Origin of the sequence: Arthrobacter sp. UYCo732 (assembly GCF_040547265.1) — a bacterium.
Lineage (GTDB): Bacteria > Actinomycetota > Actinomycetes > Actinomycetales > Micrococcaceae > Arthrobacter.
Genome location: NZ_JBEPPJ010000004.1, coordinates 55765 through 112582, shown reverse-complemented (window position 1 = coordinate 112582; position 56818 = coordinate 55765). Strand labels below are relative to the sequence as shown.

Sequence of the window (56818 nt, the reverse complement as noted above, 5' to 3'; positions counted from 1 at the left end):
CGTCTCAGCGGACGGCGGCGGTGGACGGCGTTGCGGATGGCCAGCCCGGATTTGAGGGCGGTCCGGGAAGCCCAGGTGGAACGGGAGAGGCCGAGCGCTTGGGTGAGGCGATCGTCGTCGAGCATGGTGCTGATGAGCTGTTTCGCGAGTGGGCGGAGCGGTGCCGGCAGGCGGCTCTGGAAAACCTGGACGGGGGCGTCCATCAGATGTTGGCCCTGTGGGGAGGGCGCGACGTGCGCTGCCTCGTAGCGGTCGAAGAAATTCTCGGCTTCGGCGTACGTTGCGGTCACGTGTGATATTCATCCGGGAGCCAAGCTCCGTGGAGAATCGCGAGGCGGCCGCGGTTTCTTTGGCTGTGGGTTGGCGCCATGCGTGTTGTTGAATCCATCGGATTTGGGACGACGAGCAGCGTGCGGAGGACGTAGAGGAAGTCGTCTTTGCTGCCGGGGACGTTGCGGTGCACGCGGTTGAGCAGTGCGACCATTTCCTTGCTTGTAGTGAGGTGGCTCGTGGCACAGGTTCGTGGACGGTGCACCAGCCTAGGTTCCCGGCGGGAACGTTAGTGTTCTTGCCTTCCTCCTGATCACCGGTGACGGATGGTCCGCGAGCATGGCCACAATTGGCGCCAGACGGTTCGGAGACGGATCCAACCGTGCCAAGCCCGCCAGAATGTGTTCGGCAGTCCTTGGTTCGCCATCGCTGAGCATTGCCATAAGTGCGCTCACGTAGTCAGGCGTGATCCCGTCGTCGTGACGGACTCGCTGCGCTAAGGCACGTTTCGCGCTACTTGCAACGTTGGTGTTGCCGTCCTGGCACATGGCCATCAGTGTGCCTTCGCCGCCCGGGCGCCGTGACAGGTAGTCGGCGCCATCACACCGAAATGTTTCATCGCCTAGCCGAATGGGGTGCACTCGCGACCACCACGGCCCCGCGAAGCAAGGAGTTTCGCAGGATCGAAGAACAACTCGCCGATGAGAAAGCCAAAACCCGGCGGCTGCGCGACAAAGTCCGGAAGCTCGAAGGACAGCTCAGTTCTGCAGTGAGCGTCATGCTGGAGCTCCAGGCCGTGATCGAGGAACAGAACACTTCCTCGACCGTCAGCGGCATCAGCAGAAGACAGAGCTTAAGGTCGTGACAAACGCCAACGCTTACCGTCGGTGTTCCCTCGGATCGTGGGTTAGTACCGGTCTGGCTCGGGGCCCAGGTCGAAGTGTCGGCCATAGATCCTGGTGGGAGTAATTTCCACATAGGTGTACTTGCGGGTGCGGATCCAAGGCTGGAGCGGCAACTTGTTGGCTTCGTCGATTTCCGTTTGCGATTCCAGGACCCTTGCGGTTCCCTTGACGACGACGCTCCAGGCCTGATCGCTGGTGATCCCGTCCGCTTCGAAGGCGACCTTGTCGTTGATGGTCAGTTCGGCGAGCTTTGTGCCTGGGTTGGTGCGCATCAGCAGCACTCCGTCATGGGCGATGAAGTTGATTGGAAAAATGTCGGGTTCGTTTGCCACGCTGACGGCGAGCCGCCCGTGCTGGCAGTTTTCCAGCAATTTCCACGACTCGGGATCGGATAAGGCTGTACCGGGGCTTTCGTCGGATTCCATGCCACTAGTGTGCCCCATGTATGCCGGTAGCCATCAAGGGGGTAAAGGGAAAATGCGGCACATTATTGGGCCGCCCGAGTTCTCGGCGCCTCGGTGGGTGAAGACGATGAGTGCTTGGTTGTGATTTACCCTCGGCGCGTCCGGGCCTGTGCGGGATGAAAAGTGTCTGACGGAGGGCCCTATCTTGTCCCGGACGGGGACCCTAGGATGAAGGGCATGGCTGCCGGACCGCATGCGGGGTTGGATGGACCCGCATCAGATGCAATGTTGAAGCTGGGCCGTTTTTTTACAAAATGGGACCAGACCGAGGACGGCAGGGCGGTGTTCCGGGAGGGCGGCCGCAAGGGCGATATTTTCTACCGCGACCGCTGGAGCCACGACAAAGTGGTCCGCTCGACGCACGGGGTGAACTGCACCGGTTCGTGTTCCTGGAAGGTGTACGTCAAGGACGGCATCATCACCTGGGAATCCCAGCAGACCGACTACCCTTCGGTGGGGCCGGACAGTCCGGAATACGAGCCCAGGGGCTGCCCGCGCGGGGCGGCATTTTCCTGGTACACCTACTCACCGACCCGGGTCCGTTTCCCGTACGCCCGCGGCGTGCTGGTGGAGATGTACCGCGAGGCCAAGGCCCGGCTGGGCGACCCGGTGCTGGCCTTCGCCGAGATCGCCGGTGACCCGGGAAAGCGGCGCCGCTACCAGCAGGCCCGTGGCAAGGGCGGCCTGGTCCGTGTCTCCTGGAAGGAAGCCGTCGAGATCGCGGCCGCTGCCCACGTGAACACGATCAAGACCTACGGCCCGGACCGTTGCGCAGGCTTCTCGCCGATCCCCGCGATGTCGATGGTCTCGCACGCGGTCGGGACCCGCTTCATCCAGCTGATCGGCGGGGTGATGACGTCCTTCTACGACTGGTACGCGGACCTTCCCGTGGCCAGCCCGCAGGTCTTCGGAGACCAGACCGACGTCCCGGAATCGGGCGACTGGTGGGACGCGGGCTACCTCATGATGTGGGGCTCCAACGTTCCCGTGACCCGGACCCCGGACGCGCACTGGATGGCCGAGGTGCGCTACCGCGGCACCAAGGTGGTGACGGTCAGCCCGGACTACGCGGACAACACGAAGTTCGCCGACGAATGGCTCCCCGCCCAGGCCGGAACGGACGCCGCGCTGGCGATGGCCATGGGGCACGTCATGCTCAAGGAATTCTTCATCGACCGTGACGTGCCTTTCTTTTCCGACTACGTCCGCCAGTACACCGACCTGCCCTTCCTGGTCCGGCTGGAAAGGCGCGACGACGGTTCCCTCACGCCGTCGAAGTTCCTCACCGCCAGGGACCTGACGCTGGAGTCCGGGGCCGAGGACGCGGCGTTCCGCACCGTGCTGTTCGACAAGAAGACCGGCCTCCCCGCCGTGCCCAACGGCTCGATGGGCTTCCGCTACTCGGGCAGCGGCGAGGGCAAATGGAACCTGGACCTCGAGGGGATCGAGCCCGCACTGTCGCTGCGCGAGGTCTCCGGGGAAAGCGCGGAGATCCTGCTGCCGTGCTTCGAGGACGCCGGCGGCGCCGGCAGCGTCCTGAGGCGCGGAGTGCCGGTCCTCGAGGTCGAGGGCCAGCTGGTCACCACCGTGTTCGACCTCATGCTTGCCCAGTACGGCGTCGGCCGCGAAGGGCTCCCGGGGGACTGGGCCTCAGGTTATGAGGACGCCTCGACGCCTTACACTCCGGCATGGCAGGAGGAGATCACGTCCGTCCCGGCGCAGGCCTGCATCCGGGTGGCCCGCGAGTTTGCCCGCAACGCCGAGCAGTCCAAGGGCCGCTCCATGATCATTATGGGCGCCGGGATCTGCCAGTGGTTCCACGGCGACACGACCTACCGGGCGGTGCTTGCCCTCGTGATGCTGACCGGCTGCATGGGCCGCAACGGCGGCGGCTGGGCGCACTACGTGGGCCAGGAAAAAACCCGGCCGGCCACAGGCTGGGTGTCGCTGGCGAACGCGCTGGACTGGTCCCGGCCGCCGCGGACCATGATCGGTACCGGCTACTGGTACATGCACACGGACCAGTGGCGCCAGGACGGCTACTCCGCGGACGCCCTGAAGTCACCGCTCTCCACCGGAGCCCTGGACGGGATGCACACTGCGGACGCGCTGGCCCAGTCCGCGAGGCTCGGCTGGATGCCGTTCTACCCGCAGTTCGACCGCAATCCGCTGGACCTCGCGGACGAGGCGGAGGCCGCCGTCGCCGCCGGCACCTCGAAGGACACTCCCAGCTACATCGCGGACGCGCTGAAAAACCGCACACTGAATCCGGCGATCGAGGACGTGGATGCCCCGGAGAACTGGCCGCGGACCCTCGTGCTGTGGCGCTCAAACCTGTTCGGCTCCTCCGCCAAGGGCAATGAGTACTTCCTCCGCAACCTGCTGGGAACCCACAACAACGTCCTGAAAGACCACGCCGAAGGGCTTAAGCCCAAGGACGTGAAATGGCATGAGCAGGCGCCGGAAGGAAAGCTGGACCTGTTGGTCTCCGCGGACTTCCGGATGACCTCCACCACACTGCTGTCCGACGTCGTGTTCCCGGCTGCCACCTGGTACGAGAAGCACGACCTGTCCTCCACGGACATGCACCCTTTCGTGCACGCCTTCAGCCCCGCGATCGATCCGCCTTGGGAAACCAAGACGGATTTCGACACTTTCCACCTGCTGGCCCAGGAGTTCTCCCGCCTGGCGAAAACCCACCTGGGCGTCCGCCGGGACCTGGTCAGCGTGCCGCTGCAGCACGACACCCCCGGCCAGCTCGCCCAGCCCGGCGGGATCGTCCGGGACTGGCGGGACACGTCCATCCCCGCGGTTCCCGGGCAGAACATGCCCATCTTTTCCGTAGTCGAGCGGGACTACACCGCCATCGCGGACAAGCTCGCCGCCGTCGGGCCGCTCGCCGACAAGCTGGGCTTCACGGTCAAGAACGTCACCTACAAACTCGCGGGCCCGTTGGAGAGGCTCAGCCGCTCCAACGGTGTGATGCTCGGCGGCGCCGCGGACGGCCGGCCCGCGATCGACACCGATGCGAAAATGGCCGAGGCCATCCTGGCCTTCTCCGGCACCACCAACGGGGCGCTGTCCGTGCAGGGCTTCAAGGACCTGGAGATCCGCACGGGCCGGAAACTGGCGGACCTGTCCGAAGGCTCCGAAGAAAAGTTCATTACCTTTGCCCAGACCCAGGCCGGCCCGGTCCCCGTGATCACCTCGCCGGAATGGTCCGGCTCCGAGACGGGCGGCCGCCGCTACGCCCCGTTCACCATCAACGTCGAGCGGCTCAAGCCCTGGCACACCCTGACCGGGCGGATGCACTTCTTCCTAGACCACGACTGGATGATCGATATCGGCGAGGCCTTGCCGATCTACCGGCCACCGCTGGACATGCACCGCCTCTTCGGTGAGCCGAAGCTCGGCCAGGACGGGGCCATGGAAGTGGTTGTCCGGTACCTGACACCGCACTCCAAGTGGTCCATCCATTCCGAATACCAGGACAACCTGCTGATGCTCTCGCTGTCCCGCGGCGGGCCCACGGTCTGGATGAGCCCCGCCGACGCGGCCGCCATCCAGGTCAAGGACAACGACTGGGTGGAGTGCCTGAATATCAACGGCGTCCTCGTGGCCCGGGCGATCGTCAGCCACCGGATGCCGGCCGGTGTGGTCTACGTCCATCACGCGCAGGAACGCACCATCGACGTGCCGAAGTCCGAGGCGACGGGCCGGCGCGGCGGCATCCACAACTCCGTAACCCGGCTGCTGGTCAAACCCTCGCACCTGATCGGCGGCTACGCCCAGCTGGCCTACGCGTTCAACTACCTTGGCCCCACCGGAAACCAGCGCGACATGGTTGCCACCGTCCGCCGTCGTTCACAGGAGGTGCAGTACTGATGCGTGTTATGGCTCAAATGGGCATGGTCATGAACCTGGACAAATGCATCGGCTGCCACACCTGTTCCGTGACCTGCAAACAGGCCTGGACCAACCGCGCGGGCACTGAATACGTCTGGTTCAACAACGTCGAGACGCGCCCCGGGCAGGGGTACCCGCGCCGCTACGAGGACCAGGACAAATGGCAGGGCGGCTGGGAGCTGAACAAGCGCGGCAAGCTGGTGCTCAAGGCCGGCGGCCGGGTGAAGAAGCTCCTGGGAATCTTCGCCAGCCCGATCCAGCCCGAGCTCAAGGACTACTACGAGCCCTGGACCTACGACTACAAGACCCTTGTGGACGCACCGCTGGGCGACGACTTCCCGGTGGCCCGGCCCAAGTCCCTGATCACCGGCGAGGACACCAAAATCACCTGGTCCGCGAACTGGGACGATGACCTGGGCGGCTCCACCGAATACGGCCACCTGGACCCGATCGTGGAAAAGGTCCGCCGCGAGTCCGAGGACAAGATCAAGTTCGCGTACGAGCAGACCTTCATGTTCTATCTCCCGCGGATCTGCGAGCATTGCCTGAACCCGTCCTGCATGGCCTCCTGCCCCTCCGGCGCCATCTACAAACGGGTGGAGGACGGAATTGTCCTGGTGGACCAGGACAAGTGCCGCGGCTGGCGCCAGTGCGTTACCGGGTGCCCCTACAAGAAAATCTACTTCAACCACAAGACGGGCAAAGCCGAAAAGTGCACCTTCTGCTACCCACGGGTGGAGGTGGGGCTGCCGACGGTCTGCTCGGAGACCTGCGTGGGGAGGCTGCGGTACCTGGGGTTGTTCCTGTACGACGCCGATGCCGTCACCGCTGCGGCGTCCGTCACGGACCCCCGGGAGCTCTACGACGCCCAGATGGACGTGCTGCTGGATCCGAACGATCCCGCCGTCCAGGCCGAGGCCCGGGCCCAGGGCATCCCGGAGGACTGGATCGATGCCGCCCGGCGCTCGCCGGTCTACGCCCTGGCCAAGGTCTACAAAGTGGCACTTCCGCTGCACCCCGAATACCGGACCATGCCCATGGTCTGGTACGTGCCGCCGCTTTCGCCGGTGGTGGACCTGCTGCGGGACCAGGGGCACGACGGCGAGGATCACGGCAATTTGTTCGGCGCCATCGACGCGCTGCGGATCCCGGTGGAGTACCTCGCGGAACTTTTCACCGCCGGGGACGCGGACCGGGTCACAGCGGTGCTGAAGAAGCTCGCGGCCATGCGCTCCTTCATGCGCGGCATCAGCATGGGCAACGATCCGGACGACTCCATCCCGGAGGCTGTGGGCATGGACAGCCAGAGCATGTACGAGATGTACCGGCTTATGGCGATCGCCAAGTATGAGGAGCGCTACGTCATCCCGAAAGCCCACGTGGAACAGGCCCATGACCTGGAGGAAATGGGCTGCTCACTGGATTTCGACGGCGGCCCGGGCATGCAGGACTCCTCACCGTTCGGCGAAGCCAGCGGCAGGCCCGTTCCGGTGGCAGTGGAAACGTTCAACGCACTGCGGGACCGGCAGACCTCCGGGTCCGCACCCGGCGAAACAACACTGCGGGGCAGGGTGAACCTGCTCAACTGGGACGGCACCGGGGCCCCGCCAGGGCTGTTCCCGGAGAAGCCGGCACCCGGTTCAGAGGCCCCGCCGGCGGGGGAGCAGCCGTGAGCCGGCGCCAGCAGGTGGTCTACCTCGCGGCGGCCTGGTGCCTGTCCTACCCTGACGAGGAACTGGTGGGCCGGGTTCCGCTGATGCGCGCCGCCGTGGCCGAGTTCCGTGGGGCCGTGCAGGACTTCGCGGAGGTCTTGGACCAGCTGGAGTCCATGCCGCAGATGGATCTCCAGGCCTACTATGTGCGCGAGTTCGATCTCAGCAAGCGCCATGCCCTGCACCTGAGCTACTGGACGGACGGCGACACCCGGCGCCGCGGCGAGGTGCTGGGAAACTTCAAGAACACCTACCGGCAAAGCGACATCCTGGTGGACACCCGCGGCGAACTGCCGGACTACCTGCCGATGGTCCTCGAATACGCCGCAACTGTGGACCTGGCTGCCGGGCGGGAACTGCTGATCCGCTACCGGCCGAGCCTGGAGATGCTCCGCCTCGGGCTCCTGCGGGACGGGCTGCCGCACACCCGGGTCCTGCAGGCCGTCTGCGCCACCCTGCCCGGGAAGTCGCCGGCAGACGAGCAGGCGGTGATGCGGATGGCGGGCTACGGTCCGCCAACCGAAGCGGTGGGGCTGGACCCCTACGATCCGAGACTTCTGCCCGTGAAGGGGGCCTGAGCATGCTGGTATCCGAAGCGGAACCCGCGTCCGCCGTCGATATCTCCGCCTTGGACATTGTGCTCTGGGGCGTCCTGCCGTACGTCATGGCGGTGGTGCTGGTGGGCGGGCTGGTCTGGCGCTACAAGTATGACCAGTTCGGCTGGACCACCAGGTCTTCCCAGCTGTACGAATCGAAGTTGCTCCGGATCGCGTCCCCGCTGTTCCATTTCGGCCTGCTGGCCGTGATTGCCGGGCACTTTTTCGGCCTGGTCATCCCCATGGCCTGGACCCAGGCGGTGGGGATGAGTCAGGATTTCTACCACTTCAACGCCCTGTTCGTCGGCGGAATTGCCGGGGTGGGGACCCTCGGCGGGATCATCCTGCTGATCTACCGCCGCCGCACCACCGGGCCGGTGTTTATGGCCACCACCAGGAACGACAAGGCCATGTACGTGGTGCTCACGGCCGCCATAGTGTTCGGCCTCTGGACCACTCTGGCCAGTGTTTTCGAGGGCGAGCACGGGCACAACTACCGCGAGACCGTGGCCCCGTGGTTCCGCTCGCTCTATGTCTTCCAGCCGGACATCACGGCCATGGCCGCGGCACCGTTTTCCTTCCATCTGCACACCCTGGTAGGCATGGCCTTGTTCGTCATCTGGCCGTTCACCCGGCTGGTCCACGCCTTTACCGCCCCATTGCATTACCTCTTCCGCCCGTACATCGTTTACCGCTCGCGGGACCGGGCCGTGGGCGGGGCACCGGACCGGTCGGCGGGCTCCACCACCTCCGGCGTTCCGGCCCGCCGCGGCTGGTCCGCCGTCGGAACCCGTGACCGGGACACCAAGAACCGCTGAACTGTAGCGCTGAACTGACGTGAGAGAGGCAGCCACCGTGGCCGGATCCGAAACCCTTGCCCCCGCAGGCAGCACCCGGAACCTGGTGCTGGCCACCGCGGCGTCCGTGGCGGGCTTCTGGGCCTGGAACTCCGTGGCCACCCTCGGTTCCTTCTACACGCAGAATCTGCAGCTCAACCCGGCTGCCACCGGCGTCCTGGTGGCCATGCCGGTGTTCGTCGGCTCGCTGGGCCGGATCGTCGTGGGCGCCCTGACTGACAAGTACGGCGGCCGGGCGATGTTCACCTTCGTGCTGCTCGCCTCCATCCTGCCGATCCTCCTCGTGTCAGTGGGCGGCCTCCTCAATTCCTTCGCGCTGGTGCTGGGCGCCGGCCTGCTGCTCGGCGTCGCCGGAACCGTGTTCGCCGTCGGAATCCCCTTTGTCAGCGGCTGGTATGAGCCGTCGCGGCGGGGCTTCGCCACCGGCGTCTTTGGTGCCGGTATGGGCGGGACGGCGCTGGCCGCGTTCCTGAACCCCCGGCTCGTTGCCGCAATAGGGTACTTCCCCACACACCTGCTGATCGCCGGGGTGCTTGCCGTCATGGCTGTCCTGGTCTGGTTCCTGATGAAGGAATCCCCGGGCTGGACCCACAGTAACGCGCCCGTGCTGCCCAAGCTCCTAGACGCCACCAGGACGGCCGTTACGTGGAAGATGTGCTTCCTCTACGCCGTCGTCTTCGGCGGCTTCGTCTCCTTCGCCACCTACCTGCCCACTTACCTGCGGGATGTGTACAGCTTCGACCCCAGCGGCGCCGGTGCCCGCACCGCGGGGTTCGCCCTGGCGGCGGTGCTGGCCCGGCCGGTGGGCGGCGTCTTGGCGGACAAGCTTGGCCCCAAACCGGTAGTGATCACTTCGCTCGCCGCCGTTGCTGTCCTGGCGTGGGTGGTGAATTTACAGCCCGACGGTGAGGTCCCTGCCGGTCTGACATTCGTTGCCATGGCGGCCGCCCTTGGCCTGGGCACGGGCGGTGTGTTCGCCTGGGTGGGAGTGCTGGCGCCGCCGGGCAAGGTGGGCACCATCAGCGGGGTGGTCAGTGCCGCCGGTGGTCTCGGCGGCTACTTCCCCCCGCTCGTCATGGGCGCAACGTACGACGCCGCGACGCACAGCTACTCGATCGGGCTGCTGCTGCTTGTAGCGACAGCGCTAGCAGCCCTGGCCTTCACGCTGTTCGCCGTACAGGGCCGGGCCGGGGCGCCGGCCGTTCCGCCCAGACTCGCGGGTCCAAGCCGCTAGCCAGCAACCGCGTGCCGCCGCTTGCTCATGCTGACGAACGTGGCCGATGATGTCCGCCTACCGCCGAAAGGGCGTTGAAACCGGCCACAACGAGCAGGGTTCGCCTTGCAACTCTTGTCCGAACATCTGCTCGCATGCCAGGCCCGCTTCCTCGTCGCGCTCTCCTCGAGGCCGTCTTTATCCAAACACTACGGGCCCAAACACTACGGTCACAGTATTCGTCGTCGTAATCCGGTGGGGAGACATGCCGACACAGCGCGAGATGCCGAGCTCCCGGCAGAGGTAACCGACTTTTGTCCCGGATAGTCCCATGGATACGTTTGCCGCCAACCCTCGGACCGCAACGGTCTCCGGGGGCGTCGCTGCCGACTCCTTGGCGGCGGGCGCAGCAGCACGCTGGACAGCAGCCGGCAGTCTAGGGCGACCATTTCCGTGCCATCGTGCACGCAGACGTCCCGGCTACGTGCCTCCAGTTGCCCTGTCTCGCGGCAGCCACCAATGTTCAGGCCTTGCGATCACAAACCTGCGCCCGCTAAGTTCCGTTGGCACGATCCGGATCACATGCTCCTTCGCACCTTCTTCCCAGGGGGAGGGAATCTGCTGTGGCAGGTCATCGACGTCCTGGACCTCTTCGGGAAACCCTTTGAGCACAACGCTCCACGCAATGGTGCCTGAAGTGTTCAGGCCGTCTGCTTCCAGTGCCAGGGGCCCGCCCGCCACGATGGCGTCCAGTTTGGTTCCAGGGCCGGTGCGGAAGACCGCCGATCCCTCATCGGGCAGATAATTCACCGGAAAAATCTCAGGAGACCCGCCGATGACAACAGCCAGCCTGCCAACTGATGAGGTCTGTAAATACTTCCAGCAGTCATGGGCGCTGAGCTCATTCCTCGGCGGACTGCTTGCCGCGGATGATTCTGCCTCAGGACTGGTCACGATGCAGAGCCTAAGCCCTAAGGGACTTGGGAAGTAGGGGTGACAAGTCAGGACATTCCGGCTACTCGAAGGAGGCTCTCCGCTGGTCGTTCCACCGGGTGTTCCAAACATCGGGTGCGGCTACCTTGAAGCGCCGGCCGGTCAGAACGTTCGGCTCGAGGCGCACGTAATGGGACTTGGCCCCGGGTTGCCAGGGTTCCAGACCCAGGGCGTCCGCTGCGGACTGCTCCTCCTGGCTGTCGATCAGAGCCGTTGTTCCTCTGGCGACGACGCTCCAGGCCTCCCCGGTACGATCGTCGTATCCGTCGATTTCGAAGGCTGCCGCGACCTCTTTCATGGACTCCCATAGTTTTGTCCCGGCAGCCGAGCGGAAGACGACGCTCCGTCGCTCGACGACGAAATTGACCGGGAAGATTTCTGCATGCCCGTCAACGACGAGGGCCAGCCTGCCGATCACTGCCGAGGCCAGTAACTCCCAGCAGTCGTCGAAGGTGAGTTTCCCGTCCAGCGGTGCGGTGTCCATGGAAACAAATAGTAGACCCGCCCGGTGCGGGGCGAAATCTGTTGCCGGGAATCTCCTTGGATTGGGAGGGGTTCAGTTGGCCGTGGCCTCGCTGTTGTGCATGCTTTTCCGGATTACGTGCCTGGCCGGGACCGAGGTCACAGCGGCGACAGTCACGGCCATGAGCAGGCCGGCCGCCATATAAACTCCGGTGATGACCTCGATTGGTGTGCGCTCATCTACAAGGGGTGAGGGCGCAAGGGTCCACAGGATGCCGGCCGCCCACGCAACCATGTTCCAGGGAATCCAGCGCCAGGCGTTACGGACTGTCCGGCGCAGAACCAGCCACTGCAGAGTCGGGATGGATGCCAGAAGAACCAGCCCGCCAACGAACAGAAGCCCGACCGCAAGGGGCGATAGTTCGAACAAGCCAAGAGTGCTCGGAAGCATACCGATCGCCCAAGCCAACCCCGCCCCAAGAGCCGTGGCGAGGATCCAAGTCCTCGTCCGAAACGGCCGAATGGCACCGAAGCCAATCCCTTGACCTGCCCCCAATAGTGCACCTTCCGCCGTGCCAGCGGCGATCATCGCCGGATAGACGAACTGGGCAGGAAAGGCACCTGCCGTGAGAAGACCACCTGCAATGGCCGGCACCGAGAACCCAACGGTTTCCGCAAGGGTCACCGCGACCAGCCAGCGGACAAAGAAACGCCTGCGTCCCCTACGCTCATCCCGCAAAGCGCTCTCTCCAATTTCTTGGGCACTTCGGGTGTATCCGGCCGCCATCACTGGTCCCCTTACTTCGTTCGTGGCTTCGAGCTGAAGAATGCGGGTCCTGTGCACAAAACCGTCGCGTCACAGACTCTCGAACCATGCCTGGTGCCCTCGGCATGCGCCGGGCCGGGTTGACCTGGCGGGCCTACTCTGGTGCGGACCTCACAGCGCCGCTTAGTTGAGTCCACCAGGTCAGTGGCGGCGCGACTTTGAAGCGCCGCCCGGTGACTGAATCCGGCGTGATTCGGATGAAGTGATCCTTCTTCCCCGCTTGCCAAGGGAAAAGATACAGCGAAGCGGTGTCAAGGACGCCTTCTATCCCGGTGATTCCCGCGGCCTTGCCTTTGACCACGACGCTCCAGGCCATCCCGGTCGTGGCATCCACGCCGTCGGCCTCCAGTGCCACCGGGGTTTCGTTCAAGGCGCCGCCAAGTTTGGTTCCCTCCCCGGTCCGGAAAACCACGGTGCCGTGGTCCACGGTGTAGTTGAGCGGAAAAATGTCCGGATGGTCCTCAATCCAGACGGCCAGCCTGCCGACCGAGACCTGCCGCAGCAGTTCCCAGCACTGGCTGGAGTCGAGATTTTCCACCGGTTCCTGACGCCCTGCAGATGACGGCTCGTGTGTCATGTTCCAGAGCCTACGCTTGCCCACATACGCGGACCAGAGCCCGACGCTGAAAGGTTATTCCAACGTGCACTCCCCGGTCGCCGTCTTCGAAGGTGGGACAGGGCTAACGATTTGCGGCCACCTACCGACGAGCCTGGAGGGCCTTCTATAACCAGTCGGCCGAAAAATCTAGCGGGGGCCACCAGCGCGTTCTCGACCGGACCGCGAACCGGCGTCCGCTGATCTCAGTGGGTCTGATGCAAATCAGATGCTCCTTGATTCCGGGCTCCCAAGGCTCGCGGTTGGCATCTTCGATGAGAGGGCTGACCTGGTTTTCGTCGAAGGGCTCAGGTATTCCCTTCGCCACGGCGCTGGTCAGCAGGGCGCGTGGCTTCGTGCCAGGAGCCGTGCGGAAGAGCAACGTTTTTCCCATGACGACGTAATTCACGGGGAAGATCTCCGGGCCGGCACCGTTTATTACCGCCAACCGTCCGATGTAGGAAGACCGAAGATACGACCAGCACTCGTGAGCTTTCAGAATTTCCACTTGAGACCTGCCGGGGAGCTGCTCATGCTACAGATCCTAAGCCCTGGGCGACGGTCAGGCATCAAGAACGGAAAGTCCTCCCGACCTTCCCGGCCCCGGCACCACTGGGCAGGGTCCCGGGGACGCCAAGACTTATTCTGGGAGATCAGAGAGACGTGGCACAGGCAGCACAAGGCGGGCCTGAGCAGAGGCGAGCGGGCGGCAGACAGGCTCCGGCAACGGCATGGGCAGTTGGGCGTTCGTGGGGGTGTTCATCGCGCTTATGGGCCTGTGGGCGCTGGTGAATTCCTATCTTCTTCTGACGCATGCGTGGGACCCTTACCCTGGTTTCCCAGACGTTTCGGAGGCTGGTGACTGCTGCCGGAATCGGGGCCGACGCGCCCTCCGCCCCCAGAATTCACGATCTAAGACATCGTTTCGCCATTCAAACCTTGCTCGGTTGGTACCACAGCAGTGAGGACGTGCAGGCTAAGATCCCAGCACTGTCAACGTATCTTGGCCACCGCGAACCCGCATCGACCTACTGGTATCTTTCGGCTGCGCCGGAACTGCTTGCCCTGGCCGCCGCACGTCAAGACGCTCAATGGATGAAGGCGCGCTCATGACGCTCATCGCCCCGACCCTGCAACTGTTCTTCACCGACCGCCTCGCTCAGCTGTTGCTTCGTCGGCGCCGGTTCGGCGGCAGGTGGAGCAGCCGACGGCGGGCTGCCGGGCCGGGCGGCGATCACCATGGCGAACCCGATGGCGAGAACCGCCGGGACCAAAGCCTCTGGCGAGGCGGCGCCATGCGGGCGGACACTGAATTCATGGCCGGTGCAACTGCTGCCCCGGCATGTACTGGAGGACCTCGAATGATGTATTGGGACGGCAACATGGGCGGCTGGGGCTACGCCCTAATGGTCATCAGTTTCGTGCTGTTCTGGGGCGCTGTCATCGCCGCCATCGTCCTTTTGGCCAGGGCCGTCGGACCCGGCAACCGAAGCCATGACCCGGCCTCAGGCGCTGGGTATGCTGAGAATCTGCTGGCCGAAAGGTTCGCACGCGGAGAAATCGACGAGAACGAATACACCGCCCGGCTGAACATACTCCGACGCGGTCCCCGCAGATGAGGCCGCGGCCTGCGGGTACTCCCCGTCGGCCTAAATCCGGGGACTTCCAGGGACCGCCATGACCGAGTCACCAACCGCCTCCGCGGCCATGTCGCCTTTCGACGCCGTGATATTTGACCTGGACGGCGTCGTGACAGACACGGCATCAGTGCATGAGGCGGCCTGGAGGCAAGTCTTCGACGGGGTGCTGGCGGATCCTCGATTTCCCGCGGAGGCGCGGAGGGATCCTTTCACCGCCAGTGACTACCTGACATACATAGATGGCAGGCCCCGGGAAGACGGTGTCCAAGCCTTCCTCGGGTCCCGCGGAGTCACCCTCTCTGCAGGCAGCCGCGCCGACGCCGCCGGGGAATGGTCGGTACACGGACTGGCCAAGCTCAAGGACCGGGTGTTCAAGGAGCGGTTGGGACGTGACGGCGTCAGGACCTATCCGGGGACGGTAGCACTGCTTGAAAGGCTGCGGTCGGCGCGGGTCCCTGTGGTCCTTGCAACGTCAAGCCGCAACGCATCCGCCGTCCTGGCAGCGGCCGGCCTCTCGGGAGCATTCGACCTCGTCATGGGCGGTGTCATGGCCAGTGAACTGGGGCTCCCGGGCAAGCCCGACCCCGCAACGTTTCTTGAAGTTGTCCACCGGCTCGGGATTCCTCCTGCCCGCGCCGTGGTGATCGAAGATGCCGTGGCCGGTGTGGAGGCAGCACGACGCGGCGGCTTCGGCCTGGTGGTCGGCATCGACAGGGCCGACAGGAGGGCCGAGCTGGAGGCAGCCGGCGCCGACGTTGTACTGACCGACGTAGGCCAGCTCGATCTGGGGCTTGTCCTCACCGACCCGTGGCGCCTCACCTATGAGGGCTACGATCCTGCCCACGAAGGGCACCGGGAGGCTCTGACCACCCTCGGGAACGGGTATCTGGCTGTCCGCGGTGCTGCTCCCGAGGGCAGGATGAGCGAAGTCCACTATCCGGGGACCTACCTGGCCGGGATCTACAACAGGCTGGTGAGCAGGGTTCAGGGCCAGGATACCGAAGACGAGCACATGGTGAACCTGCCCAACTGTCTGCTGCTGGACCTCCGCCTGGACGGAACGGACTGGTGGTCCCGGGGCGGCCTGAAAATTCGCCGTGAGCGGCGGGTGCTCGATATGCAGCGGGCCTTCCTCAGCCGGGAAATCAATCTGGAGGCAACCGACGGGCGCCGGCTGAGTGTGGTCCAGCGCCGGTTTGTGTCGATGGCGCAGCCGCACCTGATGGCTCTTGAGACGACAATCACCGCCCTGGGCTGGAGCGGGGCTGCCACGATCCGCAGCGGCGTGGACACCGGGGTTACCAACGAGAATGTGCCGGAGGACGCGCTGCTGTCCCACCACCACCTGATCCGGCTGGGAGTGTCTGATCCGGCAGGTCCGATCCCGGTGGTTGAAGTGGAGACGAGTCAAAGCCACATCAGAATTGCCACAGCGTTGCGCACTGACGTCGCCGGCAAGACCGGCAGTGGCGAGCCGGGCCGGGAGGAGGGGCTCTTTTGCTGGTCCTGGGAAGCTGGATTGACCGACGGCGCACCGCTGGTAATCACCACGACTGCCGCGATGGTGACTTCGCGCGACCGGGCAGTGTCCTCCCCGGCGCTGGCCGCGCTGTCCGTGCTCAGGACCGCCGGCGAAGGCTTTGACCGCATGCTCGCGGCACACGAGGACGCCTGGCTGAGGCTGCTGCGGCTGTTTGCCATAGACCTCGACGGCAGCCCCCAAGTGCAGCTGATCCTGAATCTTCATGTCTTCCACGTGCTCCAGGCCCTGAGCCCGCACACGGCTGAACTCGACGCCGGCGTGCCCGCCCGGGGGCTGCACGGCGAGGGCTACCGTGGCCATATCTTCTGGGATGAGCTCTTCGTCCTGCCCCTTCTCACCTTGAGGATGCCCTCGGTTGCCCGCTCCCTGATCAACTACCGCTGGCGCAGACTTCCGGCGGCCCGGGAAGCCGCTGCGGCATCAGGGTTCCGCGGTGCGCTCTTCCCCTGGCAGAGCGGCAGCGACGGCAGGGAAGAGACACCCCGGTTACTTTTCAACCGGCGTTCCGGCCGGTGGGTACCAGACTATTCCCACCTCCAGCGGCATGCGGGCCTTGCCGTGGCTTTCAACGCGTGGCAGTACTTCCTGGCAACGCAGGACAGGGAGTGGCTCCTGCACCGTGGCGCCGAGCTGATAGTGGACGTGGCCCGGTTCGTAGCCTCCATGTCCGAGTATGACCAGGACGAGGACCGGTTTCATCTGCGGGGAATCATGGGGCCGGACGAGTACCACACCGGCTACCCGGATCAGCCCGGCGCCGGACTCGACGACAACGCATATACGAACGTCATGGCTGCCTGGGCCTGTGCCCAGGCCTGCGAGATCATGACACTGCTTCACGGCCACGACCTTCAGGTTCTACAGGCACGGCTATCCGTAGACCACGCCGAAATTGAGGCTTGGCGGCACGTCAGCCAACGGATGGCCGTCCCGTTCCATGACGGCATCATCAGCCAGTTCGACGGCTACGAAAACCTGAAGGAGCTCGACTGGGAGCATTACCGGAACATCTACAGCAACATCGAGCGCCTTGACCTGATCCTGGAAGCCGAAGGCGACAGCACCAACCGGTACCGGCTGGCCAAACAGGCTGATGTGCTGATGCTGCTTTATGTCCTGGGCGAGAACGAGTTGATAACCTTTCTGGCCCGGCTCGGTTACGAAGTGTCCGCGGCGCAGCTGGCAGGCACCGTTGACTACTACCTGGCGCGCACTGCGCATGGCTCCTCCCTGAGCAGGGTGGCCCACGCCTCGGTGCTGGCCGCAAGGGACCCGGAACGGGCCTGGAACACCTTCCGTGAAGCCCTCAGCGCCGACCTCGACGACACTCAGGGCGGCACCACGCACACAGGCATCCACCTTGGTGCGATGGCAGGAACCATCGACGTCGTGCAGCGAAGCTTTGCCGGTCTCAGGATCACACGTGACGCACTCCTCTTCTCACCGAAGATGCCCAAGGGGATAAGAACCGTCTCGTTCCACGTCCGCTACCGCGACCATCTACTCGCCGTCAACCTCGAACACGGGCAACTGACAGTCTCGGCAGCCCCCGGGGATGCCTCCGCCATATGCCTGCGGGTCGGTGCCGAAGAGGTCATCCTCGGCGCTGGCGAGACGCGGCAGTTCCGGCTTGCCAGCCCAGACGTGCCGTCCGCGGAGCAGCTGTGACGCCACCAGGGGGTCCGCCTACACAGGAGCCGGTTGCAACCGGTCTGAGTTCGGAGCACGCCGCAGCATTGTTGATGGAGGCGGGGCCAAACGTTCTTCCCACCGCAAAGTCAGTGCCGCAGTGGAGGAAACTCCTGGGAGAGTTGACGCATTTCTTCGCCCTGATGCTGTGGTGCGCCGCCGCACTGGCTTTCGTCGGAGGGATGCCACAGCTTGGCGTCGCCATCATCGTAGTGGTCGGCGTCAACGGGATCTTCGCCCACATCCAGCAGGAACGTGCCCAGCACGCGGCCGCAAAACTGCGCGCGCTGCTACCTGCTGACGTTTCCGTCCGTCGGGACGGACACATCCTCAGGGTTCACACCAGTGAACTGGTCCCGGGTGACGCAGTCGTCCTGACAGCGGGTGACAGGGTGCCCGCCGACGTCGTCCTGGCCGTTGCCTCCGGCTGCGCCTTGGATGAGTCCATGCTGACAGGCGAAAGTGAAGCTGTAACAAAGGCCAGCGGCGACAGCGCCTGGGGCGGGACGTTCCTCGTCAACGGACAAGCAGACGCCGTGGTGTCCCACACGGGTGGAAACACGCGGCTTGCCGGAATCGCCGCACTGACCAGCGGAACCGTATCTCCGCCGACACCGCTGGCCCGTGAGCTGCGCCGGATCGTCCGTCTCATTGCGACTGTCGCACTGGCAGTCGCAGGGTTCTTCTTCCTCGTGTCCTTGCTGGTAGGCATCCCTTGGCACAACGCTTTCCTCTTCGCCATCGGCGTCGCCGTTGCCCTGGTACCCGAGGGGCTCCTGCCTACCGTCACTCTTTCACTGGCAATGGGGGCCCAACGGATGGCGGCGAGGAACGCCTTGGTCCGCAATCTGGAGGCCGTGGAAACTTTGGGGTCCACCACATTCATCTGTACCGACAAGACCGGAACCCTGACGCAGAACAGGATGAACGCCGTCGAAGTCTTTACACCCGACGGCCGCGTGAGCGTAACGGGGGAAGGTTACCGGCCGGAAGCAACCATCGAGGGAACCGCGGTTCCGACGGCCACCAGGGCCGCGCTCGCGGCACGGGCAGCTTCCCAGGGCAGGGTTGTGCTCCACGGGGCGGAGTGGAGGGCGGAAGGGGACCCGATGGAGGCTGCCATCGATGTCCTGGCGCGCCGGCTTTCCGGATCCGCTCCGGTGGATACAAAGCCTGCCCGGCGGTTCGCGTTTGATCCCCGCCGGCGCCGTGAATCGGTCATCCTGGGCACGACGCTCTTTGTTAAGGGCGCGCCCGAATCGGTTCTGCCGCTCTGCGGAGAGTCCGCAGGCGCCGCGGCGGCGGAAGTCGAGGTGATGGCTTCGCGGGGGCTGCGGGTCCTGGCAGTCGCTGCCCGCGAGCTTCCCGGGCCGGTGCAGGACTGGCTGGAGCGCCCGCCGGCCGAGGCTGAAGCCGAGCTTGCGCTGCTGGGACTGATCGCCCTGCACGATCCGCCCAGGCCGGACGTGGGAGAGGTGATCCAGGCCGCCCGCGAAGCCGGCATCAGGGTGGGGATGATCACGGGCGACCACCCGGCAACCGCTGCTGCCATTGCCCGGGAAATCGGACTGATGGGATCCCCGGAACTGGTCCTGGAAGGATCGCAGTTTCCTGAGGACGAACAGGTCCTCGGCGCCCTGCTCGACCGGGACGGCATCGTGGTGAGCCGGGTTTCCCCGGAACAGAAGCTGCGGGTGGCCAAGGCCCTGCAGGGCCGCGGCCATATCGTGGCCATGACCGGCGACGGCGTCAACGACGGTCCCGCGCTGCAGGAGGCCGACATCGGTGTGGCCATGGGACTCAGCGGAACCGACGTTGCGCGCGAAGCTTCCGACCTGGTGCTCCTGGACGACCACTTCGCCACGATCGTCGCAGCGATTGAACAGGGCCGCGCCACGTACTCAAACATCCACCGCTTCCTGACATACCACCTGACGGACAACGTCGCCGAACTGACGCCATTCGTCATCTGGGCATTGTCCGGCGGCCAGTTTCCGCTTGCCCTTGGTGTTCTCCAGATTCTCGCCCTCGACATCGGCACCGACCTTCTTCCCGCCCTCGCCCTGGGCGGTGAACCGCCAGGAAAGGGAGTGCTGAAGCGGCCACCGGAAAAACGGCACCTCATGGACCGCCGGCTCATGTTCCGGGTCTTCTGCGTGCTGGGACCTGTGGAGGCCGTCATGGAAATGACGGCGTTTTCCGTGGTGCTGTTCGGCGGCGGGTGGACGCGCGGAGACCCGCGGGATGGCGCCCTGTTGATGGCGGCGTCCGGAGCCGCCTTCACCGCCGTTGTGCTTGGCCAGCTTGCAAATGCCTTCGCCTGCCGCAGCGCCACCCTGCCGCCCTGGAAGCAGGGCTGGCTCACCAACCGCATCCTCCTTTGGGCAGTGCTGGCAGAAATCGGAGCGTTGGCCGCGTGCCTCTACGTCGTTCCAGTTGCCTCCGCGCTGGGTCACCTCCCGCCGCCGCTGGTGGGTTTCACCGTCGCGGCTTTCGCTGTTCCTGCAGTGCTGGCAGCCGACTGGGCTTACAAGAAGCTACGTCGGCACGGGAACAAAGGCGCTTAGCCGGCTACCCCTGCCGGGAGTGCGCAGGACCAAAGCCTCTGCTGTTGCCGCGGCGGAACGGGCAGGATCGAGCCATGAATTCCCGGACGACGATGACTGACGTTCACGTGGTGTGGCTGGAAGACGTGGGCATGGCTGATGTGCCTTCCGTAGGCGGCAAGAACGCATCGCTGGGTGAGCTGAGCCGCTCCCTGCTAAGTTCCGGCGTTCAGGTGCCGGAAGGCTTTGCCACCACCGCCTCCGCCTACCGGGCGTTTGTGGCCGCCAACGGCCTCGAGCCTGGGATCCGTGCGTCGATCGGTGAATACCGGGCGGGCCGGACAACGCTGCGGGATGCGGGCGAAGCGATTCGGGAACTGATCCTTGAAGGGCAGTTTCCACCCGAGATCGCCGCCGATATCAGGGAGCATTACAGGGAATTGTCCACACGGACGGGACAGGCCAGGGCCTCCGTCGCGGTGCGCAGCAGCGCAACGGCCGAGGACCTTCCCGACGCGAGTTTTGCCGGCCAGCAGGAGACCTTCCTCAACATCGCCGGCGAGCGCGAGCTGATGGAGGCGTGCAGGAGGTGTTATGCCTCCCTGTTTACGGACCGGGCCATCAGCTACCGGGAGATCAAGGGGTTCGACCACCTGGATGTGGCCCTCTCCATCGGCGTGCAGAGGATGGTGCGTTCAGACCTTGGCGCATCCGGGGTGATGTTTTCCATCGACACGGAGTCCGGTTTCCCGCGCAGCGTCCTGATCAGCGCCGCGTGGGGACTGGGGGAAACGGTGGTCCAGGGCACCATCAACCCCGATAAGTACCAGGTGTTCAAACCGCTGCTGTCTGACCCCCGGTTTGCGCCCATCATCGAGAGGACACTCGGTGCCAAAGAACGGAAGATGGTCTACCGCCGGGGCGGCCACGCGCGCACACGGACCATTGACACGACAGAGCAGGAGCGGCGCTCCTTTGTGCTCAGCGACTCCGAAATTTTGACCCTGGCGCGCTGGGCCGTGGCGGTGGAGGAGCACTACGGGCGGCCGATGGACATGGAATGGGCCAAAGACGGTTCCAGCGGCGAACTCTTCATGGTCCAGGCGCGCCCGGAAACCGTCCAGGCGCGCCGCAGCGGGTCAGTCTTTAAGATCTATCACCTCCGCGAAACGGGACGGCGGCTGGCGTCCGGCGCGGCCATCGGTGAATCGATCGCGCACGGCGCCGCCTGCGTGGTCCGGGACGCCCGGGACATCGACAACTTCCGGGACGGCGCCATCCTGGTGACCCGGATGACCGATCCCGACTGGGTTCCCATCATGCAACGGGCCGCCGGCATTGTCACCGACCACGGCGGTCCGACAAGTCATGCCGCGATCGTGAGCAGGGAGCTGGGCGTCCCTGCCGTGGTGGGCACAGGCAACGGCACCTCGGTCCTTGAAGAGGGAACACCCATCACGCTCTCCTGCGCGGGCGGTGAGGACGGGGAGGTCTACGAGGGCACCCTGGCTTTCGATGTCGAAGAAGTGGATCTCGGGGCGCTGCCTGAGACCCGCACCGCCGTCATGGTCAACATCGCGAGCCCTTCGGCGGCCTTCCAATGGTGGCGCCTGCCTGCGGCAGGGGTGGGCCTGGCAAGGATGGAATTCATCATCAGCAACCTCATCCGGATCCATCCCATGGCGCTGGTCCATCCGGAACGCGTCACGGATCCCGGCGAAGCCGAACGCATCAGGGAGCTCACGCACGGCTACCCCGACCTGCAGGAATACTTCGTCGACGTCCTCGCCACGGGCATCGCGAAGATTGCGGCGCCCTACCACCCGCACCCTGTGGTCGTCAGGCTCAGCGACTTCAAGAGCAACGAGTATGCGCACCTGATCGGAGGCGGCTTCTTTGAAGTCGCCGAGGAGAACCCCATGCTTGGCTTCCGGGGGGCTTCACGCTACTACGACGAGCGTTACCGGGAAGGCTTCGCCCTGGAATGCCGGGCGCTGAAGCGGGTGCGCGAGCGGCTTGGATTCGCCAACGTCATTGTGATGGTTCCGTTCTGCCGGACCCTCCATGAGGCAGACCTGGTAATCAGCGTGATGGCAGAACACGGCCTGGACAGGGGAGAGCAAGGACTCCAGATCTACATGATGTGCGAGATCCCTTCGAACGTCATCCTCGCCTCGGAGTTCGCCCGGCGCTTCGACGGATTCTCCATCGGTTCCAATGACCTGACACAGCTGGTCCTGGGGGTGGACCGCGATTCCGAACAGCTGGCAGGGCTTTTCGACGAGAGGGACGAGGCAGTCACCTCGATGATCGCGCAGGTGATCGACAGGGCGCATGCAGCCGGGATCAAAATCGGCATCTGCGGGCAAGGCCCGAGCAATCATCCGGACTTCGCTGCGTTCCTGGTCAGGCAGGGCATTGACTCGATTTCGCTGAATCCTGATACCTACCTCAGGACGGTTCCGATCATCGCCTCCGCTGAAAAGTCTGAAGCATGAGCCGGCTGGGCATCTTGACCAGCGGCGGGGACTGCCCTGGGCTGAATGCGGTGATCCGTGGCGCAGTGCTGAGCGGCGTCATCTCCTACGGGTACGACTTCATCGGATTCCGCGACGGCTGGCGGGGGGTGCTTGAGCGGGACACGGTCCCCTTGCCGCGGCATGACGTGCGGGGGCTCGCCCGTCTTGGCGGGACCGTCCTTGGTACATCGCGGACGAATCCGCTTCGGGACGGCGGGGCCGAGGCTGTGCGCGACAGCCTTCAGCAATTGGGCGTCGACGGCCTCATAGCCATCGGAGGAGAGGGCACCCTGGCCGCCGCGCAGGAACTCTCGGGCCAGGGAATCAAGGTGGTAGGCGTTCCCAAGACCATCGACAACGACCTTGACGCCACCGATTTCACCTTCGGTTTCGACACCGCGGTCCAGACGGCGACGGAGGCCATCGACCGGCTCCGCACGACGGGGGAGTCGCACCACCGCTGCATGATCGCCGAGGTCATGGGGCGGAACGCCGGCTGGATAGCGCTCCATTCAGGCATGGCCTCCGGCGCCCACGCCATCCTTATCCCGGAACAAAGGATTCCGTTAGGTCAGGTTGCCGAGTGGGTGCAGTCCGCGCGCGACCGCGGACGGGCACCGTTGGTGGTGGTAGCAGAGGCGTTCGTCCCGGAAGGCCAGGATGCTCCGTACTCACCCCGTGGCCTTGACACCTTCGGCAGGCCACGGCTGGGCGGCATTGGCTGGTTCCTTGAGCGTGAGCTGCAGGAGATGACGGGGATCGAGACGAGGGCTACCGTCCTCGGCCACATCCAGCGGGGCGGCGCCCCCACCGCCTTTGACAGGGTACTGGCGACGCGGCTGGGGATGGCAGCCGTGGATTCCACCGCAAACGGACACTGGGGGACCATGGTCTCCCTACGCGGAACCAACATCGTGAACGTCGGCTTCGAGGCTGCGCTGGGCCGGCTCAAGACCGTGCCTGAGGACCGCTACAGGGAGGCAGCGGTCCTCTTCGGCTGATCCGGGCCGGTCGCCCTTAGGGCACCCTTTAGCCGCGCGTTATCTCGATCTTCCTGGCAGCCGGCTGCTGGGCTTTTTCGGGCACCGGGCTCCGGACCTCCAGCACGCCGTCCTTGTAGGAAGCGGTGATGTCATCCTGCCGGACGCCGTCGGGCAGCGCCAGCCTCCGGACAAAGGAACCGTATCGGAACTCCGACCGGTAGCTGTCCTTCTCCTTCTGCTCGGACTATTCCCTGAACTCGGCTTTGATCTCAAGGGTGCCGTCCACGATGGAGACGCTGACATCCTTTTCCGGATCGATTCCCGGCAGTTCGGCACGGACCACCACTGTGTCGCCTTCAACCGATTCTTCGACCCGGATCCCCGAGGCCGGTATCACCTTCGAAAAGTCTTTCAATCATCTCGACGGGGGAGCACCGGGTGTCAAACCATTTCATCAAATCAGCCATGTCTGCCTCCTTGCTCAGATGACCACCGGGCATCGAAAGCGCCCGACTCCTTAAGGGTCGGCCCACGGGCCGGACGGACCCAGAAGCTTTGGTCCCGGCACACTGATGGAAGCAGCGCCGGACTCACCGCCGGACGCACCGCCGACGCGCGTCAGCGGCGCGGGGCCAGGGGGCTAGGATCAGAAGCATGAGCAGCTCCCCCTCTGAGTCTCAAACGGAAGTCCTCGCCCCGGAAGAGTGCTGGAAGTATCTGCAGGCCTCCTACATCGGGAGGCTCGCGGTGATCAGCGGCGCGTCCCCCGAAATCTTTCCCGTGAACTTCATGACGGTCGGAAGGACCCTGGTCTTCCGCACCGCGCCGGGTACAAAACTCCGTGCTCTGCTCACCGGCGCCGCCGTCGCGTTTGAGGCAGACGGGATGAACGCCTATTCCACCGAAGTGTGGAGCGTTGTGGTCAAGGGAAAGCCGGGATCGTTTGACGGAGATCCGGCGGCCCTCCACGAAGCCGGTCCCGACCGCGAACCCTGGCAGCCCGGACTCAAGGAGCATGTGGTGCAGATCGATCCCACGGAAGTCTCCGGGCGCAGGTTTGCCGTCTCGCCCCGCTCGCGCTGGTGGCCGCCGCAGGATCTTTCGGCGGACTGGACGTAGCGCCCCGCCAGGAGAGCCCCGCCGGCCCGCCAGTCACCGGGGCCGGTCGAGTGGGTACCGCCGCCCATGTACCAGGCTCAGTGCAAGGACACCCATAATGGCGACGGCGGCGGCGCCAAAGGACACGGCCGAAAGCCCGGGTGGGGGCCATTCCAGCATAAAGAAGTCTTGCAGGATGGGGACAGTCATCAGCAGGACAAGGCCCGCGCCCATGGCGGCGATGATGGCCAACCGGAGGGGGCTGACCGGGCGGCTGGCAGCCGCCAGGACGCTCAGGGCGACCAGTGACAGCGTAATCACCGATGCTGTGCGGCTGGCTCCGGCGGTGAAGCCTCCCGCCGCGAAGGAATACACCTGGACGGCAAGGACCGCCGTCGTAATAATGATCCCGGCGGGGACCGCCATGGTCAGTGACCGCTTCAGGAATCCCGCTTCATAGCGGCGGCTGTTGCTCATCAGGGCCAAAAAGAACGCGGGGATGCCGATAGTCAGGCCGTCAGTGGCCGAGAGTTGACGGGGCAGGAACGGAAAGCTCCACATCAGGGCCCCGTACGCCAACGACAGGGCGACGGCGTACGTAGTTTTACTGAGGAACAAAACGGAGACCCGCTCAATGTTGGCGATGACCTGGCGTCCTTCCGCCAGGACAGCCGGAAGCCGGTCGAATCGCCCGTCCAACAGCACCAGCCGCGCCACAGCCTTGGTGGCCGGTGCCGCCGTGTCCATGGCGATGCCCATATCGGCCTCCTTCAGTGCCAGCGCGTCATTGACCCCGTCGCCCGTCATGGCGACGGTGTGCCCCATTCTCTGCAGCGCCAGTACCATGTCTTTCTTCTGTTCGGGCGTGACACGGCCGAACACAGAGAAGCGGTCCAGCGTGTCCTCCAACTGGTCCGACGCCCGGGGTAGGTGCCGCGCGTCGTAGCCGTCGCCGACGTCGATCCCCACCTCGCGTGCCACTACTGTGACCGTCCGGTGGTCGTCGCCGGAGAGGATTTTGACGGAGACGCCCTGCTGACGGAAGTAGGATAGGGTCTGCGCTGCATCCGGTCGGACCTTCTCCCGGAACGTCAGCAATGTGGCCACAGTAAGTCCTGTGGGGAGTTGCGCATCATCATCCGGGTCGCCTTCGGCCATGATGTCCTGCGAGTATGCCAGGACCAGGGTGCGCAGGCCCTGCGACGCCAGCCGCCGGGTCTGGATCAGGACTTCGCCGGAAGATGTGCCGTCCTCTGTGAATACCATCTCCGGGGCACCAAGGACCCACGTTCCAGCGGCAGCGTGGGGCGGATGGAAGCTCGCAGCACTCCACTTCCTGGCGGAAGAGAAAGGAACGACGGCGGCTGGGGCCCGGTTCCCGTTGAAAGCGAAGGTGCCACTAAGGCAGCGGGCGGTCGCGTTGGCGTGCGGGTCGGCGCCGAACCATCCCAGCGCCTCCTTCCACCCTCGGGCAGGGGACCTTCCGGCCGTATGCACGCCGTCGAACACCACCCTGCCCTCCGTCAGCGTGCCGGTCTTGTCGATGCACAGGACGTCTACACGGGCCAGGCCCTCCACCGCCGCGAGCTCCTGTACCAGCACGTTCTGGCGGGCCAGCCGCACACCCCCGACGGCGAAGGCAACGCTGGTCATAAGCACCAGGCCCAAGGGGATCATCGCGATGGCCCCGGCCACCGCGCCAACAACGGCTTCTACCCACGCCCCGGTGCGGAAAGCGACGCCCCAGCCTCCCTTCGCCTGCATCTGGCCATTGGTGACGATCGCCATGACGGGCAAGAGGGCCCATCCGATCCAGTAGAGCACGCGGTCGATCCCGTTGCGTATTTCTGAGTTGACCAGGGAAAAACGTTTGGCCTCCGCAGTGAGCTGGCTGGCGTACGAACCGGCACCCACGGCGACTACCCGCGCCCTGCCCTGGCCGGCCGTGATGGTGGAGCCAGACAGCACTGTGGAGCCCCGGTTCTTGTCCACGGCCTCTGATTCACCGGTGAGGAGGGACTCGTTAACCTCCAGGCCATTTTCGTCGATGATGATGGCGTCCGCCACGACCTGGTCACCGGCCTGCAGCACGGCGACGTCGTCGAGGACTACGTCCGCAACCGCAATTTCCTGTACGAGGCCGTCACGGAGCACCCGGGCCCGAGGGGCATCAAGGACGGCCAGCCGGTCCAGCAGCCTCTTGGCTCTGTACTCCTGGACCACGCCTATGACGGCGTTGCTGACCGCGGCGAATCCGAAGAGCGCGTCTTGCCACTGCCCCAGCAACAGCAGCAGCAGGAAGCAGCCGCCGACAATTCCGTTGAAAAGTGTCAGCACGTTCGCCCGGAAAATCTGCCACAGGCTCCTGCTCGACGTGTCAGGTGCTCCGTTGGCCAGGCCCGCCAGCGTCCGTTCCCTCACATCCTCGGCGGAGAGACCGGATCCAGCGGCAGCGTCAGCTCCGGGCGGATAAGGCGCAGCTGCCGTGCCCACGTGGTCCCTCAAGGTATAGGAGAGAGGGCTGTGCCGAGCGTCTTTCCCCATTCGCGTGCCCGGTCGAGTTCACCCGGCAAGAGCTGGTTGGTGTCATCGACGAGGAAGCTTGCAGGATCGGCTATGAGCTCAAAGCCATGCTGCTTGAGCCGTTTCGCGATGCCTTTGGAAGCGTGACCGGTGAGTAGCTCATTGCCCTCCAGCCGGGTATCGAAGGCAGCCGCTTTCCCGGTGGTCCTGTCCAAGGATTTGAACCATGTGCGCAAGCCCGGTCCTCCGGCCGCGGCGTCCGGGACCAATCCCTTCTCCGGGTGTTCGAGGGCGTCTTTGACTGCCAGTTCCCACATCGGCTTCCTGCTCAGGCCGTGGATATGGGTCGGGCCTCCCACAACCACGAGATCGGTGGCGGCGGGCTGGGTGGTGCCAGCCTCTTCGACGGACATCACCTGGAGTTCGGCCAGACCTTCTAGCCCTTGGGCTATCGCACTGGCGATTGCGTGCGTATTGCCGTAGAGGGATTCGTAAACAATGGCTGCTTTCATGGTGTTCCCTTCTGCTCGAGTGCTGTGGCCAGGCTGTCCGCCCAGCGCGCCGCTTTTTCCAGCTCTCCGTTGCGCAGCGGCCCTTGGGTACCCCGGACGTAGAACGGAGCACGGTTGGAAATGATGTGGGCGCCACCTTCCTTGAGCAATTTGGTCATCTTCTTTGCGGCGTCGCCATGGATGAAGAACCGGACGCGGGTGTCGAACGCTGCTGCCTTGACACCGGTGAGCCGGCCGTTCCCAGGCGGGTCAGCAGCTCCGTGATTTTGAGTGTGGGGCGCCAGCCGTTGATGGGGGAGCCGACGATGAGGAGGTCGTCCGCGGCGAGGTCCTGGGGGTCGAAGTCCGCCACGGAAACCGCCGCAGCGTGAAGAGGCTTGGGGCCTGCTGTGATGGCCTCGGCAATAGCCTTTGTGTTCCCGTAGGCGGAGTCGCAGACAATGTGCGCTTTCATGCCGTGATGACCACTTTCAGGGCGTTCGTCTCTGCTGCACGGGCAAAGGTGTCGTAGGCATCCATGAACTGGTCAAAGCGGAAATGGTGCGTGGCAAACTTTTCCGCCGGCAGCTTTCGCTGGGCGACCAGTTTGAGCAGCATCGGAGTGGTGTTGGCGTTCACGAGTCCCATGCTGATGTTGATGTTCCGGATCCAGAGGTCCTCCACATGCAGTTCCACGGACTTCCCGTGGACGCCAACGTTGGCCACGTTCCCGCCCGGCCGGACGATCTCCGTGCACATGCTGAAGGTCGCGGGAATGCCCACTGCTTCGATGGCCACGTCCACGCCCTGGCCGTCGGTGAGGCCCAGTACCTGTTCCTTCCAGTCGGCGTCCCCGGACAGGACGACGTCGGTTGCGCCAAAACCGCGGGACTTCTCCAGACGGTTCGCGTCAAGGTCCACGGCGATGATGGTGGCCGCTCCGTAGAGCCCCGCAGTGGCGATTGCGGCCAGCCCCACCGGACCGGCCCCGACCACCGCCACCGTATCGCCGGGCTTTACCCGGCCGTACTGCACGCCGATTTCGAAGCCCGTGGGGAGGATGTCCGACAGCATGACGGCCTGTTCGTCGCTTACCCCTGCCGGCAGCAGGTGCAGTGAGTTCTCGGCGTAGGGGACCCGGACGTATTCGGCCTGCGTCCCGTCGATCAGATGGCCGAAGACCCAGCCGATCCCGGGGGCACCCTCGTCACCCATGCAGTGCGAATAAAGCCCGCCCTTGCAGTTGGCGCAGTGGCCGCAGGACTTGATACAGGAAATGATCACGCGGTCGCCCGTCTTCAGGCTGGTCACGGACGACCCCACCTCAGTGATGGTCCCCACCCCTTCGTGGCCCAGGATCCTGCCTTCCGTCACGGCAGGCACATCGCCCTTGAGGATGTGCAGGTCGGTCCCGCAGATGGTGGTGGTGTCCACTCTCACGATGGCGTCGCTGGGGTTCCGGATCACCGGATCAGGAACGTCAGTCCACGACTTCTTTCCGGGCCCGCCGTAAACAATGGCTTTCATAACCGTTCCTCGCTGTTGTTGATGATGGTTTCCACGGTGCGCCCGGAATAGGGCTCCCCTTCAACAATGAAGTCCGGTTGCCACGGCGGTAAGGGACGAAAGTCCCTTCGCTAGGGCTCGGGAGGGCGCCGGGAGACAACGACAGGGCAGGAGGCATGGTGCAGGACGGCGTGCGCTTTTGATCCCAGGGCTCCTCTCACAAGTCCCTGTCCCTTGCTTCCGACGACGATCAGGGCGGCGCCGCGGGCGGCATTGAGCAGGGCACGCGGGACGGACGTGTCATCAGCAAGCACCACTCTGATGTCCCTGCCGGTGGCAAGGCCGCGGGCGCTGTCGGCCGCACTTTCCAGAAGTTGCTGGCCGGCGCGCCGGCCAGCACTTGACGTTGGCGCGTCGGCCGCCCCGCCGAAGTGGGTCCGAAGGACGTGGAGGATGATCAATTTCAGACCCAGGGCGTTGGCCAGGCTGCAAGCATCATGCAGGGCCAATGCGGATCCGGAGGCGTCGATTCCGACCACCACCGGTCCCTCCGGGTTCCTGTCGCGCCGTACCACAGTAACCGGGCACCTGGCGGTTGCCGCCAGCTCCAGACTGACCGAACCCACGAGGAGTCCCATAAAGCCCCCGATGCCGCGACTGCCGAGGACAAGGAGCCGCGCGCCCGCGGAGAGCCGCAGGAGATGGGCTGCTGGCAGCCCGTACAGGAGGCTGGTCCGGATCCTGAGGCCGGAGGCCGCAGCCACGGCTTCGGATTTCCCTTCCTCAAGGATGGCCTGCGCCTGATGCTGCAGGCCGCTGCCGGCTACGCCTTCGACAGGTCCGAGGTTGTGGGTCAGCAGCGGCCACAATGAGCAATGAACCACGTGAAGTTCACAGTCCAGAAGCAATGCGTTACGGGCGGCCCAACGCACGGCGAGGGCTGCCTCAGCCGAACCGTCGTAGCCAACGACCACACGGTCAGGGGAGGGCATGGCTGGCCCCGGCCTCGCCGCCCTCCTCTGCGGAAGCTGGACCGGGAGCATCCGAAAGCCCTGCCGGCAGGTCTGTGCCATGCGCGATGAGGACAGGGCATTTTGCATGTTCAGCCACTGTTGCGCTCACCGCGCCCAGCAGGAGCCCTTCAAATCCGCCGTAGCCGCGGCTGCCCACTACGACCATCTGTGCAGTCGTGCTTTCTTCGACCAGTACCTTGGCCGCCGGACCCTGGGACACCACCATTTCGAGTCCCGCGGGAGGAGCGCCGTCGAAAGCCTTGTCCACTGCCTCGGCACAGATTTTCCGGGCGTCCTCATCGGGGTTCCAGACAACCGGGGTGAACGTGCCGAATGAGATCTGGAACTGCCAGCAGGTCACGGCCCGGATCCGGGCTTTGAGCAGCGGCGCCAACGCGCCGGCCCAGTGCAGTGCAAGGATGGACGGAGCGCTTCCGTCCACGCCCACCGCTATTGCGGGCAGTTCAGCGTTCTGTTGCATGGCGTTCCTCGGCATCCTGGCTTACCACCAGCACGGGGCAATGCGCGTGGGCCGCGCATGCCGCGCTCACGGAGCCCATCAGCTGGCCAAGCAGGCCGCCGTGGCCGCGCCGTCCGACAACGAGCATTTGCGCGTTCCGGCTTTCGTCGACGAGGACCTTTGCAGGCGATCCCACCTTGACGGCGGTGGAGAGGTGTTGCGGGCGTTCCTGGCCGTAGGCCCTGTCGATGGCCTGTTCCATCAGGCGTTTGGCGATTGCCTCAAGCTCGGCCGTGGTGTCGACGTCGCCGGGCGGTAGGTGCGCCGGAAGGTAGAAGTCAGAGAAGCCCAGACAGGTGATGACGTGCAACGGTGCGTCCAGTGCGGTCGCCAGCCGCCCGGCGAGGCGCAGCGCCGCGGGGGAGTACTCGGAACCGTCGATTCCGACTAGGATGCGTTCGTTATCACTCATGGCAGTACCTTCCTCCAGAAGCCTGCGGTGCGCCTAGGGCCGAAGGTCACCAAAGGGCACACGGTTTCCGTGGGTGCGTCAGGCTGACCGAAGCAACACCACGGCCCCTGTGAACCGGTCTCGGGAAAGGTCCAGCAATGCCTGGTCTGCCATTGTCCACGGGTACGGGACTGTTGTGGGGCGGAGTGGTATCTTTTCGGCCAGCGCCAGGAATTCTCGGCCGTCGGCCCTGGTGTTGGCCGTAACACTGCGCAGGTGGCGCTCCTGGAAAAGGGCCTTCTGATAGTCCAGGACCGGGATTTCGCTCAGGTGGATTCCGGCGACGGCGAGTGTACCTCCGCGGTCCAGGGCCCGGAGCGCGATCGGCACGAGTCCGCCCGCGGGGGCGAAGAGGATGGCTGCGTCCAACAGCTCAGGCGGAGCGTCGTCAGCTGCCCCGGCGAACTGTGCCCCCAGCTCCAGGGCCAGTTTCCGGGCCGCCGCCGACCGTGTCATGACGAAGACGCCCGCACCTTCAAAGATTGCCATTTGGGCCGTCAGGTGGGCCGATCCACCAAAGCCGTAGATGCCCAGCCTGCCGCCCGGCGGGAGACCTGAGGAACGAAGCGCCCGGTAGCCGATGATCCCCGCGCACAGCAGGGGCGCCGCCTGCTCATCGGTAAAGGCCTCGGGTATCCGGTACGCGTAATCCTCGTGGACGGTCATCAGCTCCGCGTAGCCGCCGTCGGTGTCCCAGCCGGTAAAGGTCGGGGCGAGGCAGAGGTTCTCGGACCCTCGCTGGCAGAACCGGCAGGAGCCGCAGGTGCGCGCCAGCCACGCGGCGCCAACACGGTCGCCAAGGCGGAAACTGGAGCTGCCAGCTCCCAGCCCCACCACCTCGCCAACCACTTCATGTCCGGGGATCCGCCGGGACCCGTGGGGCCGCAGGTCTCCTTCAGCAAGATGGAGATCTGTACGGCACACGCCACAAGCAAGCACCGAGAGGAGGACTTCGCACGGCCCCGGCGACGGGTCAGGGCGGTCGCCCATGTGTAAGGGGCCCGACGCAATGGGGCCGGGACCCTCAACCCACCATGCCCGCATGAACGGATTACTCCAGTCCGGCGCGGGTGGCCTCATCCAGGGGACCGCCCCAGGTCAGCGGCGCCGCAATCCTGAATCGCCTTCCACTGACGCTCTCCGGGACAATCCGGAGGAAATGGTCCTTGCGGCCAGTCTCCCAAGGAAACAGCACCTGCCCTACGGAGTCCAGGACTTCAGGCGTCCGGGTCAGAGCTGTGGCCGACCCCTTCACCACAACACTCCACGCCACGCCTCCGTCCGTGTCAGCGCCGTCGGCTTCAAGCGCCACCTGCTTGCCTAGTGCGGACGCAAGTTTGGTGCCGGCACCCGTCCGGAAGACCAGTGATTTATGGTCGACCTTGTAGTTGATGGGAAAGATCTCGGGGTGGTCGTTCACCCACACGGCAAGGCGGCCCACCGAATCGCCTCGCAGCAACTGCCAGCACTCCTCAGTTGGCAGCACGGCAGTCTCCGGTATTGATGCATCTGTGGTCATGGCCAAGATCATACGGAGCGGTTCCGCCCCGACGTAGGGCACAAAGACCCCTAATCAGGGCTGTGAGCGTGGATGAAACGCGCCGCGAAGCGTAGTCTGTGTGCAACTGCAACTGCAACTGCAACTGCAACTGCAACTGCAACTGCAACTGCAGCAGCCGGCAGTCCTGCAAGTGCGGGCGAATTCCCCGGAAGGCGTTGTCCGTGAGCGAAGCCACCAGGCATACCGGGGCCGACCGGCAACTTGTCGCCGGCTCCCGGGAGGACGAACTTCTTACCGACTTCGTTGACCGTGCCGAGGAACTGGTCGACACCCAACAGCGGATGCAGGGGCTCCTGAACGCCGTCGTTGCCCTGGCCGAGGACTTGAGCCTGGAGGTGGTACTGCACAGGGTGGTGAGTTCGGCCTGCGATCTCCTCCAGGCCGAGTACGGGGCGTTGGGAGTCATTGGAAGCGACCGCGCCCTGAGCCATTTCATTACTGTGGGGATCGACGACGAACTTGCCCATAAGATTGGCCCCCTGCCCACGGGCCAAGGCGTTCTCGGCCTGCTGATCAGCGATCCAAATCCGCTGCGGCTGCATGATCTTAGCCAGCACCCCGATGCGTACGGGTTTCCCAAGAATCATCCGCCCATGAAATCGTTCCTCGGCTTGCCGATCCGGGTGAGGGACGTAGTGTTCGGAAACCTCTACCTGACCCAAAAAAAGGGTGGCGGGGACTTCACCGACGAAGACGAGGACCTGGCCGAGGCACTTGCGGCAGCCGCCGGCGTCGCGATCGAAAACGCGAGGCTCTATGAAGACTCCCGGCACAGGACCGCATGGCTTCAGGCCTGCATGGATGTGACCGGCAAGATGATGGGGGACGAGGAAGCGCCGGAGGGCCAGGAGGGTGGATTGGACATGATCGCCGCCAGGGCGCTCAGGGAGTCCAGTTCCGCCCTGGCCCTTATCCTCGTCCAGGAGGACCCATCCAACTTGTTCCGCATCGCGGGCGCTGCAGGAAACACCGCCTCAGAATGGGTTGGGAGCCTGGTGTCCTTCGACTCAGCGGAGATCAACACCGTTGTCGCCACTGGAAGGGCCGCCTTGATCGAAGACGCTTCGTCCGCCCTCGGCAGCGGCGAGGGACTGGCCGGGGGCCGGCTGCTGGTCATCGACCTCAGCGCCCTCGGCACCCACCATGGGCTGCTGGTCCTGATGCGGGAACGGGTCGCCGGGACATTCAGCAAGACTGACATGGAAATGGGCACGGTGTTCGGCTCGCACGTGGCGCTTGCCCTCGAACTGGCGCGTGCGCACCGGATGCGGGAGCAACTTGCTGTCTTCACTGACCGGGACCGGATCGCCCGCGACCTGCATGACATCGTCATCCAGCGCCTGTTCGCTGCGGGGCTTAGCATCCAAAGCCTCCGGCATGTCATCACCGGTGACTCGGCCGCCAGGACGCTCCAGACTGTGACCGCCGAACTTGACGAGACCATCCGGGAGCTTCGCAACACCATCTATTCACTGAGTGACTCCGGCATGAACAGGGTGCTACTCAGCAGCCGTGTCCTTCAGGCAGTCCGCACCGGCGGGCGGTCCCTGCCGTTCGTCCCCCTCCTGACTCTGACAGGGCCAATCGACGCGATCCGGGATGAAGAAACCGCCCTCAACATCCTGGCTGTAATCACCGAGGGGCTGAGTAACGCCGTCCGCCACTCAGGGGCGGACTCCATCGGCGTGTCAGTTTCCCTGGAGGACGGATGTGTCTGCGTCCTGATCCAGGATGATGGCGCGGGATTCACAGTGCCACCGCCCGGCAATGGACTGTCGAACATGGAACACAGGGCACGGACGCTCGGCGGCACTTTCGAGGTATCCAGCTCCCCGAAGACGGGAACGGCGCTGAGCTGGAGGGCTCCAGTATTCTGACGGCTACTGGTCAAGGGAAGAATGCTGCGCCATGTGGACGGCCGCCTGGGTCCGCCGCTCGAAACCCAACTTCGCAAGGAGGGACGAGACATAGTTTTTCACAGTCTTTTCCGCAAGAAGCATCCGTTCGCCGATCTGACGGTTCGTCAGGCCTTCCCCGACAAGTTCCAAAACCCTGCGCTCCTGCCGGGTCAGCGACGCGACCCTGGGGTCCACGCGCCTAGGTTCTGCCAGTCCTTGAACGATCCGGGCTTTCAGGTTGGCGTCAAACAGGGATTCCCCCCTGGCAGCACGGCGGAGGGCGCCGATCAGGTCCGAACCGCCTATTTCTTTGAGAACGTACCCTGAGGCCCCGGCCAGGACCGCACCGCGGAGCGCTTGTTCGTCGTCGTAGCTCGTGAGGATCAGGCAATTGATCGTTTCGTCAACCGAATGCACGTCGCGGCAGACTTCAATACCTGTCCCGTCCGGCAACCGCGCGTCAAGGATTGCCACGTCCGGATGCAGCGCTGGAATCCGGCGTGCCGCTTCCGCGGCGGAACCGGACATGCCGACGACGACGAACCCTTCGCTCTCCAGCAGGTCCTGGAGGCCTCGCCGGACCAGTTCATGATCGTCAAGGATGAACACCCGGATGCCGGCGTTGGGTGAGGCAACCCCTTGCCCGGATGCTGTTGTGGTGTTCATCTTTGTCCCTTTCTGCGCCGCCGTTGCTGGCGGACGACGACGTGCTGTGCCCGCGCCTGACTCATTCTTTAGGACCAGCCGGGATGCCACAAGGGTCCATTGACCCGAGTGGAGGCCGCGAGGGTATGACCTATGGCCCTACGCCCGTGCCCGGAACCCGGGGGAACACCGAATGTGGCTCCGCCGTCGGTGGAGACGACAAGCCCGGCGGTCGTGGCGGCCCAGATCGAGGGGCCTGCCTCCGGGCCCTTCACTGCCGCCACAGCCTGAACAGTGCGTTGGATTTGGCCCTTTCGGGTCCAGGTCGCGCCGGCGTCGGCGGAGTAGTGGACTGTCCCGTCGGGTTCGACTCAGATGGCCTCGGCGGGGCTGGCGAAGGCGGCGAACTGGACCACTGGTCCGGAGTTCACCGTGTCCCAGGTTTTCCCGTCAGGGCTGGTGCGCAGTGTGCCCTCGAAGCCGACGAGTCCAGATTTGGTGGCGGTGAGCGAGTCGAAGTCGGATTCGCCCTGTCGGGGAGAGCTGTTCCCAGGTCTTGCCGGCGTCGGTGGATCTGATCAGCCCGAGCGGGTTGGGAAGCTCGGAGCCTTTCCCCGGGGTGTCCGGAAGCGTAGAGGACGCCGTGGTCGGTGCCGCCGGTGAAACCCATCAGGTCGTTGGTGGTGCCGATTTTGGCGGCGGGCTGTTTCGTGATGTCGAACAGGCCGTCGTGGGTGGCCAGGAGCACCTGGCCGGTCTTGCTGCTGACGCTCAGCCCGTGAACGTGGGCGTCGGGCAGGGGGCTGCCGGCGCTGCTTGCCGGGGCGGGTCCTGCAGTGACGGAGGTCGGGCTGCAGGCTGACAGGGCAAGAAGGAGGCCGGCGCCGGCTGCCAGGACAGCTGTGGCGCGGACCCGGGGACGGGAGGGATTGGGCACGGAGGGCTCCAGGGATTCAGGTGGGGCAGGGCAGGGATGGCGCCGGCCCGTCAGGGGCCGCCGCCGGCGGACACCGGTCAGAGGGTGGCCAGAAGGTCCTGCATTTCCTTGATTTCAGCTTCCTGCGCGGTCACGATGTTTTTGCTGAGTTTGATCGCGTCGACGTTCCTGCCCTGGGAAGTTTCGGTCTTGGCCATCATCACGGCGCCTTCGTGGTGGGTAATCATCTGCTTCAGGAAGAGCTTGGCCGCTTCGGTGCCCTGCGCCGCTTCGAGCCCCTTCAGGTCGTCATCGCCCATCATGCCGTCCATGGTGTGGCCGGCACCCATGGTCGCGGATTCGTTCCAGCTCTTGAGCCAGCCGGTCATCGTTTCGATCTCCGGTGCCTGCGCCGCCTTGATCCTGGTAGCCAGGTCAGTGACCGACGCGGGGATGTCCTTCTTCTGAAGCATCATCTCGCTCATTTCGACGGCCTGTTCGTGGTGCGGAATCATTCCCTGGGCGAACATGGTGTCGGCCGCGTTGTGTTCGGCCGCGGCAGCCGGTGCGCTGCTGGGCATCATCCCCGAGCCCGTGCCCGGCATGGAGCTGCCGGTGGAAGCAGAGCTGGACGTGGCGGAGGATCCGGAGGGGCCGGTGGAGCATCCGGCGAGGGCGAGTGCCGCGGCGAGGGCGGTGGCGGAAAGGGTCAGAAATTTCTTGTTCATCATTGGTTTTCGAGTCCTTCAAGACATCGGGGGCGCGTGGGCGCCACGGGAGTGTGTGCATCAGTGATGCGCCAGACGGGTCCGCAGAGGGGCGTCGGGCAGGGACGGGCGCCGGTCAGGTCACAGCGCGGGGCCCTGTTTACGTTCTGCTGATGCAGAGCTCGCCCGGTGAAGGACTGCCGGGAAAATAGGACCACCGCGCGCTGATCGTAGCGAGGGATCCGGTGTTAGTGCTCCGGGCGATGATTCCGGTCCCTGGCAGCGGTGCTGTCAGGGAGCCGGCCTTCGCCGACGGGGTGCAGGACGCAGTCATGGCCTGCATGCTGGTGCAGGTGCCCGAGTCCGTGCACTGCACGGTCCGGGTACCTGCCTCACCCTGCGCCCCGGTCATGTCCGGGGCAGAGGACGGTCCGGGAGCATGGTCTCCGGTGTGGCCGGAAGCGGATGATTCGTGATGGGCGCTGACAGCGGCCCCCGCCGTGGCCGGAGAGCGCACGGCATTGGTGGTGGTCATGACATGCATACCGAAAATCCCGGCAACAAGGGCCAGGACAGCCGCGTACAGGCCCGCACGGCGAAGGAACACGATCGCGGGGACGTGTACCGGTGCGGTCATGGCAATCCTCCTTCCCGTTTGGGGCTTTCCGTTCACGGCTGGTTTCGTTCGTTCAAGGCTACCGGCACTGTGGCCGCGCACTTACCCCTACAACGATCCTGCACCGGATTCTGCTTCAGCCCCCGGCCGGTGTGGGTGATCGGGCCGGATCTTCGGCCCTTGCGCTGAAATTCAGGTGGGGACCACACTAAGGGCACCACGTGAAGAACCTGACGGAGGGCGGCATTCATGGGCGGCGATGGTGTTTTCAGGATCCTGGCCGGGGTGGACGGCTCGGCCCCGTCGCGCCTCGCACTGGAATGGGCAGTCACGGAGGCGCGGCTGCGTCATGGCCAGGTCCGCGTCGTGACCGCGTGGGAGTTCCCGCCCGTCACGGTCGGTATGGAAGGCCTTGTCCGGGATCCGGACGTCTTCCCGCAGACCGCGCGCCGTCTCCAGAACGAGGCTCTGCAGCGCGTGGACAGCGAGGGCGTGACAGTGACCGGTGATGTTGTTCAGGGCAATGCGGCCGACGTGCTCCTGCGGGCGGCCGAGAATGCCGACCTGCTGATCGTAGGTTCCCGCGGTCTTGGCGGATTCACCGGATTGCTACTCGGCTCCGTGTCCACACAGGTCCTTCATCACTCGCCCTGCCCGGTGCTCGTGGTCCGGACCCGGTCCCGGACCGGCGGCGAGGAATGAGGCATCCGATGACCCCCAGGGGCAACCGCTACGACGAAAGCAGTGACCGTGACTGGTGACCAAACCTCCCACGTGCATCCGCCGGCCGACCCCCACGGAGGGACGGTTCCAGGACGGACCTTCCGGGGCAGGCTCCAGGGCCTGTGGCATACGGTCGTCGGCGTGGTGGGCCTGGTCATGGGGCTCCTTCCGCACGTCCTGCACCACATCGGGCTGCTCGCAGGGACCGCGCTGGTGGCAGGATCCGGCGGCACCGCGCTGTTCGGGGCGCTGGGGCTCCTTGCGTCCATTCCCATGCTCGTCCGCCTCTACCGGCGGTTCGGCAGCTGGGTAGCACCGGCGCTGGGACTGCTGGTCTTCGCCGCCATGTTCTCCCTGTCAGCGTTTGTCATCGGCCCGGCAATCAGCGGCACCGGAGGGGACGTGAACCCCGCCCCGGTGCCCACAGTGGACCACACCGCCGATCACACCGGAGGCCACTGACCACCCGGCAACCCGGTGCTCACCCGGGCCAGCGGATCGTGTGGGTGAAGGCTATTTCGCGCCGGCCAGGACATAGCCGGAGGAGCTTACGGCCTCAGCCAGCGCCTCCCGGTCCGCGGTTCCGGTGATGCTCAGCCGGGACGTGCCGCCCGGGACCAGGTCCACCTGTGCCGATTCAACCCCGGACACTCTGGACACGGCCTGTTCAACGGTCTGGACGCAGTGTCCGCAGGTCAGCCCTTCCAGGGCGTACTGCGCACCGGAAGCCTGAACCTCCGACGTTCCAGCGGTCGGAGCCCCAACCTGCGTTTCGGCGGTGGGGGAGCAGCAGCTGCAGCCGTGCTGCGCAGTGGAGGCAAGGGGGAGCTGGGTTCGTGTTTCGGTTGTTCCGCACATGTCAGTTTTCCTTCGAAGCGAGGGATAGGAAAGGGCTGTTGCGGTTGAACGGCTGTAACGGCCGGGGCCTGGACAAACCACGTCACTGGCAACACCCAAAGAATACCCCCTAGGGGTATTTTACGCAAGTGCCATCACAGGTCCGGGCGGCAGACATACCGATCGGTAATGCGGGCCGTTAGGCTCTACCCGGTCAGTCGCACCCGGGCAACACTCAGGGTATGAGCAGTCTTCCTGACCCGTGGCAGGTCCCGACCGGGCGGCCGTCCCGGCCCTGGACGCAGGCCCTGCTTACCGTGCTCATTGCCGCGGCCGCCGTGTATCTGATCTCAAACCATTGGCTGCACGTCCTGGACGCCCTGCCGTACCTGGGCGTGGTGCTCATGATGGGAATGTACCTGTTCATGCACGGCGGCAATAGCGGCCACGGCGGCCACCATGGTGCCGGCCGGCCCGGGGGCGGGGAAGGATCCGGACATGTCTACTGATTACGGATACGACCTGTGGTGGCTGGTGATTATCAATTCGGCTGTGTTCATCATCTTTGCCTTCAGTTTCATCCGGCCCAGGACGAAACTGGGATGGAGGGCGCTGGGCGGATTTTCCGCGTTCATCGTGGCGCTGTTCACGGAGATGTACGGCTTTCCGCTGACGATCTACGTGCTCTCGGGATGGCTGGGGAACCGGATACCGGGCCTGGATCTCCTGAACCACAATTCTGGTCATTTGTGGCAGGACCTGACGGGATGGCAAGGGGACCCGCACCTGAGTCCGCTGCATCTGCTCAGCAACGTGCTGATCGCCGCGGGGTTCATCCTGCTCTACCGGTCCTGGCAGGTCCTCTTCGCGGCCCAACGGGACCACCGTCTCGCGACCACGGGACCCTACGGCACGGTGCGCCGTCCGCAGTATGCTGGTTTCGTGATCATCAGGGCCGGCTTCCTGCTGCAGTGGCCTACCCTGCTGATGTTCCCGGTCCTCGTCATCGTGTATTTGCGCCTGGCCCGGAAGGAGGAGCGCCTGATGGACGCCGAGTTCGGCGAAGACTATGCCGCCTGCCGACGGCAGGTCCCCGGATTCGTCCCCCGGGTCGGACGCCGCCCCCGCCGGCACCGGACAGAAACTGTAGGAGTGCCCATGAGGCCCGGACGGCCGGACATGGCCGGGGAGATGACGGCATGCTGTTTCTGGCGGTAAAGAACCTTGTCCAGGAAAAGACCCGGCTGCTGATCAGTGTCGGCGGGGTGGCGTTCAGCGTGCTGTTGATCATGAGCATCCAGGGGCTGTACCAGGGCTGGAGCAACAAGATCGGCGAATACATCCGGACCGTGCCGGCCGACTACTGGATTACCCAGACCGGTGCGACGGACATGTTCCACACCCCGTCCGTGCTGCCCCTGACCGTCCGTGATTTCCTCACCGGCGTTGAAGGGGTCGGCAGCGCCAAACCGTTCAGCGGCCGCCGGGTCGCGTTCGCGCACAACGGCAGGGACATCAACCTCTACGTCATCGCCGACGACACGGAGAACAACGTCGGAGCCCCCGCACGCGTGGTCGAGGGCAAAGCCGTGCCGGATAAGGGGGAGATCATCATCGACCGGGTGGTCGGGCGAAGCGAGAACATCCGCATCGGGGACACCATTCCTGTCGCCGGCAGGACGCTGAAAGTTGCCGGCTATTCCGAGGGCGGATACATCCTCAGCTTCTCCTTCGCGTTCGCGACCAAGGAAGACGCCGAAAGCATCCTCCAGCTTCCCGGAGCCACCAACTTCTTCCTCGTTACCGTCAAAGACGGCACCGACGCGGCCGGGGTTGCGGCGCGGATCGAAGCCGACCCTGCGGTGGATGCCATCACCAAGGACAGGTTCGTGGAAAACAATACGAACATCGTCCGGGACACGTTCCTGCCCATCATCCTGGTTCTGTTGCTGATCGGCATCGCCGTGGGCATGACCGTCATCGGCCTGACCATCTTCACCTCGACCATCGAAAAAGCCCGCGAATACGGGGTACTGAAGGCCATCGGGGTGAGCAACCGCCAGCTCTACACCGTGGTGGTGGAGCAGGCCGTCACCGCAGCCGTGCTCGGGTACCTCGCCGGGGCGGTCCTGGCCCTTGCCGTTAGCGCCGCAGCGGGAACCTATGTCCCCGAGTTCATCACGGAAATCCGCTGGCTCGATGCGGCCTGGATTTTCGCTGTCACCGTGGCCATGGCCGTGGTGTCCTCGCTGCTGCCGGTCCGCCGACTGGCCCGCATCGACCCGGCGGAAGTGTTCCGGGCATGAACGTCGTCTCGGTCGAAGACGTGTCCAAGACCTTCGGGGCAGGGCACACCGCGGTGACCGCCGTGGACCACGTATCCCTCAGCGTTGAGGCCGGGGATATTGTGCTCGTGATGGGGCCCTCCGGGTCAGGAAAAACAACCCTGTTGTCCATGATCGGGACCCTCATGTCCCCCACGGAGGGCCGGATCCTCATCTCCGGGCAGGACACCTCCACTCTCGGACCGGCGCAGTTGTCGCGGCTTCGGTTGCACGAATTCGGTTTCGTCTTCCAGACCTTCAACCTGCTCTCTGCACTGACGGCGGAGGAAAATGTCATGATGCCCCTGCTCACGGCCGGAGTGCCTCGGAAACACGCCCGGGCCAAAGCCCGGACGGCGCTGGAACAACTCGGGCTCGGGCACCGGCTGCGGAACCTGCCCCGGGACCTCTCCGGCGGGGAGAAGCAACGTGTGGCCATCGCCCGGTCCCTGGCCAACGACCCCCGACTGATCCTCGCCGACGAGCCCACGGCCAACCTGGACGCGAAGACCGGCCAGGACGTGACCCTGCTCCTGTGTGAAACGGCCTGCCGGGAAAGCCGGGCCGTCATCATCGTCAGCCATGACCAGCGGCTCCGAACGGCAGCCAAACGGGTCATCACCATCGAAGACGGACGACTCACAGCCGAAGAAGCCGGGGGACACAACCTGAACTGCGGCATGCATCCCGGAGCGGTGCCGTCATGAAGATGACCGATGAAGAACTTCTCGCAGCACTGGCTGACCCGGCCGAAGACCGGCCCGGATGGAACGGACCAGCACAGAAATCGACGCCGGATTCCGCCTACTCTCGGGCCCGACTTTGGCATCCCCGGCTTCGGACGATTCGGCTGCGGCGCTGACAACGCAATGGCCGATGTGTTCTTCGAGGAGCCCGATGCTGACCGCGTTCCTTCACACATCTTAAACCGGCCCGGTATGATCGCCGCAGAGGACGAAACCTACGAGCGCTATTCGCGATGAACAGGGGGTGGGGAAAGGTGCGTTATTCCATGGGATGGCACCATGATTTTTCCTACCTGGCCACAATCACCGCGGTCCTGTCGTTTCTCGTCGCCATAACGGGAATTCTTGACCTGCCGATGACGTCTGCTCAAGAAACCGGACCGGGCGCTACATTGCACACAATCACGGCGTCCTACACGGAAGACTCCGAATCCGTGGGCATCCTGCTTATCTTTTCAGCTGACACCGTTGTGGCTGCGGATCAGGACCCGGGGGAACAACCCGTTCCGTCCCGTACGGAACACTGCCCCATGAACCTGGGCTTGTCTGTGGCGTGCCCTGATGTGCTGTCGCCTGCCGTCCTTGCCTCATCACTCCCAGGACACCCCGGCAGCACCCCTGCTGCCGATGCAGCAGCACAGCCGGGCGGGGCGCTGCCCGAGGCCCCGGGAGCACAGCTCCACCCTGTGTCGCTCATCCGCCTTTCCATCAGCCGCGTATAGGAGACGTCTGCCCTCCGGACCCTGATCCGGCGGAGGCATCGTCGTCCACTCCCTGCATCCAGGCGCCTGAAGAATACGTACCCCGGCAACAACCAGGCCGTCGGGCCCGGCAAATCTCATTTCCAGGCTCACAACCGCTGTATTGCCCGGTCTTCGCGCCAGGAGAGCGACGGCTGGACACTTCTTGAACAACCAGCTTCAACTTCTAACGAGTCCTGAGAGGAATTTCCGGCATGAGTAATAGGACACAAACCGCGGTCATGGAGGTGTCGGGTGTCCACTGGGCCTCGTCCAAGAGCGTCGCTGAAGCCATGCTCTCCCGTCGGCCCGGCGTGCTCAGCGTGGAAGCGAATCCGGTCTCGCAGACCGCTAACGTCACTTTCGACCCGGCGAAGACCTCCATCGCCGATCTGGCGAGCTGGGTGCGAGACTGCGGCTACCACTGTTCCGGCCAGTCCGTGCCTGACCATATCTGTGATCCGATGCACGAAAGCGGTTCAGCGCCGTCGGCACGTGCTGGCCACGGTACCGCCGAGCACCGTCCGTCGGCCCATGAAGGGCACACCGCCCCCGCCCCCGAAAGCCCCGAAAGCCACGCGTGTCATGAGGGTCATGAGGACGGGGTTGACGCCCCTACCGGTCATCCCCAGCGTGCGTCCCGGGATGCCCAGGAGATCATGGGGCACGGCGGCCACGGGGGCCATGGCATGTCGATGGCTTCCATGGTCCGTGACATGCGGAACCGGTTCGTTGTGGCAGCCACACTGTCGGTGCCGATCACCCTCTGGTCCCCGATCGGAAGGGATGTTTTCGGGTTCACGGTCCCGGCCCCCTTCGGCTTGCGGGACGACGTCTTTGCGCTGGGTCTGTCCCTGCCTGTCATTTTCTATGCGGGCTGGATCTTCTTCGACGGCGCCTACCGGGCGCTGCGTGCCCGGACCCTGGACATGATGGTCCTCGTCGCCGTCGGTGTCGGGGCCGGCTGGGTCTACAGCCTGGTCGTAACCGTGACCGGGGGCGGCGATGTCTTCTACGAGGCCGCCACCGTTCTGGCCAGCTTCGTCCTGTTGGGGCACTGGTTTGAAATGCGCGCACGGGGCGGGGCGAACGACGCCATCCGGACGCTGCTCGAACTCGCCCCGGCCAAGGCGCTGGTGATCCGTGACGGTGATCCGGTGGAAGTCCCCACCTCCGATGTCCTGCCCGGAGACCTCCTGCTCGTCCGCCCGGGGTCAAAGATTCCCACGGACGGAACTGTCGAGGACGGCGAATCCGATATCGATGAATCGATGGTCACCGGCGAAAGCCTGCCGGTGGCCAAGACCGTTGGCTCCAAAGTCATCGGTGCCACGGTCAACACCACCGGAACATTGAGGGTCCGCGCCACCAAGGTCGGCGCGGACACAGCCTTGGCACAGATCGTCGCGCTGGTCCAGGAAGCCCAGAACTCCAAAGCCCCCGGGCAGCGCCTTGCCGACCGGGCAGCGTTCTGGCTCGTCCTTGTCGCACTCATCGGCGGCAGTGCCACCTTCGCCGTGTGGTTGCTGACCGGGGCAAGCCTCCAGACCGCACTGCTCTTTGGCATCACGGTTGTCGTCATCACCTGCCCCGACGCACTTGGCCTGGCTACCCCCACGGCCATTATGGTCGGCACCGGCCTGGGCGCCAAGCGGGGAATTTTGTTCAAGAACGCCACCGCACTGGAAACATCTGCCCGTATCGAAGCCGTTGTCATGGATAAGACCGGCACCCTGACCCAGGGCAAGCCGGAAGTCACCGACTTCATCGCCGTCGGCATCGACGATGACGAACTGCTTGCCCTCGTGGCCGCCGTGGAACGGGAATCCGAGCACCCCCTCGCCGCCGCCGTCGTCAACTATGCCGCGGGCAGGGGCGTGCCCTCCCTGCATGCCGCGGACTTCCGCAATGTTCCCGGACACGGCGCCGGAGCAACGGTCCAGGGACACCAGGTGTTTGTGGGCAACCGCAAGCTCATGGCCGCCCAGGGCATTGACATCGGCCCGGTGGCCGACCAGCGGCAGGAACTGGCGTCAACGGGGCGAACGGCGGTCCTGGTTGCCGTGGACGGCCGCGTGACAGGGGTCATCGCCCTTGCCGACGCAGTCCGCCCGACTGCAGCTGCGGCTGTCGCGGCGATGCACGAAGCCGGCATCGAAGTCATCATGCTCACCGGGGATAATGAGGCAACCGCCAAGCGCATCGCCTCGCAACTGAACATCGACACCGTCATCGCCGAAGTGCTGCCCGGGGACAAGACAGCAAAAATCGCAGAACTGCAGAAAGCCGGCAAACGGGTCGCCATGGTCGGGGACGGCGTCAACGACGCCCCGGCGCTGGCACAGGCTGACCTGGGCATCGCGATCGGGGCGGGGACGGATGTGGCCATCGAAACCGCCGATGTTGTCCTGATGCGCTCGGATCCGCTGGATGTTCCCATCGCCTTGCGCATCGGCAAGGGAACGCTGCGCAAGATGCGGCAGAACCTGGGGTGGGCCATCGGTTACAACGTCATTGCCCTGCCCATTGCTGCCGGCGTCTTCTTCACCTCCCTGGGCATCAGACTCAGCCCGGAGATCGCTGCGATCTCGATGTCCGGCTCCAGCGTCATTGTCGCCGTCAACGCCTTGCTACTCAAGCGCCTGCGCCTGCCGGAGCCGGGAGAGGCCACCGGCCGCACGATCAAGACCGAACCTGCCCCGGAGCCAAGCGGCGTCCGCTAAACGCCGCCCCTTCGGCCCGTCCCCGTTACTTTCACCGAGAGGCAGGACCTCCCATGACAGACGAACAGCAGCCGCAAACCCGGGAACCCGTGCTCAGCCCGCTCCGGCTTGAACAAATTCATGCCTGGTGGCGGGCAGCGAATTATCTGTCCGTGGGACAGATCTACCTCATGGACAACCCGCTGCTGCGCGAACCGCTCCTGCCTGAGCACATCAAGCCGCGGCTGCTGGGGCACTGGGGGACCACCCCGGGCCTGAACTTCATCTACGCCCATTTGAACCGGGCCATCATGGACCGGGACCTGGACATGATCTACATCATGGGCCCTGGGCACGGCGGACCGGGGCCGGTGGCGTCGGCCTGGCTGGAAGGTACCTACAGCGAAACGTACCCCGATATTTCCCTGGACTTCGTCGGGATGAAGCGGCTGTTCCGCCAGTTCTCTTTTCCCGGCGGCATCCCCAGCCATGTGGCCCCGGAGACACCAGGCTCCATCCACGAGGGCGGCGAGCTCGGATATGCGCTCTCGCACGCCTACGGCGCAGCATTCGATAACCCGGACCTCATCGTGGCGGCCGTCATCGGTGACGGGGAAGCAGAGACGGGCCCGCTGGCCGCGAGCTGGCACTCCAACAAGTTCGTGAACCCAGGCCGGGACGGCACCGTCCTGCCGATCCTGCACCTGAACGGCTACAAGATCGCGAACCCCACCGTCCTGGACCGGATCAGCCATGAGGAACTGGACTCGCTGTTGCGCGGGTACGGCCACACCCCGTATTACGTGGAAGGTTCCGACCCGGAACAGATGCATCAGGACTTCGCCCGGACCCTGGACGCCTGCCTGGAGGAGATCCTTGAGATTAAGCGCCGCGCGCGTGAGGACGGCCGGACCGAACGGCCCCGCTGGCCCATGATCGTCCTGCGCTCTCCCAAAGGCTGGACCGGGCCGGCTGAAGTGGACGGGCTGAAGGTGGAGGGAAGCTGGCGTTCGCACCAGGTGCCCTTCACCCAGGCCCGCGAAAACGACAGCCACCGCGCCGTGCTGGAACGGTGGCTGCGCAGCTACCGCCCCGAGGAACTCTTCGACGAAGCGGGGGCTCCGGTGGCGGCGGTCCGCGCGTTGCAACCGGCCGGGGAACGGCGCATGAGCGCTAACCCGCACGCGAACGGAGGGCTGTTGCTGCGCGACCTGCGCATGCCAGACTTCGCCGACTATGCCGTGCCCGTGGCCCTTCCCGGCACCGGGGCCGTGGAATCCACCCGGGTCCTGGGCACGTTCCTGCGGGACATCATGGCTGCGAACATGGACAATTTCCGGGTCTTCGCCCCGGACGAAAACAACTCCAACCGGCTGGGGGCCATATTCGACGCGACCGACCGGGCCTGGAATGCCCGGACCGTTCCAGAGGATGACCATCTCGGCCGCGACGGTCGGGTCATGGAAATCCTCTCCGAACACACCTGCCAGGGCTGGCTGGAAGGCTACCTGCTCTCCGGCCGGCATGGATTCTTTTCCTGCTATGAGGCGTTCATCCACATCGTCGACTCGATGTTCAACCAGCACGCCAAGTGGCTGACCACGACCAACGACATCCCGTGGCGCCGGCCGGTCGCTTCCCTGAACTACCTGCTGACCTCTCATGTGTGGCGGCAGGACAACAACGGGTTCTCGCACCAGGACCCCGGATTCATCGACCACGTGATCAACAAGAAGACCGACGTCATCCGCGTCTACCTGCCACCGGACGCCAACACGCTCCTGTCCGTGGCCGACCACTGCCTGCGCAGCCGCCAGTACGTGAACGTCATTGTCGCCGGCAAGCAGCCGCAACTGCAGTACCTGGACATGCAGCAGGCTATCGTGCACTGCACCAAAGGCATCGGCATCTGGGACTGGGCCAGTTCGGATGCGGACGGGGAACCCGACGTGGTCATGGGCTGCGCCGGTGATGTGCCCACAATGGAGACCCTGGCCGCCGGCGACATCCTCCGCGGGCGGTTCCCGGATCTGAAGATCCGGGTGGTCAACGTTGTTGACCTCATGCGCCTGCAGGATGACACGGAACATCCCCATGGCCTGTCCGGGCGGGACTTCGATGCCCTGTTCACCACGGACAAACCTGTGATCTTCGCGTACCACGGCTACCCGTGGCTGATCCACCGCCTCACGTACCGCCGGACGAACCACGGCAACATCCATGTCCGCGGCTACAAGGAGGAAGGCACCACCACGACCCCGTTCGATATGTGCGTGCTCAACCAGCTCGACCGGTTCAACCTTGCCATCGACGTCATCGACCGGGTGCCCCGCCTCAAGGACGTTTCGGCGCACGTGCGCGAGGAACTCAAGAACAAGCTCATCGAGCACCGGCAGTACATCCGCGCCTACGGCGAAGACATGCCGGAAATCCGGAACTGGGAGTGGACGTCCGCACCGGGCCCCGCCAACAAACCGGCTGATGAAGTAGCGGAACCGGCGTAGCATGGCGCAGGTCCATGCGGGCGGCAGCCGCCCCTCCAGTGATTCCCTGCATGGCGCAGCATTGCCCTATCAGGCGGTGCTGTTCGACATGGACGGAGTTGTCACACAGACCGCCGCCGTGCACGCGGCAGCCTGGAAGCAACTCTTCGACTCCGTCCTTCAGGACCCCCGGCTCGCCGGGCGCCCACGGAGGGATCCGTTCGACGAGGACGCGGACTACCGGCGGTACGCCGACGGCCGGCAGCGCGAGGACGGAGTCACCGCCTTCCTGGCCTCCCGCGGCGCCCGGCTTCCCGCCGGCAGCCCGGACGACGGGCCGGAGGTCTGGTCCGTCCACGGACTCGGCGCCCGCAAGAACGCCCTGTTCCTCCAAGCCGTGACCCGCAACGGCATCCAGGCCTACCCCGGGACCACCGCCCTGCTGGCCCGCCTGCATGCCGCAGGAATCCCCGTGGGCCTGGTCACCGCGAGCCGCAACGCCCGAGCCCTGCTGACGGCTGCCGGCCTCGATGCCGGATTCGACGTCATCATCGACGGGCAGACCGTTGCCGAGCAGTGTCTGCCGGGTAAGCCCGACCCGGCCATGTTCCTCGAGGCAGCGCGCCGGCTCGGCGTGGCACCCCGGCATGCCGCGGTTGTCGAGGACGCCGCTGCCGGTGTCCAGGCAGGACGCCGCGGCGGATTCGGTCTGATCGTCGGCATCGACCGCGCGGGGCATCGGGAACAGCTGGAGGACGCCGGCGCCGACATTGTCCTGGGCGACGTCGCTGAGCTGGACCTGGGGGTTTCACGCACCGATCCGTGGACGCTGGTCTACGAAGGGTTCGATCCTGCTCACGAAGGCCACCGGGAGGTGCTGACCGCCCTGGGCAACGGGTACATGGCAACGCGCGGAGCCCGGCCGGAGCACATTGACGACGGCGTCCACTATCCCGGGACCTATTTGGCCGGTGTCTACAACCGGACAACGGGCACCATTCACGGCCGCGATCTGGAAGAAGAGCATCTGGTCAACGTCCCTAACTGGCTGCCGGTGGATGTTCGCATCGGCGCCGGGCCGTGGTGGTCAACGGGGGATATCCATGTCAGCGATGAGCGAACCGAGCTCGATCTGCGCCGGGGCCTGTTGACTCGCCGCGCAACCCTGACGGGCCCGGACGGTGAACAGCTCACCGTCGTGCAGCGGAGGCTGGTCTCCATGCACAATCCCCACCTGGCCGCGCTGGAGACGACCCTGACGGCCCGCGGCTTCAGCGGGACCGTGGGCCTCCGTGCGGGCATCGATGCCCGGGTGGCCAACACCAACGTCCGCGACTATGCCGGCACCGGGCAGCGGCACCTGAGAGATCCTGAATTCACGGACGCGGACAGCAGCACCGTCCTGTGCGCCGTCCAGACCAGCCACAGCAGGATACGCATCGCCTTGGCCGTCCGGACGGTGTTCGACGGCGCCCCTGCGGCAACGCCCCGGCACGCCGGGAGCGACGGCGGACGGTACCAGCGGCAGTTCGACCTCCGGCTGACCGACGGACAGCCGGCCACCATAACCAGGACCGCGTCGCTGGCAACCTCCCGCGACGGCGCCATCTCCTCGCCTGAGGCCTCAGCCCTGGCCGGGCTTTCCCGCGATAACACGGGCTTCACCGCACTGCTCACGGACCACGAGGCGGCCTGGCGGCGCCTGTGGGAGCGGTTCGGGATCAGCCTCGACGGCGACCGGCAGTCCCAGCTGGTACTCAACCTGCATGTGTTCCACCTGCTGCAGACAATCTCCGTGCATACCGCCGCCCTGGATGCCGGCGTACCGGCCCGGGGCTTGCACGGGGAAGGCTACCGCGGTCACGTCTTCTGGGACGAACTGTTCGTCTTCCCCGTGATCGGGCTCCGCCTCCCTGATGTCAGCCGGGCCCTCCTGGAGTACCGCTGGCGCAGGCTGGACGCTGCGCGGGGCGCCGCACGCGCGCAGGGACTCCAGGGGGCGCTCTTCCCCTGGCAGAGTGGCAGCGACGGACGGGAGGAGACGCCCCGCCAGCTCTACAACGCCCGGTCCGCCCGCTGGATGCCGGATAACTCCAACCGCCAGCGGCACGTCGGACTCGCCGTCGCCTACAACGCCTGGAAGCACTTCCAGGCCACGGGGGACCGGGACTGGCTGACGGCCCGCGGCGGGGAAATGATCATCGAAGTGACCCGGATGTTCGCCTCGCTGGCCACCTATGATCCGGTAAAGGACAGGTTCCACATTTCAGGGGTGATGGGGCCCGACGAATACCACGACGGGTACCCGGACACGCCCGGGACCGGACTGCGCGATAACGCCTACACCAACGTGCTTGTCTCCTGGCTGTGCGAACGCGCCGCCGATGTGCTGGACGAACTCGCGGGCCATCCCGGCGATGACCTCACTGACCGGCTGCAGGTCACCGAGGATGAAATCAGCCACTGGTCCAGGATCAGCCGCAGGCTCGCCGTGCCGTTCCATGCCGACGGGGTCCTCAGCCAGTTCGATGGTTACGAAGACCTGGCAGAACTGGACTGGCCGGACTACCGTGCCACGTACGGCAATATCGGGCGGCTCGATTTGATCCTCGAAGCCGAAAACGATGCCACCAACCGGTACAAACTCGCTAAGCAGGCTGACGTCCTGATGCTGATCTACCTGCTGGGGCCCGCAGGGGTGATCAGGCAGCTGCACCGGCTCGGCTATCCGTTCGCGGAGCCCGACTTGGAGCGCACCGTGGAGTACTACCTGGCCCGGACGGCCAACGGATCGACGCTCAGCCGGGTGGTGCATGCCTCGGTACTCGCCCGGATTGACGAATCCCGGGCCTGGCAGGTCTTCCGTGAGGCCTTGGTCTCCGACCTGGACGATACCCAGGGTGGCACGACCCGGGAAGGTATCCATCTGGGCGCCATGTCCGGGACGGTCGATGTCGTCGTCCGGGCTTTCGCCGGCCTGCAGACGGAGGCCGACGCGCTGACCTTTTCTCCCCGGCTCCCGGCCCGGCTGGGATGTGCCGGGTTTCAGATCCGGTACCGGGGCCACCGCATCGATGTGTCCCTGACGGCGGAAGCCCTCCGGATCCGGCTGCAGCCCTGCAGTGCACCCGCTGTGCGGATAGGTGTCGAAGGAATCTATGCGCAGCTCGCCGGCGGGGCAGACATGGACTTCCCCCTGGTCCCAAAGACCGCAAAAACAATTGGGGCTGAGGACCACCATCGACGAAACAACGCAACCGCAAGTGGGAGGCATACCAATGAGTAAGACCAGAGTGGCCGTCAACGGATACGGAGTCATCGGCAAGCGGGTAGCCGACGCGGTCCTGTTGCAGCCGGACATGGAACTGATCGGCGTCGCCGATATCATCACCGACTGGCGGATCCGCTCCGCTGCGGGACGTTTTCCCCTGTTCGCATCCACCGTCGAAGCGCGGGACGCCATGGTCCAGGCAGGCCTGACCATCTCCGGAGACCTGGACGACCTGGTGGCCCAGGCGGACGTCGTCGTGGATGCGACACCCAAACATGTGGCGGCCGGCAATCTGCCCCGCTACCGGGCGGCAGGTGTGAAAGTCGTCCTGCAAGGCGGTGAATCCCATGACACCACAGGGCATTCATTCGTGGCGCAGGCCAACTATGACAGCGCACTGGGCCGGGACATGACCCGTGTCGTCTCATGCAACACGACGAGCATCGTCAGGGTACTCGGTGCTCTGCAGGAAGCGGGCCTGCTGGCCAGGGCCCGCGGAGTCCTCATCCGCCGTGCCACCGACCCCTGGGAGTCGCATCTGGGAGGGATCATGAACACGATGGTCCCGGAACCGAAAATACCTTCCCACCAGGGCCCGGACGCCCGGACCGTCCTGCCCGATCTCGATGTCGTCACCATTGCGGCCAAAGGAGCGCACACCCAGACCCATAACCATTACTGGACGCTCCAGCTCACCCGAGCCGCCAGCCGGGGGGAGGTCCTCGCTGCGCTGCGGGGCGCCCCGCGGATTGCGTTCATCCGGATGTCTGACGGGCTCGTCGCCCTTAACTCCACCATCGAGCTGATGAAAGATCTGGGCCGGCCCCGCGGAGACATGTGGGAAGTCGCCGTCTGGGAAGACCTGGTCACCGTCCTGGACGACGAAGCCTATCTGACCTACCAGGTTTACAACGAGGCCATCGTCATACCCGAAACCATCGACGCCATCCGTGCCCTGACAGGGTCCGCGCCGGACGCGGCAACGTCAATACGGATTACCGACGCCACATTGGGCATCCGGCAGGACTTCCTTGCGCAGAGTGCGTCTGGTGCGGGAATGGTAGGGCCATGAACCACGACCACCAGCACCCCGAACAGCCGGCCGGCACTTCCGTCCCCGGTGGCCAGCCATCGGACCGGCGATCCCCGCTGAACTTCGGACCCGGCCCGGGGGGCAGCCCTCTGCGCCGCACACTGACCGTCCTCGCCGTCGCCGCGGCCGTCATCTACCTGCTGACCAACCACTGGGTGCATGTGCTCGATGCGCTGCCCTACATCTTTGTGGTGGGGATGCTGGGAATGCACTTGTTCGGCCACAGCGGTCATGGCGGGCACGGCGGAGGTGGTGAAAATCATGACAAGCGATGAGTCCGGGTACAACCTGTGGTTCCTGGTGATTCTGAACTCTGCCATATTCATTGTTTTCGCGTTCAGCTTCGTCAAACCCAAAACGAAACTGGACTGGCGGGCCTTGGGCGGGTTCGCCGCGTTCATCGTCGCGTTGTTCACGGAGATGTACGGTTTTCCGCTGACCATCTACTTCCTCTCCGGCTGGCTGGGCAGCCGGTTCCCGAACCTGAGCCTTCTGACACACAATTCAGGGCATCTGTGGCAGGACCTGATGGGCTGGCAGTGGGACCCCCATCTGAGCCCCCTGCACCTGCTGAGCAACGTGCTCATAGCTGCCGGCTTCATGCTGCTGTATCAGGCATGGCGCGTTTTGTATGCGGCACAGACGGAGCACCGGTTGGCGGGCACCGGTATCTACGCCCGGCTCCGCCACCCGCAGTACCTGGGGTTTTTGACCATCATGGTCGGTTTCCTGCTGCAGTGGCCCACCCTCCTCACCCTGATCATGTTCCCGATCCTGGTTGTCGTTTACCACCGCCTTGCCAGACACGAAGAGAAGAACATGGCGGCCGAATTCGGAGAGGAGTACCTCGCCTATGCCCGCAACGTTCCAGGCTTCATCCCCCGATTCGGCAAAATCAGAAGCGCACCGCGCGTTCACGGCCCTGACCAACCTCAGTAGCCATGCTTCGGCGGGCCGGTCACACCATGCAGGAACCATCTATGTAAGGAGCCATCCATGCCAATGACACCTGGATCTGGAAGATCCGGCCAACGCGACACCAGACATCCAGGACCGGGGCGGTTCTGTGCCGGAAGAACACGCGCGGCTGTCCTGCTGGCCTGTTTCTTCCTCGTCGGGGGAGTTATATCAGCCCCACTGGCATCCGCCCATGAGGGAGATCCTTCGTCAGAGGAATATCTGTTGGTTCAACAGGCGCTGGGGCACCTCGTCCACGATCCGGGCAATGTTGGTCCGGCCCTGGAGAAAATCGACGCGGCCCTCGCCGAGCCGGACCAGGACGGGGTATCCGTGGCTGATCTCCAACAGGCCAAGGCTGCGCTCCAGGCCGGAAATTCAGCCCAGGGACGTGCCTTGCTGCAGGAGTCCATCACGGTGGCCCTGAGCTCGTTGGAGCCGGCGACCGGCGGTGAGACCGGAACAACACTCGTCCTCGATGCCCTCCCGCCCCGCGGGGAGCTAACCGGGGCGGACTGGGGGTTTTTGACGGTATCCCTACTGGCGGTTCTCACGGGATTGTTGCTGGCATACGTGTTCCGTCCACATGAAAATCTCCGCGAGTTGCGGTTGCTGCTGGCCTGGAGGCACAGACGCCGGGACTTACCTCCCAAACATGAGCGGTCACGCCGAAAGGATCAGGGTATCTGAGATGAACGATGAACCGATGACCGACAGCGGGCGGCCCCCGGCACCGGCGCAGCGCCGCGGACGCGCCCGGCGCATACTGGATGTGATCGATGAGCGGCTGGGCATCGGCGCCCTGGGGTACGCCGTCCCGGAACACGCCAACTCCCTGGCCTGGAGCCTGGGGGGCGTCACGGCGGCAGCCTTCGGAATCCTGGTGGTGAGCGGCATTGTGCTGGTCCAGTTCTACAGCCCCACGCCGGAAACGGCGAACCAGTCGGTCCGCGGTATCGTCACGGACGTCTGGGGCGGAAGTGTGCTGCGTGGCGTGCACTTTTGGGCGTCCCAGGCAATGTATGTCACCGCAGCCCTGCACCTAATCAGGGTTTTCGTTACCGGATCATTTAAACGCCCGCGCGAAGGCAACTGGCTCATCGGCGTGGCACTGTTTGCTCTGATCACCCTCGCCCTGTTCACCGGAACAGTCCTGAAGTGGGATCAGGAGGGCTTTGAGGCGCTGGGGCACAATGTGGAGGTCGGGGCCCTGCTCGGCGGGGCCGGATTCTGGTTTTCCGCCGAGTTCGCGAATCAGGTGTCGATCCTGGTGCGGATCTACGGCGCGCATGTCGTGATTCTGCCGGGAACCATCCTCGTACTCGTGACTCTGCACGGGCTTCTGGTAAAACGCCACAAAATCTCTCCCCACCCATCGCTGCCGGCCGATATCTCAGGGGAACAGGCTGCGACTGCGGAACCAACCGAACCGTTCACCCATCACCTGCGCCGCATCGGCGCGTTCGGCCTGGTGCTGGCCGGCGTGCTCGGGATCCTGGCGGTGTTCCTTCCACCCCCGGTAGGTTCTACGCCGGTCGCCGGAATCGAAGTGACCCGGCCCCCATGGAATTTTTGGTGGCTCTACACCTTGGAAGACTGGTTTGGTCTGCCCGCGATCCTTTTTGCCGAGGTCGCGTTTTTCATCATCCTGGCCGCGGTTCCCTTTGCGGACCGAAGCCGGAACCGTCTGTGGCGACGGCGCCCCGTTTCGATTGCCGCCGGCCTTGTGCTGTTGCTGAGCATCCTGACGCTCACACTTCTCATTTTAGTCATTCCGGTCAAAGAACATCTGGGGGCATGAGCATGCCCACGTCACCAACATTTCCTCCCCGCGGCCGACGGGCACGACGGGCATTTTGGATGCTCGTCGCGGCTGCAGCGCTGGCGGCAGGTTCACTGACGTGCGCCATCGGCGCGGCCCCTGCACCTGTCACTGGCTTATGGACCGCCGTCAGCGGAGCGGTCCTGGCCGTTTCGCTGAGCCTCGCTGTGCGTATTCTCACCCTCCAGGACCGGACACGCAGGGCACCGGACCAAACCTTCAGGACAAGTTATGAAGGCCGGCAGTGATTGCTGCCGGACGCTCAGCGCGTGAACGACGGCGTGCCCTGCAATTGTCCGGCCGATCCAACTGCCCAAGTCACCTGGTCAGTTGTGCCCAGTCTCCAAGTGCGTGCACAACAAGTTGTCCACCGTACCGGGCTGAATCTTTATCCGGCTCAAGGCAGTTGAAACCGGCAGATTTCCCGGCCGACCCGGGCCGGTACTCTTAAACGAAGACAGCCCAACGGAAGGAGGAAAGACCATGACAGCAAGCCTGTCGGCGCGCGCTGTGTCCTTCCTCTGCAGGGTGGCCCTGTTGGCCGAGATGCTGACCATCATCGCCGGGATTCTGGGCATGCGCATCATTACCGCGTCGTCCTGATGCGCTCGGAAACACCCAAGGCCACCACTGCGCGTGCGGTCCGGCCGCTGGCCCCTGCCGGTAACCGCTAGGCTGACCCGCATGGACATCCGGCTCATCTCCCGCGTGCTGTTCCTGCGGGCCGCCTGGCGGAGAAGGGACCACTGGGACGCCGCGCGGATCAGCGCACACCAGGAACACGCCCTGCAGGAGCTGCGACGGGCAACCTACGCCGGCTCGGAGTTCTACCGGCGCCGTCACGCCGGCCTGCACGACGCTCCCCTGGACCGCCTGCCGTCGGTGACGAAAGCGGAGCTGATGGACCACTTCGACGAGGCCGTCACTACACCGGACCTGAGGCTGGCGGATCTGGAGAACCACCTGCGGTCCCTGACGCAGAGCGGTGGCGATCCGGGGATGCCGTGGCAGGGCCGGTGGTGGGCTGCAGCAACGGCCGGGACCACAGGCCGGCGCGGAACCTTCGTCTGGAACCGCGAAGAATGGGCGACCGTCCTGGCATCCTACGCCCGCGCGAACGACTGGGCCGGGATCTCCGCTGGGTTCACCCACCCCCTGAAGATGGCCCTGATAAGCTCCCGCATCCCCACGCACCAGTCCGCGGTCGTCGGAGCCTCGCTCCGCTCCGGACTCGTCCCCACCCTCCGCCTGGATGTCACCGCGCGCATGGATGAGACGGTGGCCGCGCTGAACCGGTTCCAGCCCAGGGTCCTGGTCGGCTACGCCTCAGCACTCAAACCCTTGGCGACGGAGCAGCGCGCGGGCCGCCTGCGCATCTCGCCGCAGGGTGTCATGTCCGCCTCCGAAGTGCTCAGCCCGCACACCGCGACGGAACTGGAAGCGGCATGGGGAAGCG

53 protein-coding genes and 1 pseudogene (2 of these 54 running past the window's edge) are annotated in these 56818 nt (G+C 65.0%); 31 read left to right on the top strand and 23 right to left on the bottom strand.

What is annotated here, in order from left to right; genetic code table 11:
* Window positions 1-290 carry the 5' portion of a hypothetical protein gene (locus ABIB45_RS08535; protein ID WP_354215436.1) on the bottom strand. The gene continues 232 nt to the left of window position 1, outside the view, so only the first 290 of its 522 coding nucleotides appear in the window; its start codon is at window positions 288-290; the stop codon falls past the left edge of the window.
* A 590-nt stretch (window positions 291-880) separates the two neighbouring features.
* Here ABIB45_RS08535 and ABIB45_RS08530 point away from each other — a divergent pair.
* Entirely contained in the window at window positions 881-1135 is a 255-nt protein-coding gene (locus ABIB45_RS08530; protein ID WP_354215435.1) for a hypothetical protein, read from the top strand.
* A 42-nt stretch (window positions 1136-1177) separates the two neighbouring features.
* On the opposite strand, the gene ABIB45_RS08525 is transcribed toward ABIB45_RS08530, so the two are convergent.
* A complete protein-coding gene (locus ABIB45_RS08525) occupies window positions 1178-1600 on the bottom strand; it encodes a pyridoxamine 5'-phosphate oxidase family protein (protein ID WP_354215434.1) in 423 nt (140 codons plus the stop codon).
* Between the two features lie 216 nt (window positions 1601-1816).
* On the opposite strand from ABIB45_RS08525, the gene ABIB45_RS08520 reads away from it, so the two are divergent.
* Genes ABIB45_RS08520 through ABIB45_RS08500 form a run of 5 tightly spaced genes read left to right on the top strand, consistent with a single transcriptional unit; the run spans window position 1817 to window position 9944 of the window.
* Window positions 1817-5524 (top strand): nitrate reductase subunit alpha, encoded by a 3708-nt coding sequence (locus tag ABIB45_RS08520; protein WP_354215433.1) that lies wholly within the window; start codon window positions 1817-1819, stop codon window positions 5522-5524.
* Window positions 5524-7218, top strand: coding sequence for a nitrate reductase subunit beta (gene narH / locus ABIB45_RS08515; protein ID WP_354215432.1), 1695 nt, complete (start codon window positions 5524-5526; stop codon window positions 7216-7218). Before ABIB45_RS08520 ends, narH begins: the two co-directional genes overlap by 1 nt.
* Window positions 7215-7835: a nitrate reductase molybdenum cofactor assembly chaperone gene (gene narJ, locus ABIB45_RS08510; RefSeq protein ID WP_354215431.1), complete on the top strand. Its 621-nt coding sequence runs from the start codon at window positions 7215-7217 to the stop codon at window positions 7833-7835. The genes narH and narJ overlap by 4 nt, the downstream gene beginning before the upstream one ends.
* Window positions 7836-7837: 2 nt before the next feature.
* Window positions 7838-8671 (top strand): respiratory nitrate reductase subunit gamma, encoded by an 834-nt coding sequence (gene narI / locus ABIB45_RS08505; RefSeq protein ID WP_354215430.1) that lies wholly within the window; start codon window positions 7838-7840, stop codon window positions 8669-8671.
* Window positions 8672-8708: 37 nt separating this feature from the next.
* Window positions 8709-9944, top strand: coding sequence for an MFS transporter (locus ABIB45_RS08500; protein ID WP_354215429.1), 1236 nt, complete (start codon window positions 8709-8711; stop codon window positions 9942-9944).
* Between the two features lie 459 nt (window positions 9945-10403).
* On the opposite strand, the gene ABIB45_RS08495 is transcribed toward ABIB45_RS08500, so the two are convergent.
* The 5 genes from ABIB45_RS08495 to ABIB45_RS08475 form a co-directional block, all read right to left on the bottom strand.
* Window positions 10404-10988, bottom strand: a complete 585-nt coding sequence (locus ABIB45_RS08495; RefSeq protein ID WP_354215428.1) for a pyridoxamine 5'-phosphate oxidase family protein — start codon at window positions 10986-10988, stop codon at window positions 10404-10406.
* Window positions 10939-11400 (bottom strand): pyridoxamine 5'-phosphate oxidase family protein, encoded by a 462-nt coding sequence (locus ABIB45_RS08490; protein ID WP_354215427.1) that lies wholly within the window; start codon window positions 11398-11400, stop codon window positions 10939-10941. Before ABIB45_RS08490 ends, ABIB45_RS08495 begins: the two co-directional genes overlap by 50 nt.
* A gap of 72 nt (window positions 11401-11472) precedes the next feature.
* Complete coding sequence (locus ABIB45_RS08485) at window positions 11473-11829, bottom strand: hypothetical protein (protein WP_354215426.1); 357 nt, start codon at window positions 11827-11829, stop codon at window positions 11473-11475.
* Between the two features lie 469 nt (window positions 11830-12298).
* Window positions 12299-12781, bottom strand: coding sequence for a pyridoxamine 5'-phosphate oxidase family protein (locus ABIB45_RS08480; protein WP_354155606.1), 483 nt, complete (start codon window positions 12779-12781; stop codon window positions 12299-12301).
* A gap of 145 nt (window positions 12782-12926) precedes the next feature.
* Complete coding sequence (locus ABIB45_RS08475; protein WP_354215425.1) at window positions 12927-13307, bottom strand: pyridoxamine 5'-phosphate oxidase family protein; 381 nt, start codon at window positions 13305-13307, stop codon at window positions 12927-12929.
* A 223-nt stretch (window positions 13308-13530) separates the two neighbouring features.
* Here ABIB45_RS08475 and ABIB45_RS08470 point away from each other — a divergent pair, with 223 nt between their 5' ends.
* The 6 genes from ABIB45_RS08470 to ABIB45_RS08445 all read left to right on the top strand — a co-directional run bounded on the left by ABIB45_RS08470 (window position 13531) and on the right by ABIB45_RS08445 (window position 23737).
* Window positions 13531-13764: a DUF1003 domain-containing protein gene (locus ABIB45_RS08470; protein WP_354215424.1), complete on the top strand. Its 234-nt coding sequence runs from the start codon at window positions 13531-13533 to the stop codon at window positions 13762-13764.
* 144 nt (window positions 13765-13908) lie between these two features.
* Window positions 13909-14418: an SHOCT domain-containing protein gene (locus ABIB45_RS08465; protein ID WP_354215423.1), complete on the top strand. Its 510-nt coding sequence runs from the start codon at window positions 13909-13911 to the stop codon at window positions 14416-14418.
* Between the two features lie 58 nt (window positions 14419-14476).
* Window positions 14477-17650 (top strand): HAD-IA family hydrolase, encoded by a 3174-nt coding sequence (locus ABIB45_RS08460; protein ID WP_354155602.1) that lies wholly within the window; start codon window positions 14477-14479, stop codon window positions 17648-17650.
* Entirely contained in the window at window positions 17647-20238 is a 2592-nt protein-coding gene (locus ABIB45_RS08455; protein WP_502909105.1) for a cation-translocating P-type ATPase, read from the top strand. Before ABIB45_RS08460 ends, ABIB45_RS08455 begins: the two co-directional genes overlap by 4 nt.
* Window positions 20239-20312: 74 nt before the next feature.
* Window positions 20313-22715, top strand: coding sequence for a phosphoenolpyruvate synthase (ppsA, locus tag ABIB45_RS08450; protein ID WP_354155601.1), 2403 nt, complete (start codon window positions 20313-20315; stop codon window positions 22713-22715).
* Window positions 22712-23737, top strand: coding sequence for an ATP-dependent 6-phosphofructokinase (locus ABIB45_RS08445; RefSeq protein WP_354215422.1), 1026 nt, complete (start codon window positions 22712-22714; stop codon window positions 23735-23737). Before ppsA ends, ABIB45_RS08445 begins: the two co-directional genes overlap by 4 nt.
* Window positions 23738-23765: 28 nt before the next feature.
* Here ABIB45_RS08445 and ABIB45_RS08440 read toward each other — a convergent pair.
* Window positions 23766-24186 (bottom strand): annotated as a pseudogene (locus tag ABIB45_RS08440) (Hsp20/alpha crystallin family protein).
* Window positions 24187-24373: 187 nt separating this feature from the next.
* Between ABIB45_RS08440 and ABIB45_RS08435 the strand changes: the two are divergent.
* A complete protein-coding gene (locus ABIB45_RS08435; RefSeq protein ID WP_354155599.1) occupies window positions 24374-24838 on the top strand; it encodes a pyridoxamine 5'-phosphate oxidase family protein in 465 nt (154 codons plus the stop codon).
* Between the two features lie 33 nt (window positions 24839-24871).
* Here ABIB45_RS08435 and ABIB45_RS08430 read toward each other — a convergent pair whose 3' ends face one another.
* The 10 genes from ABIB45_RS08430 to ABIB45_RS08385 all read right to left on the bottom strand — a co-directional run bounded on the left by ABIB45_RS08430 (window position 24872) and on the right by ABIB45_RS08385 (window position 32840).
* The gene (locus ABIB45_RS08430) at window positions 24872-27310 is read right to left on the bottom strand and encodes an HAD-IC family P-type ATPase (RefSeq protein ID WP_354215421.1); all 2439 of its coding nucleotides are present in this window, start codon (window positions 27308-27310) and stop codon (window positions 24872-24874) included.
* Window positions 27311-27318: 8 nt separating this feature from the next.
* The gene (locus tag ABIB45_RS08425; protein WP_354155597.1) at window positions 27319-27852 is read right to left on the bottom strand and encodes a flavodoxin family protein; all 534 of its coding nucleotides are present in this window, start codon (window positions 27850-27852) and stop codon (window positions 27319-27321) included.
* Window positions 27849-28010 carry a hypothetical protein gene (locus tag ABIB45_RS08420; RefSeq protein WP_354155596.1) on the bottom strand — a complete coding sequence of 54 codons (162 nt, stop codon included), beginning with the start codon at window positions 28008-28010 and terminating at the stop codon, window positions 27849-27851. Before ABIB45_RS08420 ends, ABIB45_RS08425 begins: the two co-directional genes overlap by 4 nt.
* Window positions 28007-28306, bottom strand: a complete 300-nt coding sequence (locus ABIB45_RS08415) for a flavodoxin family protein (protein ID WP_354155595.1) — start codon at window positions 28304-28306, stop codon at window positions 28007-28009. Before ABIB45_RS08415 ends, ABIB45_RS08420 begins: the two co-directional genes overlap by 4 nt.
* On the bottom strand, window positions 28303-29358 hold the full coding sequence (locus tag ABIB45_RS08410; protein ID WP_354155594.1) for a zinc-dependent alcohol dehydrogenase family protein: 1056 nt from the start codon (window positions 29356-29358) through the stop codon (window positions 28303-28305). Before ABIB45_RS08410 ends, ABIB45_RS08415 begins: the two co-directional genes overlap by 4 nt.
* A gap of 110 nt (window positions 29359-29468) precedes the next feature.
* Complete coding sequence (locus ABIB45_RS08405) at window positions 29469-30329, bottom strand: universal stress protein (RefSeq protein ID WP_354155593.1); 861 nt, start codon at window positions 30327-30329, stop codon at window positions 29469-29471.
* Window positions 30316-30831, bottom strand: a complete 516-nt coding sequence (locus ABIB45_RS08400; protein ID WP_354155592.1) for a universal stress protein — start codon at window positions 30829-30831, stop codon at window positions 30316-30318. The genes ABIB45_RS08405 and ABIB45_RS08400 overlap by 14 nt, the downstream gene beginning before the upstream one ends.
* Window positions 30815-31282: a universal stress protein gene (locus tag ABIB45_RS08395; protein ID WP_354183296.1), complete on the bottom strand. Its 468-nt coding sequence runs from the start codon at window positions 31280-31282 to the stop codon at window positions 30815-30817. Before ABIB45_RS08395 ends, ABIB45_RS08400 begins: the two co-directional genes overlap by 17 nt.
* A 78-nt stretch (window positions 31283-31360) precedes the next feature.
* Window positions 31361-32365 carry a zinc-dependent alcohol dehydrogenase family protein gene (locus tag ABIB45_RS08390; protein WP_354215420.1) on the bottom strand — a complete coding sequence of 335 codons (1005 nt, stop codon included), beginning with the start codon at window positions 32363-32365 and terminating at the stop codon, window positions 31361-31363.
* A 7-nt stretch (window positions 32366-32372) separates the two neighbouring features.
* A complete protein-coding gene (locus tag ABIB45_RS08385) occupies window positions 32373-32840 on the bottom strand; it encodes a pyridoxamine 5'-phosphate oxidase family protein (RefSeq protein ID WP_354155589.1) in 468 nt (155 codons plus the stop codon).
* Between the two features lie 203 nt (window positions 32841-33043).
* Here ABIB45_RS08385 and ABIB45_RS08380 point away from each other — a divergent pair, with 203 nt between their 5' ends.
* A complete protein-coding gene (locus ABIB45_RS08380) occupies window positions 33044-34759 on the top strand; it encodes a GAF domain-containing sensor histidine kinase (protein WP_354215419.1) in 1716 nt (571 codons plus the stop codon).
* A gap of 3 nt (window positions 34760-34762) precedes the next feature.
* Here ABIB45_RS08380 and ABIB45_RS08375 read toward each other — a convergent pair whose 3' ends face one another.
* The 4 genes from ABIB45_RS08375 to ABIB45_RS08360 form a co-directional block, all read right to left on the bottom strand.
* On the bottom strand, window positions 34763-35446 hold the full coding sequence (locus ABIB45_RS08375) for a response regulator (protein ID WP_354155587.1): 684 nt from the start codon (window positions 35444-35446) through the stop codon (window positions 34763-34765).
* Window positions 35447-35852: 406 nt separating this feature from the next.
* Window positions 35853-36362 (bottom strand): hypothetical protein, encoded by a 510-nt coding sequence (locus ABIB45_RS08370; RefSeq protein ID WP_354155586.1) that lies wholly within the window; start codon window positions 36360-36362, stop codon window positions 35853-35855.
* A 77-nt stretch (window positions 36363-36439) separates the two neighbouring features.
* The gene (locus ABIB45_RS08365; protein WP_354155585.1) at window positions 36440-37072 is read right to left on the bottom strand and encodes a DUF305 domain-containing protein; all 633 of its coding nucleotides are present in this window, start codon (window positions 37070-37072) and stop codon (window positions 36440-36442) included.
* 136 nt (window positions 37073-37208) lie between these two features.
* On the bottom strand, window positions 37209-37685 hold the full coding sequence (locus tag ABIB45_RS08360; RefSeq protein ID WP_354155584.1) for a hypothetical protein: 477 nt from the start codon (window positions 37683-37685) through the stop codon (window positions 37209-37211).
* 228 nt (window positions 37686-37913) lie between these two features.
* Between ABIB45_RS08360 and ABIB45_RS08355 the strand changes: the two genes are divergently transcribed.
* Entirely contained in the window at window positions 37914-38366 is a 453-nt protein-coding gene (locus tag ABIB45_RS08355) for a universal stress protein (RefSeq protein ID WP_354155583.1), read from the top strand.
* A 48-nt stretch (window positions 38367-38414) separates the two neighbouring features.
* Window positions 38415-38849, top strand: a complete 435-nt coding sequence (locus ABIB45_RS08350) for a hypothetical protein (RefSeq protein WP_354155582.1) — start codon at window positions 38415-38417, stop codon at window positions 38847-38849.
* A 51-nt stretch (window positions 38850-38900) separates the two neighbouring features.
* Here the strand turns inward: ABIB45_RS08350 and ABIB45_RS08345 are convergent, their stop codons facing one another.
* Window positions 38901-39245 carry a heavy-metal-associated domain-containing protein gene (locus ABIB45_RS08345; protein ID WP_354155581.1) on the bottom strand — a complete coding sequence of 115 codons (345 nt, stop codon included), beginning with the start codon at window positions 39243-39245 and terminating at the stop codon, window positions 38901-38903.
* 221 nt (window positions 39246-39466) lie between these two features.
* Here ABIB45_RS08345 and ABIB45_RS08340 point away from each other — a divergent pair, with 221 nt between their 5' ends.
* The 15 genes from ABIB45_RS08340 to ABIB45_RS08270 all read left to right on the top strand — a co-directional run.
* Entirely contained in the window at window positions 39467-39733 is a 267-nt protein-coding gene (locus tag ABIB45_RS08340) for a DUF2933 domain-containing protein (RefSeq protein ID WP_354155580.1), read from the top strand.
* Window positions 39723-40442: a methyltransferase family protein gene (locus ABIB45_RS08335; RefSeq protein WP_354155579.1), complete on the top strand. Its 720-nt coding sequence runs from the start codon at window positions 39723-39725 to the stop codon at window positions 40440-40442. Before ABIB45_RS08340 ends, ABIB45_RS08335 begins: the two co-directional genes overlap by 11 nt.
* On the top strand, window positions 40424-41530 hold the full coding sequence (locus tag ABIB45_RS08330; RefSeq protein WP_354155578.1) for an ABC transporter permease: 1107 nt from the start codon (window positions 40424-40426) through the stop codon (window positions 41528-41530). Before ABIB45_RS08335 ends, ABIB45_RS08330 begins: the two co-directional genes overlap by 19 nt.
* Window positions 41527-42255 carry an ABC transporter ATP-binding protein gene (locus tag ABIB45_RS08325; RefSeq protein ID WP_354183293.1) on the top strand — a complete coding sequence of 243 codons (729 nt, stop codon included), beginning with the start codon at window positions 41527-41529 and terminating at the stop codon, window positions 42253-42255. The genes ABIB45_RS08330 and ABIB45_RS08325 overlap by 4 nt, the downstream gene beginning before the upstream one ends.
* Window positions 42256-42264: 9 nt before the next feature.
* Entirely contained in the window at window positions 42265-42531 is a 267-nt protein-coding gene (locus ABIB45_RS08320; protein WP_354155576.1) for a hypothetical protein, read from the top strand.
* 29 nt (window positions 42532-42560) lie between these two features.
* Window positions 42561-43016, top strand: coding sequence for a hypothetical protein (locus tag ABIB45_RS08315; protein ID WP_354215418.1), 456 nt, complete (start codon window positions 42561-42563; stop codon window positions 43014-43016).
* A gap of 233 nt (window positions 43017-43249) precedes the next feature.
* Window positions 43250-45757: a heavy metal translocating P-type ATPase gene (locus ABIB45_RS08310; protein WP_354155574.1), complete on the top strand. Its 2508-nt coding sequence runs from the start codon at window positions 43250-43252 to the stop codon at window positions 45755-45757.
* A gap of 53 nt (window positions 45758-45810) precedes the next feature.
* A complete protein-coding gene (locus ABIB45_RS08305; protein ID WP_354215417.1) occupies window positions 45811-48240 on the top strand; it encodes a phosphoketolase family protein in 2430 nt (809 codons plus the stop codon).
* Between the two features lies 1 nt (window position 48241).
* A complete protein-coding gene (locus ABIB45_RS08300) occupies window positions 48242-51505 on the top strand; it encodes a beta-phosphoglucomutase family hydrolase (RefSeq protein ID WP_354215416.1) in 3264 nt (1087 codons plus the stop codon).
* On the top strand, window positions 51498-52562 hold the full coding sequence (locus tag ABIB45_RS08295) for a type II glyceraldehyde-3-phosphate dehydrogenase (protein ID WP_354155571.1): 1065 nt from the start codon (window positions 51498-51500) through the stop codon (window positions 52560-52562). The genes ABIB45_RS08300 and ABIB45_RS08295 overlap by 8 nt, the downstream gene beginning before the upstream one ends.
* Window positions 52559-52858: a DUF2933 domain-containing protein gene (locus ABIB45_RS08290; RefSeq protein ID WP_354215415.1), complete on the top strand. Its 300-nt coding sequence runs from the start codon at window positions 52559-52561 to the stop codon at window positions 52856-52858. Before ABIB45_RS08295 ends, ABIB45_RS08290 begins: the two co-directional genes overlap by 4 nt.
* Entirely contained in the window at window positions 52845-53522 is a 678-nt protein-coding gene (locus tag ABIB45_RS08285) for a methyltransferase family protein (RefSeq protein ID WP_354183287.1), read from the top strand. Before ABIB45_RS08290 ends, ABIB45_RS08285 begins: the two co-directional genes overlap by 14 nt.
* 243 nt (window positions 53523-53765) lie before the next feature.
* On the top strand, window positions 53766-54230 hold the full coding sequence (locus ABIB45_RS08280; RefSeq protein ID WP_354155569.1) for a hypothetical protein: 465 nt from the start codon (window positions 53766-53768) through the stop codon (window positions 54228-54230).
* 1 nt (window position 54231) lies between these two features.
* Window positions 54232-55341, top strand: a complete 1110-nt coding sequence (locus ABIB45_RS08275; RefSeq protein ID WP_354155568.1) for a cytochrome b N-terminal domain-containing protein — start codon at window positions 54232-54234, stop codon at window positions 55339-55341.
* A 705-nt stretch (window positions 55342-56046) separates the two neighbouring features.
* Window positions 56047-56818, top strand: partial view of a phenylacetate--CoA ligase family protein gene (locus ABIB45_RS08270; RefSeq protein WP_354183286.1) — the 5' portion only. The gene runs 590 nt beyond the window's last position; 772 of the gene's 1362 nt are visible here — the first part of the coding sequence; the start codon lies at window positions 56047-56049; the stop codon falls past the right edge of the window.

Bases quoted from the DNA above. Each gene is read 5' to 3' on its own strand.
- ABIB45_RS08385 (WP_354155589.1), bottom strand. From the start codon at position 32,840: ATGACCACAGATGCATCAATACCGGAGACTGCCGTGCTGCCAACTGAG.
- ABIB45_RS08340 (WP_354155580.1), top strand. From the start codon at position 39,467: ATGAGCAGTCTTCCTGACCCGTGGCAGGTCCCGACCGGGCGGCCGTCC.
- ABIB45_RS08530 (WP_354215435.1), top strand. From the start codon at position 881: ATGTTTCATCGCCTAGCCGAATGGGGTGCACTCGCGACCACCACGGCC.
- ABIB45_RS08395 (WP_354183296.1), bottom strand. From the start codon at position 31,282: ATGAGTGATAACGAACGCATCCTAGTCGGAATCGACGGTTCCGAGTAC.
- ABIB45_RS08495 (WP_354215428.1), bottom strand. From the start codon at position 10,988: ATGTTTGGAACACCCGGTGGAACGACCAGCGGAGAGCCTCCTTCGAGT.
- ABIB45_RS08490 (WP_354215427.1), bottom strand. From the start codon at position 11,400: ATGGACACCGCACCGCTGGACGGGAAACTCACCTTCGACGACTGCTGG.
- ABIB45_RS08470 (WP_354215424.1), top strand. From the start codon at position 13,531: ATGGGCAGTTGGGCGTTCGTGGGGGTGTTCATCGCGCTTATGGGCCTG.
- ABIB45_RS08420 (WP_354155596.1), bottom strand. From the start codon at position 28,010: ATGACCAAATTGCTCAAGGAAGGTGGCGCCCACATCATTTCCAACCGT.
- ABIB45_RS08295 (WP_354155571.1), top strand. From the start codon at position 51,498: ATGAGTAAGACCAGAGTGGCCGTCAACGGATACGGAGTCATCGGCAAG.
- ABIB45_RS08330 (WP_354155578.1), top strand. From the start codon at position 40,424: ATGCTGTTTCTGGCGGTAAAGAACCTTGTCCAGGAAAAGACCCGGCTG.
- ABIB45_RS08355 (WP_354155583.1), top strand. From the start codon at position 37,914: ATGGGCGGCGATGGTGTTTTCAGGATCCTGGCCGGGGTGGACGGCTCG.
- ppsA (WP_354155601.1), top strand. From the start codon at position 20,313: ATGAATTCCCGGACGACGATGACTGACGTTCACGTGGTGTGGCTGGAA.
- ABIB45_RS08425 (WP_354155597.1), bottom strand. From the start codon at position 27,852: ATGAAAGCAGCCATTGTTTACGAATCCCTCTACGGCAATACGCACGCA.
- ABIB45_RS08290 (WP_354215415.1), top strand. From the start codon at position 52,559: ATGAACCACGACCACCAGCACCCCGAACAGCCGGCCGGCACTTCCGTC.
- ABIB45_RS08445 (WP_354215422.1), top strand. From the start codon at position 22,712: ATGAGCCGGCTGGGCATCTTGACCAGCGGCGGGGACTGCCCTGGGCTG.
- ABIB45_RS08525 (WP_354215434.1), bottom strand. From the start codon at position 1,600: ATGGAATCCGACGAAAGCCCCGGTACAGCCTTATCCGATCCCGAGTCG.
- ABIB45_RS08400 (WP_354155592.1), bottom strand. From the start codon at position 30,831: ATGCAACAGAACGCTGAACTGCCCGCAATAGCGGTGGGCGTGGACGGA.
- narI (WP_354215430.1), top strand. From the start codon at position 7,838: ATGCTGGTATCCGAAGCGGAACCCGCGTCCGCCGTCGATATCTCCGCC.
- ABIB45_RS08300 (WP_354215416.1), top strand. From the start codon at position 48,242: ATGGCGCAGGTCCATGCGGGCGGCAGCCGCCCCTCCAGTGATTCCCTG.
- ABIB45_RS08275 (WP_354155568.1), top strand. From the start codon at position 54,232: ATGAACGATGAACCGATGACCGACAGCGGGCGGCCCCCGGCACCGGCG.
- ABIB45_RS08285 (WP_354183287.1), top strand. From the start codon at position 52,845: ATGACAAGCGATGAGTCCGGGTACAACCTGTGGTTCCTGGTGATTCTG.
- ABIB45_RS08305 (WP_354215417.1), top strand. From the start codon at position 45,811: ATGACAGACGAACAGCAGCCGCAAACCCGGGAACCCGTGCTCAGCCCG.
- ABIB45_RS08405 (WP_354155593.1), bottom strand. From the start codon at position 30,329: ATGCCCTCCCCTGACCGTGTGGTCGTTGGCTACGACGGTTCGGCTGAG.
- ABIB45_RS08375 (WP_354155587.1), bottom strand. From the start codon at position 35,446: ATGAACACCACAACAGCATCCGGGCAAGGGGTTGCCTCACCCAACGCC.
- ABIB45_RS08310 (WP_354155574.1), top strand. From the start codon at position 43,250: ATGAGTAATAGGACACAAACCGCGGTCATGGAGGTGTCGGGTGTCCAC.
- ABIB45_RS08520 (WP_354215433.1), top strand. From the start codon at position 1,817: ATGGCTGCCGGACCGCATGCGGGGTTGGATGGACCCGCATCAGATGCA.
- ABIB45_RS08325 (WP_354183293.1), top strand. From the start codon at position 41,527: ATGAACGTCGTCTCGGTCGAAGACGTGTCCAAGACCTTCGGGGCAGGG.
- ABIB45_RS08345 (WP_354155581.1), bottom strand. From the start codon at position 39,245: ATGTGCGGAACAACCGAAACACGAACCCAGCTCCCCCTTGCCTCCACT.
- ABIB45_RS08485 (WP_354215426.1), bottom strand. From the start codon at position 11,829: ATGCTTCCGAGCACTCTTGGCTTGTTCGAACTATCGCCCCTTGCGGTC.
- ABIB45_RS08460 (WP_354155602.1), top strand. From the start codon at position 14,477: ATGACCGAGTCACCAACCGCCTCCGCGGCCATGTCGCCTTTCGACGCC.
- ABIB45_RS08390 (WP_354215420.1), bottom strand. From the start codon at position 32,365: ATGCGGGCATGGTGGGTTGAGGGTCCCGGCCCCATTGCGTCGGGCCCC.
- ABIB45_RS08480 (WP_354155606.1), bottom strand. From the start codon at position 12,781: ATGACACACGAGCCGTCATCTGCAGGGCGTCAGGAACCGGTGGAAAAT.
- narH (WP_354215432.1), top strand. From the start codon at position 5,524: ATGCGTGTTATGGCTCAAATGGGCATGGTCATGAACCTGGACAAATGC.
- ABIB45_RS08435 (WP_354155599.1), top strand. From the start codon at position 24,374: ATGAGCAGCTCCCCCTCTGAGTCTCAAACGGAAGTCCTCGCCCCGGAA.
- ABIB45_RS08315 (WP_354215418.1), top strand. From the start codon at position 42,561: ATGGGATGGCACCATGATTTTTCCTACCTGGCCACAATCACCGCGGTC.
- ABIB45_RS08320 (WP_354155576.1), top strand. From the start codon at position 42,265: ATGAAGAACTTCTCGCAGCACTGGCTGACCCGGCCGAAGACCGGCCCG.
- ABIB45_RS08410 (WP_354155594.1), bottom strand. From the start codon at position 29,358: ATGAAAGCCATTGTTTACGGCGGGCCCGGAAAGAAGTCGTGGACTGAC.
- ABIB45_RS08365 (WP_354155585.1), bottom strand. From the start codon at position 37,072: ATGATGAACAAGAAATTTCTGACCCTTTCCGCCACCGCCCTCGCCGCG.
- ABIB45_RS08360 (WP_354155584.1), bottom strand. From the start codon at position 37,685: ATGACCGCACCGGTACACGTCCCCGCGATCGTGTTCCTTCGCCGTGCG.
- ABIB45_RS08415 (WP_354155595.1), bottom strand. From the start codon at position 28,306: ATGAAAGCGCACATTGTCTGCGACTCCGCCTACGGGAACACAAAGGCT.
- ABIB45_RS08465 (WP_354215423.1), top strand. From the start codon at position 13,909: ATGACGCTCATCGCCCCGACCCTGCAACTGTTCTTCACCGACCGCCTC.
- ABIB45_RS08335 (WP_354155579.1), top strand. From the start codon at position 39,723: ATGTCTACTGATTACGGATACGACCTGTGGTGGCTGGTGATTATCAAT.